The organism is Streptomyces sp. NPDC054796, from assembly GCF_053611545.1.
Genome location: NZ_JBSHAO010000035.1, coordinates 23,108 through 80,778, shown reverse-complemented (window position 1 = coordinate 80,778; position 57,671 = coordinate 23,108). Strand labels below are relative to the sequence as shown.

At 73.2% G+C, this 57,671-nt stretch carries 43 protein-coding genes and 3 pseudogenes (1 of these 46 cut by a window edge); 16 read left to right on the top strand and 30 right to left on the bottom strand.

Annotated features, from left to right (window positions below):
* The 3 genes from ACWGJ2_RS26315 to ACWGJ2_RS26305 form a co-directional block, all read right to left on the bottom strand.
* Positions 1–825: the 5' portion of a cytochrome P450 gene (locus ACWGJ2_RS26315; RefSeq protein ID WP_453348701.1), read on the bottom strand. The gene continues 408 nt to the left of window position 1, outside the view; only the first 825 of its 1,233 coding nucleotides appear in the window; the start codon lies at positions 823–825; the stop codon falls past the left edge of the window.
* A 207-nt stretch (positions 826–1,032) separates the two neighbouring features.
* On the bottom strand, positions 1,033–1,815 hold the full coding sequence (locus tag ACWGJ2_RS26310; protein ID WP_453348700.1) for a TetR/AcrR family transcriptional regulator: 783 nt from the start codon (positions 1,813–1,815) through the stop codon (positions 1,033–1,035).
* A gap of 12 nt (positions 1,816–1,827) precedes the next feature.
* Positions 1,828–2,706 carry an alpha/beta fold hydrolase gene (locus tag ACWGJ2_RS26305; RefSeq protein ID WP_453348699.1) on the bottom strand — a complete coding sequence of 293 codons (879 nt, stop codon included), beginning with the start codon at positions 2,704–2,706 and terminating at the stop codon, positions 1,828–1,830.
* A 146-nt stretch (positions 2,707–2,852) separates the two neighbouring features.
* Here ACWGJ2_RS26305 and ACWGJ2_RS26300 point away from each other — a divergent pair, with 146 nt between their 5' ends.
* From ACWGJ2_RS26300 to ACWGJ2_RS26290, 3 genes are all read left to right on the top strand, one after another.
* On the top strand, positions 2,853–3,263 hold the full coding sequence (locus ACWGJ2_RS26300) for a VOC family protein (protein ID WP_453348698.1): 411 nt from the start codon (positions 2,853–2,855) through the stop codon (positions 3,261–3,263).
* A gap of 89 nt (positions 3,264–3,352) precedes the next feature.
* Positions 3,353–3,874: a helix-turn-helix transcriptional regulator gene (locus tag ACWGJ2_RS26295; protein WP_453348697.1), complete on the top strand. Its 522-nt coding sequence runs from the start codon at positions 3,353–3,355 to the stop codon at positions 3,872–3,874.
* On the top strand, positions 3,874–4,548 hold the full coding sequence (locus ACWGJ2_RS26290; RefSeq protein WP_453348696.1) for a glyoxalase: 675 nt from the start codon (positions 3,874–3,876) through the stop codon (positions 4,546–4,548). Before ACWGJ2_RS26295 ends, ACWGJ2_RS26290 begins: the two co-directional genes overlap by 1 nt.
* Before the next feature lie 182 nt (positions 4,549–4,730).
* On the opposite strand, the gene ACWGJ2_RS26285 is transcribed toward ACWGJ2_RS26290, so the two are convergent.
* From ACWGJ2_RS26285 to ACWGJ2_RS26275, 3 genes are all read right to left on the bottom strand, one after another.
* On the bottom strand, positions 4,731–5,735 hold the full coding sequence (locus ACWGJ2_RS26285; RefSeq protein ID WP_453348695.1) for a ribonuclease Z: 1,005 nt from the start codon (positions 5,733–5,735) through the stop codon (positions 4,731–4,733).
* A gap of 16 nt (positions 5,736–5,751) precedes the next feature.
* Positions 5,752–6,129, bottom strand: coding sequence for a histidine triad nucleotide-binding protein (locus ACWGJ2_RS26280; protein ID WP_453348694.1), 378 nt, complete (start codon positions 6,127–6,129; stop codon positions 5,752–5,754).
* Positions 6,130–6,225: 96 nt separating this feature from the next.
* Positions 6,226–6,927, bottom strand: coding sequence for a hypothetical protein (locus tag ACWGJ2_RS26275; RefSeq protein WP_453348693.1), 702 nt, complete (start codon positions 6,925–6,927; stop codon positions 6,226–6,228).
* 342 nt (positions 6,928–7,269) lie between these two features.
* Between ACWGJ2_RS26275 and ACWGJ2_RS26270 the strand changes: the two genes are divergently transcribed.
* On the top strand, positions 7,270–9,174 hold the full coding sequence (locus tag ACWGJ2_RS26270; protein WP_453348692.1) for a glycosyltransferase family 39 protein: 1,905 nt from the start codon (positions 7,270–7,272) through the stop codon (positions 9,172–9,174).
* Positions 9,175–9,231: 57 nt separating this feature from the next.
* On the opposite strand, the gene ACWGJ2_RS26265 is transcribed toward ACWGJ2_RS26270, so the two are convergent.
* The 4 genes from ACWGJ2_RS26265 to hrcA all read right to left on the bottom strand — a co-directional run bounded on the left by ACWGJ2_RS26265 (position 9,232) and on the right by hrcA (position 13,472).
* The gene (locus ACWGJ2_RS26265; protein WP_453348691.1) at positions 9,232–9,987 is read right to left on the bottom strand and encodes a 16S rRNA (uracil(1498)-N(3))-methyltransferase; all 756 of its coding nucleotides are present in this window, start codon (positions 9,985–9,987) and stop codon (positions 9,232–9,234) included.
* Positions 9,984–11,084, bottom strand: a complete 1,101-nt coding sequence (locus ACWGJ2_RS26260) for a nitronate monooxygenase (protein WP_453348690.1) — start codon at positions 11,082–11,084, stop codon at positions 9,984–9,986. The genes ACWGJ2_RS26265 and ACWGJ2_RS26260 overlap by 4 nt, the downstream gene beginning before the upstream one ends.
* A 237-nt stretch (positions 11,085–11,321) precedes the next feature.
* Positions 11,322–12,455, bottom strand: a complete 1,134-nt coding sequence (gene dnaJ / locus ACWGJ2_RS26255) for a molecular chaperone DnaJ (RefSeq protein WP_453348689.1) — start codon at positions 12,453–12,455, stop codon at positions 11,322–11,324.
* On the bottom strand, positions 12,456–13,472 hold the full coding sequence (gene hrcA, locus ACWGJ2_RS26250) for a heat-inducible transcriptional repressor HrcA (RefSeq protein WP_453348688.1): 1,017 nt from the start codon (positions 13,470–13,472) through the stop codon (positions 12,456–12,458).
* Positions 13,473–13,696: 224 nt separating this feature from the next.
* Between hrcA and ACWGJ2_RS26245 the strand changes: the two genes are divergently transcribed.
* The 3 genes from ACWGJ2_RS26245 to hemW all read left to right on the top strand — a co-directional run bounded on the left by ACWGJ2_RS26245 (position 13,697) and on the right by hemW (position 16,793).
* On the top strand, positions 13,697–14,497 hold the full coding sequence (locus ACWGJ2_RS26245) for an MBL fold metallo-hydrolase (RefSeq protein WP_453348687.1): 801 nt from the start codon (positions 13,697–13,699) through the stop codon (positions 14,495–14,497).
* A 49-nt stretch (positions 14,498–14,546) separates the two neighbouring features.
* Entirely contained in the window at positions 14,547–15,449 is a 903-nt protein-coding gene (locus tag ACWGJ2_RS26240; RefSeq protein WP_453348686.1) for a DUF3097 domain-containing protein, read from the top strand.
* Positions 15,450–15,554: 105 nt separating this feature from the next.
* Positions 15,555–16,793: a radical SAM family heme chaperone HemW gene (gene hemW / locus ACWGJ2_RS26235; RefSeq protein ID WP_453348685.1), complete on the top strand. Its 1,239-nt coding sequence runs from the start codon at positions 15,555–15,557 to the stop codon at positions 16,791–16,793.
* Positions 16,794–17,979: 1,186 nt separating this feature from the next.
* On the opposite strand, the gene ACWGJ2_RS26230 is transcribed toward hemW, so the two are convergent.
* A complete protein-coding gene (locus tag ACWGJ2_RS26230) occupies positions 17,980–19,992 on the bottom strand; it encodes a SpoIIE family protein phosphatase (RefSeq protein WP_453348712.1) in 2,013 nt (670 codons plus the stop codon).
* A gap of 704 nt (positions 19,993–20,696) precedes the next feature.
* Between ACWGJ2_RS26230 and ACWGJ2_RS26225 the strand changes: the two are divergent.
* Positions 20,697–22,712, top strand: a pseudogene (locus ACWGJ2_RS26225) (hybrid sensor histidine kinase/response regulator); the annotation flags it as partial.
* On the top strand, positions 22,709–23,380 hold the full coding sequence (locus ACWGJ2_RS26220; RefSeq protein WP_453348684.1) for a response regulator: 672 nt from the start codon (positions 22,709–22,711) through the stop codon (positions 23,378–23,380). The pseudogene ACWGJ2_RS26225 and the gene ACWGJ2_RS26220, both read left to right, overlap by 4 nt.
* A 57-nt stretch (positions 23,381–23,437) precedes the next feature.
* On the opposite strand, the gene ACWGJ2_RS26215 is transcribed toward ACWGJ2_RS26220, so the two are convergent.
* Positions 23,438–25,339, bottom strand: coding sequence for an AMP-dependent synthetase/ligase (locus ACWGJ2_RS26215; protein WP_453348683.1), 1,902 nt, complete (start codon positions 25,337–25,339; stop codon positions 23,438–23,440).
* Positions 25,340–25,629: 290 nt separating this feature from the next.
* Positions 25,630–27,495, bottom strand: a complete 1,866-nt coding sequence (lepA, locus tag ACWGJ2_RS26210; protein ID WP_453348682.1) for a translation elongation factor 4 — start codon at positions 27,493–27,495, stop codon at positions 25,630–25,632.
* Between the two features lie 234 nt (positions 27,496–27,729).
* Between lepA and rpsT the strand changes: the two genes are divergently transcribed.
* Complete coding sequence (rpsT, locus tag ACWGJ2_RS26205; protein ID WP_453348681.1) at positions 27,730–27,996, top strand: 30S ribosomal protein S20; 267 nt, start codon at positions 27,730–27,732, stop codon at positions 27,994–27,996.
* 841 nt (positions 27,997–28,837) lie between these two features.
* On the opposite strand, the gene holA is transcribed toward rpsT, so the two are convergent.
* A complete protein-coding gene (gene holA / locus ACWGJ2_RS26200; protein WP_453348680.1) occupies positions 28,838–29,836 on the bottom strand; it encodes a DNA polymerase III subunit delta in 999 nt (332 codons plus the stop codon).
* 110 nt (positions 29,837–29,946) lie between these two features.
* On the opposite strand from holA, the gene ACWGJ2_RS26195 reads away from it, so the two are divergent.
* The 3 genes from ACWGJ2_RS26195 (at position 29,947) to ACWGJ2_RS26185 (ending at position 32,524) form a co-directional block, all read left to right on the top strand.
* Complete coding sequence (locus ACWGJ2_RS26195; protein WP_453348679.1) at positions 29,947–30,192, top strand: hypothetical protein; 246 nt, start codon at positions 29,947–29,949, stop codon at positions 30,190–30,192.
* 154 nt (positions 30,193–30,346) lie between these two features.
* Positions 30,347–31,876 (top strand): substrate-binding domain-containing protein, encoded by a 1,530-nt coding sequence (locus ACWGJ2_RS26190; RefSeq protein WP_453348678.1) that lies wholly within the window; start codon positions 30,347–30,349, stop codon positions 31,874–31,876.
* A 93-nt stretch (positions 31,877–31,969) separates the two neighbouring features.
* Complete coding sequence (locus ACWGJ2_RS26185) at positions 31,970–32,524, top strand: MarR family winged helix-turn-helix transcriptional regulator (RefSeq protein WP_453348677.1); 555 nt, start codon at positions 31,970–31,972, stop codon at positions 32,522–32,524.
* Between the two features lie 27 nt (positions 32,525–32,551).
* Here the strand turns inward: ACWGJ2_RS26185 and ACWGJ2_RS26180 are convergent, their stop codons facing one another.
* Entirely contained in the window at positions 32,552–35,836 is a 3,285-nt protein-coding gene (locus ACWGJ2_RS26180; protein ID WP_453348676.1) for a carboxyl transferase domain-containing protein, read from the bottom strand.
* A gap of 73 nt (positions 35,837–35,909) precedes the next feature.
* Between ACWGJ2_RS26180 and ACWGJ2_RS26175 the strand changes: the two genes are divergently transcribed.
* Positions 35,910–36,710 carry a TetR/AcrR family transcriptional regulator gene (locus ACWGJ2_RS26175; protein ID WP_453348675.1) on the top strand — a complete coding sequence of 267 codons (801 nt, stop codon included), beginning with the start codon at positions 35,910–35,912 and terminating at the stop codon, positions 36,708–36,710.
* A complete protein-coding gene (locus ACWGJ2_RS26170) occupies positions 36,679–38,457 on the top strand; it encodes an AMP-binding protein (RefSeq protein ID WP_453348674.1) in 1,779 nt (592 codons plus the stop codon). Before ACWGJ2_RS26175 ends, ACWGJ2_RS26170 begins: the two co-directional genes overlap by 32 nt.
* A gap of 10 nt (positions 38,458–38,467) precedes the next feature.
* Here the strand turns inward: ACWGJ2_RS26170 and ACWGJ2_RS26165 are convergent, their stop codons facing one another.
* From ACWGJ2_RS26165 to ACWGJ2_RS26115, 11 genes and pseudogenes are all read right to left on the bottom strand, one after another.
* Positions 38,468–39,481 carry a Rieske 2Fe-2S domain-containing protein gene (locus ACWGJ2_RS26165; protein ID WP_453348673.1) on the bottom strand — a complete coding sequence of 338 codons (1,014 nt, stop codon included), beginning with the start codon at positions 39,479–39,481 and terminating at the stop codon, positions 38,468–38,470.
* A 5-nt stretch (positions 39,482–39,486) separates the two neighbouring features.
* Complete coding sequence (locus tag ACWGJ2_RS26160; RefSeq protein WP_453348672.1) at positions 39,487–39,726, bottom strand: recombinase-like helix-turn-helix domain-containing protein; 240 nt, start codon at positions 39,724–39,726, stop codon at positions 39,487–39,489.
* A gap of 60 nt (positions 39,727–39,786) precedes the next feature.
* A complete protein-coding gene (locus ACWGJ2_RS26155) occupies positions 39,787–40,815 on the bottom strand; it encodes a PDR/VanB family oxidoreductase (RefSeq protein WP_453348671.1) in 1,029 nt (342 codons plus the stop codon).
* Positions 40,816–40,930: 115 nt separating this feature from the next.
* Positions 40,931–42,811 (bottom strand): annotated as a pseudogene (locus ACWGJ2_RS26150) (thiamine pyrophosphate-binding protein); the annotation flags it as partial.
* Between the two features lie 90 nt (positions 42,812–42,901).
* A complete protein-coding gene (locus ACWGJ2_RS26145; RefSeq protein ID WP_453348670.1) occupies positions 42,902–43,690 on the bottom strand; it encodes an SDR family oxidoreductase in 789 nt (262 codons plus the stop codon).
* 85 nt (positions 43,691–43,775) lie between these two features.
* Positions 43,776–44,624, bottom strand: coding sequence for an SDR family oxidoreductase (locus tag ACWGJ2_RS26140; RefSeq protein ID WP_453348669.1), 849 nt, complete (start codon positions 44,622–44,624; stop codon positions 43,776–43,778).
* A complete protein-coding gene (locus tag ACWGJ2_RS26135; protein WP_453348668.1) occupies positions 44,624–45,145 on the bottom strand; it encodes a cupin domain-containing protein in 522 nt (173 codons plus the stop codon). The genes ACWGJ2_RS26140 and ACWGJ2_RS26135 overlap by 1 nt, the downstream gene beginning before the upstream one ends.
* Before the next feature lie 122 nt (positions 45,146–45,267).
* A complete protein-coding gene (locus ACWGJ2_RS26130) occupies positions 45,268–46,053 on the bottom strand; it encodes an alpha/beta fold hydrolase (RefSeq protein ID WP_453348711.1) in 786 nt (261 codons plus the stop codon).
* A gap of 80 nt (positions 46,054–46,133) precedes the next feature.
* Positions 46,134–46,985 carry an aspartate dehydrogenase domain-containing protein gene (locus ACWGJ2_RS26125; RefSeq protein ID WP_453348667.1) on the bottom strand — a complete coding sequence of 284 codons (852 nt, stop codon included), beginning with the start codon at positions 46,983–46,985 and terminating at the stop codon, positions 46,134–46,136.
* Positions 46,982–47,968 (bottom strand): VOC family protein, encoded by a 987-nt coding sequence (locus ACWGJ2_RS26120; RefSeq protein ID WP_453348666.1) that lies wholly within the window; start codon positions 47,966–47,968, stop codon positions 46,982–46,984. Before ACWGJ2_RS26120 ends, ACWGJ2_RS26125 begins: the two co-directional genes overlap by 4 nt.
* A gap of 98 nt (positions 47,969–48,066) precedes the next feature.
* Complete coding sequence (locus ACWGJ2_RS26115; RefSeq protein ID WP_453348665.1) at positions 48,067–49,581, bottom strand: aldehyde dehydrogenase; 1,515 nt, start codon at positions 49,579–49,581, stop codon at positions 48,067–48,069.
* 324 nt (positions 49,582–49,905) lie between these two features.
* Between ACWGJ2_RS26115 and ACWGJ2_RS26110 the strand changes: the two are divergent.
* Positions 49,906–51,327, top strand: a pseudogene (locus tag ACWGJ2_RS26110) (MFS transporter); the annotation flags it as partial.
* Here the strand turns inward: ACWGJ2_RS26110 and ACWGJ2_RS26105 are convergent.
* The 4 genes from ACWGJ2_RS26105 to ACWGJ2_RS26090 all read right to left on the bottom strand — a co-directional run bounded on the left by ACWGJ2_RS26105 (position 51,221) and on the right by ACWGJ2_RS26090 (position 57,491).
* Entirely contained in the window at positions 51,221–54,262 is a 3,042-nt protein-coding gene (locus ACWGJ2_RS26105) for a ComEC/Rec2 family competence protein (protein WP_453348664.1), read from the bottom strand. The pseudogene ACWGJ2_RS26110 and the gene ACWGJ2_RS26105 overlap by 107 nt on opposite strands.
* 140 nt (positions 54,263–54,402) lie before the next feature.
* Complete coding sequence (locus ACWGJ2_RS26100; protein ID WP_453348663.1) at positions 54,403–55,164, bottom strand: helix-hairpin-helix domain-containing protein; 762 nt, start codon at positions 55,162–55,164, stop codon at positions 54,403–54,405.
* 629 nt (positions 55,165–55,793) lie between these two features.
* Positions 55,794–56,639, bottom strand: a complete 846-nt coding sequence (locus ACWGJ2_RS26095; RefSeq protein ID WP_453348662.1) for a DegV family protein — start codon at positions 56,637–56,639, stop codon at positions 55,794–55,796.
* A gap of 21 nt (positions 56,640–56,660) precedes the next feature.
* On the bottom strand, positions 56,661–57,491 hold the full coding sequence (locus ACWGJ2_RS26090) for a hypothetical protein (RefSeq protein ID WP_453348661.1): 831 nt from the start codon (positions 57,489–57,491) through the stop codon (positions 56,661–56,663).
* Positions 57,492–57,671: the final 180 nt, after the last annotated feature.

The following is a 57,671-nucleotide window of genomic DNA, read 5'->3' as shown; positions in this document are numbered from 1 at the left end:
CTCGCGCAACTGGTCCGCGGTCTCATGGTCGAGCATGAGGGAGAGGGCGCTGAGGCCGATCATGTTGGCCGTCGTCTCGTGCCCGGCGATCAGCAGCAGCGCGGCGAAGGCGACGACGTCCTCGCGGGTCAGCTCGCCCTGCGCGTACTGCTCGGTCAGCAGCCTGCTGAGGATGTCCTCGCCGGGCTCGGCCTCCTTGGCCGCCACCAGGCCGTTGAGGTAGACGAGCAGTTCCTTGCGGGCCGTCGCGCGCTCCTCCTCGGGCAGCTCGCGCGAGAGCAACTGGCCTGTCAGGTGCTGGAACTTCTCGTGGTCGTCGTACGGCACGCCCAGCAGCAGGCTGATCGCCAGCGAGGGCAGCGGCAGGGCCAGCGCCTGGACGAGGTCGACGGGGTGCTCGGCGCGGTCGGTCTGCTCCATCGCGTCGCACAGCTCGTCGGTGATCTTCTGGAGCGTGGGGCGCAGTGCCTCGACGCGCTTGACCATGAAGTCACGCGTGACCATGCGGCGCAGCCGGGTGTGGTCCGGCGGGTCCATGCGGATGAAGCCGCGGGCCGCGCCGTCGACGGGGGCGCCACCCGTCATGCCGCTGAGGGGGTAGCCGGGGCGCGTGGTGTCCGAGCTGAAGCGCTGGTCGCCGAGGATCGCGCGGACGTCCGCGTAGCGCGTGGCCAGCCAGGCCCAGGTGCCGTCCGGCAGCGAGACCTTGGACAGCGGCTCCTCGACGCGGAGCCGGTCAAGACCGGCGGGCGGGTCGAACGGGCAGCCTGGCGGGGGCTCCGTGGGGAGGGGTGCGTGGGTGGGTGCGGGTGCGGTGGGGGTCATGCCGCGCTCCTTGCGTACCGAAGATGAGGTAACAGGCGTTAGCTTACGCATGTATCCCTACCCCGTGAAATCCGGGGCGCGCCGCGTCAAGGGCACGCCAAGCAGCGCCCAGAAAAAGGGAAAGGGGAGGTCGGAGCAGGGTTCGGGCGGGGTTCGGACAAGGGCGGACCGAGCCCGGAAAGTGAGCGGTGAGGCGGGAGGCGGGGCTCACCGCTCCAGCAGCAGCCCCAGCAGCTCGTCGACGAAGTTCTCCAGCCGCTTCGGGTCCTTGCGCCGCGGCATGACCTGCCACAGCGTGACCCGTCCGTGCACACCCGACCACAGCACGTACGGTGCCTCGGCGCGCGTGCCCCGCACCCGCCAGCCCGCAGCCTCGCAGCGCTTCAGTGCCTCGTCCCAGCCGCCGACGACCACGCGCGCGGGGTGCGCGGTCAGCCGCTCGTTCTCGACGGGCGTCTGCCACGTCTCGTACATCAGGCGGTACTTGGCGGGGTGCGTCACCGCGTAATGGCAGTACGCGCGCAACTGCGCGCGCAGCCGCTCCACCGGCTCGTCCTGGGACGCGGCGGCGTCGGCCTCGCCCATGGCCTCGCCGAGGCGGTCGAAGTTCTGGGCGAGGGTGGCCCACACCAGCTCGGTCTTGTCGGTGAAGTGGCGGTAGATGCTGGGCGCGGCGATGCCGACCTCGCGGGCCACGGCGCGCAGCGACAGCGCGTCCTCGCTGCCGACCTGCTCCAGCAGCCGTTCGGTGGCCTGAAGGATCTCCTCGCGCAGCCGCTCGCCCTGGCCCCTGGGGTTACGGGGCCGCCCGCTCGCGGGACCGCGCGCAGCCTTCGCGGCCCTCCCGGCCGCCCCGGCCGTCCGGGCCTTCGCACCGCGTGTGCCGCCCGCGCCGCCTGTGCCCTGGGCCTCCTTGCCGCCCTCGACGGACTTCGCGGCCTTCGCGGCTCTGGCGCCGCCCGCGCTCTTCGTGCCCGTACGCTCGGTCACCTCGTCACCTCCTCACCGGCCACCCACAGTAACCGGAGCCGCGCCCAGGAACTCCGCCACCGCCTCGGCGAACCCGTCCGGGTCGTCGTCGTGGATCCAGTGCCCCGCTGCGGGGAACTCCACGAGCCGCGTGTCCGGCCTGTGTCCGGTCATCTCGCGGGCCAGCGGCGCGGGCAGCATCGTGCTGTGCCCGCCGCGCAGCACGAGCGCGGGGCAGCGGGAGCCGAGCCACTCCGGCCACCAGTCGCCGACGCCGCTCTCCTGCACCGCCATCATGTCGTCCCAGTCGAAGAGCAGCCGCCAGCCCCCGCCATCGGGTCCGGCCCCGCCCTCGGGCTCGGCGCTCTGGAGGAAGTACGAGACGTCCGGCACCCCGGCGGCGACGATGGCCGCGCCCAGTTCCTCCCGCGTCGGGGCCGTACGGGGCCAGCCGCGCACGTCGAGCGTCGGGCGGTCCACCTCGGGCCGCCGCATCACGGGGCCGACGTCCTCGACGAGCAGCGCCGACACCAGCTCCGGGTGCCGGGCCGCCAGTTGGTACGCCGTGATACCGCCGCGCGAGTGCCCGAGCACCGGCAGCGGGCCGAGCCCGAGGTGCCGGACGAAGGCGGCGGCGTCCTCGACGAACGCGTCGGCGCCGTAGTCGTCGGCGCGGTCGGTGTGGCCGTGGCCCCGCTGGTCGGGCGCGATGACCCGGACGCGCCCCGCCAGCCGCTCCGCGATCCCCGCGAACGCGGCCCCGCGCCCGAACGTCCCGTGCAGCGCGAGCAGCGGGACGCCGCCGCCTCCGTGATCGGCGTACGCGACCGTACGGCCGCCGACCCGCGTCAGGCACTGGCGGGGACGCGCGCGCTGGACAGGGTCAGGGACGGAAGCGGGGACGGGAGACATGGGCACAGACCGTACACAGCCGCGCCGCGATCCGGAGTGCGACCCGGATACGCATCAAAGAGGCAAGGGCCGCTCGCGTCCGAGCGTGGCCGGATCGATCAGGAATCGAGAAGTACGGGACGTGGGCCCGTTTTATCCTGCTCGTCATGGACATCACCATTCACACGAGTTCCCTGCCGCACGACGACCCGGACGCGTCGCTCGCCTTCTACCGCGACGTCCTCGGCTTCGAGGTCCGCAGCGACGTCGGCCAGGGCAGGATGCGCTGGATCACGGTCGGCCCGGCCGGCCAGCCTGACACGTCCCTCCTTCTGGCGCCGCTGGCCGCCGACCCGGGGATCACCGAGGACGAGCGCCGCACCATCACCGAGATGATGGCCAAGGGCACCTACGGCTGGATCCTGCTGGCCACCCCGGACCTCGACGCCACCTTCGAAAAGGCGCAGGCCGGTGACACCGAGGTTGTCCAGGAGCCGACCGAGCAGCCGTACGGCATCCGTGACTGTGCCTTCCGCGACCCCGCAGGCAACCTGGTCCGCATCCAGGAGCTTCGCTGAGCCGTACGGCATCGGTGTGGCCGGTCCGCACAATCGAGGCGCTCACAGGCGTCGTCGGGAAGCAGAAAGAATGAAGGGGGAGTCCGCCCATGTGTCAGCCCGAGTGGCGGCGTGCACGCGTCGAGGCGCAGCGCCTGTCCGATCTCGCGCGGCTGCGCCGCGTCCGCGACCGGATCGACAGGGAGTACGCGCGACCGCTGGACGTGGAGGCGCTCGCCCGCGGGGTGAACATGTCCGCCGGTCACCTCAGCCGACAGTTCCGGGCCGCCTACGGCGAGTCGCCGTACGCGTACCTGATGACGCGTCGCATCGAGCGGGCGACGGCGCTGCTGCGGCGTGGCGACCTCAGCGTCACCGAGATCTGTTTCGCGGTCGGCTGCGCGTCGTTGGGCACGTTCACCACCCGCTTCACCGAGCTGGTCGGCATGCCGCCCGGGGTCTTCCGGCGCCGCGCGGCGGATGCGGCGGCCGACCCCGCCGGTGCCGCGAGCACGGCCGGTGACACGGGACGCGCGGTCACAGTGGAGGGTATGCCCGCGTGTGTGGCGAAGCAGGTGACAAGACCGGTCAGGAATCGAGAAGCCCCGGCCGCCGGGCAGCCCCTAGCGTGATGGTCATGGCAACCACCGCATCCACCGCATCTCTCGCATCCGTCACCCTGGAGGTGGCCGACCCCGAGGCCGCCCGCCGCTTCTGCACCGCCTTCGGAGTGGACACGCACATTCACCTGCGGGCGTCCGAGGAGCGCTCCACCGGATTCCGCGGCTTCACCCTGGCGCTCACGGTGTCCGGGCCGGCCACCGTCGACAGCTTCCTCGGCGCCGCCGTGGACGCCGGCGCCACGGTGCTCAAGCCCGCAGCGAAGTCGCTGTGGGGCTACGGCGGCGTCGTCCAGTCGCCGGACGGGACGATCTGGAAGGTCGCGACCTCGGCGAAGAAGGACACCGGCCCGGCCACCGGCGAGATCGACGAGGTCGTCCTCCTGCTCGGTGTCGAGGACGTGAAGGCCAGCAAGCAGTTCTACGTCGGCCGGGGCCTGACCGTGGCCAGGAGCTTCGGCGGCAAGTACGCCGAGTTCGCCTCCGGCGATGCCAGCCGCGTCAAGCTGGCGCTTTACAAGCGCCACGGCCTGGCCAAGGATCTCGGCGTCCCCGCTGACGGCACCGGCTCGCACCGCATCGTCCTCGGCAGCACCACCGGCCCCTTCACCGACCCGGACGGATTCGCCTGGGAGGCCGCCACGTCGCTCGCTCCCGCGCCGTCCACGACCTCCGCACAGTCCTGACCTCCAGAGACGGCAAGGTCATCTGCCGCTTCCGGAACGCGCGGCAGTTCAAGTGGATACGCCTCGGGGCCCGAAGAACGCGCGGCGGCCGTGTCGAATCCGTCGAGCGGTTTCCCCGGCGTCACGGGTCGCGACGGGTCGCCATGAGCCGCTGCGCGGGCGGCCCGCGACGCCCCGCCCCGTCAGCCCCCGCGACGCTTCGGCACCGGCACCCGGAGCAGGTCCTCCGCCACCGTCAGCTCGCCCTCGAAACCGGCGGCCCGCGCCTCGCGTGCGAAGGCCGAGGGGTCGCTGTAGCGCTGTGAGAAGTGGGTGAGCACGAGGCTGCGCACCCCGGACTCGGCCGCCACGCGCCCCGCCTGACCCGACGTCAAGTGGCCGTACTCGCGGGCCAGTTCCGCGTCCTCGTCCAGGAACGTCGACTCGATGACCAGCATGTCGCAGCCCTCGGCCAGCGCGTACACGCCGTCGCACAGCCGGGTGTCCATCACGAAGGCGAAGCGCTGGCCCCTGCGCGGCTCGCTGACGTCTTCCAGGCGCACGCCCCGCAGCTCGCCCTCCCTCTGGAGGCGGCCGACGTCGGGGCCCGCGATGCCGTGCGCGGCAAGGCGCTCGGGCAGCATGCGCCGGGAGTCGGGCTCGACGAGACCGTAGCCGTACGCCTGGACGGGGTGCGACAGCTTCTCGGCGTACAGCGTGAACGGCACCCGCGCGGCACCCGTCCCGTCGCCGTCACCCGCCGCACCGGAATCCCGGCCGGGGCGGCCGGAGCGGCCCTGGGCGGCGTCCGCGTCCGCCTCCGGGGAGGCCAGCACGCCGGGGCCGGTGACCGGCGCCTCGCGCAGCGCCACCGTCTCGCGGTAGGCCGTCGCGTAGCGCAGCCGCTCGAAGAAGCGGGCGCCGCTCGCGGGGAAGTGCGCCGTCACCGGGTGCGGCACCCGGTCCAGGTTGATGCGCTGGATGACGCCCGCGAGACCCAGCGAGTGGTCTCCGTGGAAGTGCGTCACACAGATCCGGGTCAGGTCGTGCGCGGCGACACCGGCGCGCACCATCTGGCGCTGCGTGCCCTCGCCCGGGTCGAAGAGGATGCCCTGGCCGTCCCAGAGCAGGGCGTAGCCGTTGTGGTTGCGGTGCCGGGTCGGGACCTGGCTGGCGGTGCCGAGGACGACCAACTCTCTCAAGGACAAGGGGAGTTACCGTTCCCTACCCGGGAGGCCATTCGAGACCGCGCCCGCCGAGCACATGGGCGTGCGTGTGGAAGACGGTCTGGCCCGCGCCTGCGCCGGTGTTGAACACGACGCGGTAGCCGGTGCCGGGGCCGCCGTCGGCCGCCGCGATCTTCTCCTCCTCGGCCACGCGCCCCGCCTCGCGCAGCACGTCGGCCGCGAGCTGCGGCGCGCCCGTCGCCAGGGACGCGGCGTCGGGGTAGTGCGCCTTGGGGATCACCAGGACGTGCGTCGGCGCCTGGGGGTTGATGTCCCGGAAGGCGACCGTCGTGTCCGTCTCCCGGACGACGGTCGCGGGGACGTCACCCGCGACGATCTTGCAGAACAGGCAGTCGGCCTGAGGTTCTCCAGCCATGCACGGGATGCTACCGGGACACCCGCGCGCGAGGGCGGACGGCGGGGCCCCGGGTTGGACGGGCGCCCACCCGGGCGCCTCGGCCGCCCCCGCGCCTCAGCGCCCCGTACCCGCGTCCCGCTGGCCGGGCGTCTCGCACTCGCAGGGCGGCGGCGGATCGGGCGAGGGGTCGGACGGCGGCGGGTCGGGGGAAGCCGTCACCGTGACCGTGACCGGCGGGGTCTCCGGCGGGGCCGTCGGCGAGGTGGTGCCGGTGGGGGTCACCGTCTCGGTCACCGTCGGCTCCGGTGACTCCGTCCCCGGTGGCTCCGTCTCCTCCGGCGGCTCCGAACCGCTCTGCGAGGACGAGGCGGAGGCGGACGGCGCCGCGCAGTTGCCCAGCACCTCGGCGCGGAAGACGGTGCGCTTGCCGACCTTCGCCGTCAGATCGCCCCGTACGCACCGGCCGTCGTGCTCCTCCGTCACCTTGCCCCTGACGGTGATCTCCGCGCCGCTCTTGGTCTCCCCCTGGCAGTCCACCTTCGCGACCTGCCGCCGCGCCTTCCCGCTCCCACTCCCGTTCGCACTTGACGACGCGGAAGCGGAAGCGGAGCCGCCACGCTGCCCGACGGTCGCGGTACAGCTCATCCACTGGACGTCGACACCGGCGCTCTCCAGTGACCGGGTACCCGCCTGGTCGGTGGTGAGGGCGACGGCGGCGGAGTTCAGGCCGCCCGCGACCGGTTCGCAGGCGACCACCCCGCCGACCAGTACCCCCACGGCACCCACGGCACCGGCCACCCGCAGCGGCCCGCGCACCGACCGAGATGATCCACTCGTCCGCTTACGCCGTAATGCCCCCATACACGCACCTTCCCACCACGCCGCCCCCGCGCACAGCCCCGTTCCCGCCTCGGTACGGCAACGCCTCGGCCACGTCCCGGAACCGAGGCGGTCGGTGCCGCGCGGGTGTACGCGAACGCGCGCGGACGCGTCGCCTCCCGTACGCCCCATGACTACGTACGGGTGATTCGCCCGCCGCACAGAACCGCACCCCGTGGCAGGGCGCGAGGATCGGGCCGTGCCTTCCTGCCTCTCTCTCGTCCGGCCACCGCGCCCCGCGTCGTCGCTGTCCGCCGCCCTCCGGAAGGGGTCCTCGCTGTGACCGCCCTCGTCACGCCGACGGCGTCACCGCACGGCCCCGACCCCGAGCCCGGCCCCACCGACCCCACCGACCCCGCTCCCCCGCCGCCGCAGCCAGGCCCGGCGGCCCCCGTACCGCCCCCGCCCGTACGGCCCTGGCGCCGCTCGCGCGCCGACGTACTGCTGTGCTGCGCGCTGCTCGCGGCCGTGCTGCTCGCGCAGGGCTGGAACGTCACGCACTACCCCCTCGTCTCCGAGCGCGAGGCCGCCCTGCTCGCCGACGCCTGGGCCGTCCAGCACGGCGAAGGGCTCGCGCTCGCCACCTACCACTGGGACCAGCCGCCGCTCGCACCGCTCCAACTCGCCCTCCTCACCTGGCTTCCCGCGCTCCTCTCGCCCGAGTCGCTGACCGTGGCGCCGGTGCGGGCCGTCGCGCTGGCGGCGAGCGCCATGAGCGTGGTGCTGCTGTACGTGCTGGCGCGCCGCCTGCGGCTGCCCCGGTGGGCTGCGGGTGCGGCGGTGGCGCTGTACGGGCTCTCACCGCTGTCCGTCGTCACACTGCGGGCCGTCTCCTCCGACGGCCTCGCACTGCCCTGGCTCCTGTGCGCCTTCGTCCTCGCCGTGCCCCCGCACCCACAACGCCGCACTGCCTGGCGCCCGTTCGCGGCCGGGCTGGCCGCCGCCGTCGCGGTGCTCACCGAGGAGACGGCGTTCGTGGCGCTGCCCGCGCTGCTCCTGACGCTCTGGACGCACAGCCCGCACACCCCGCACACCCCGCACACCCCGCACAGCCCGCACGAGACGACGCGCGGCGCACGCGGACGGTCCGCACTCGCCGCCGCCTGCGGCTTCCTGCTCCCCCTGCTGGCCTGGGTACTCCTCGCCTTCCTGCGCGGCGGACTGCTGCCGCCTCCGGGCGCGTCCCGGCCCGGTGCCTCGCTGCTCGGGGCGCTCCGCGAACGGCTGGCCGACGCCGGTTCCGGCTCCGTGTTCACGCCAGGATCCGCCGCGCGCCGCATGATCGAGGGCTGGCTCTCCTGCGACCTGGTGCTGCCCGTCGCGGGGCTGCTGGCCGCGCTGCTGCTGGTCGAGGGCGCGCGCTGGTCCCGTACGGCGAGGGCGTCGGCCGGGCCCGCGCTCGCCGTCCTCCTGCCCACCGCCTTCGCGGCGCTGTGCCCCTCCGGCACGGGCGGCCACCCCGACGTCTCGACGTACGCCGTGCAGGCGCTGCCGTTCCTCGCCCTCTCCCTGGCCGCGCTCGCCGCCGCGCTCACGTCCCGCGTCCTGCACGGCCGACGCGACGCACGGGACGGCGAGCACTCCGTACAGGACGACGAGCACGCCGTGCCGGACGACGAACTCCGTACGGAGCACCTGCTCCTGACCGTCTGCCGCTGGACGCTGGTGTGGCTCCTGGCCGCCGCCGCACTGCTCGGGACCGTGCCACGCTGGTACGAGGGGGACCGCGCGGTCCTCACAGCGGAGGCCAACGCCCCGCAGCGGCAGGCCCTTTCCTGGCTGCGCGCCTCCGTCGCACGCCCCGAATCGGACCGCGTGCTCAGCGACGGCACGCTCTGGCTCGGCCTCGTGCACAGCGGGTTCCGGCCGCGCACGGGCGCCGTCTGGTCCCGTACGGCCGCGCACGACCCCGCCGTCGCCGCCGCGCTCCCGCGCGGCTGGCGCGATCTGGACTACGTCGTCTCGACGCCGCTGCTGCGCCGCGAGGCGCCCCGCCTCCCGATGACGCGCCGTGCCCTCGCGCACTCCGAGCGGCTGGCCTCGTTCGGCGAGGGCGCGGCCAGGGTCGAGGTCCGCTGGGTACCGGCGGGCTCCCAGGGACAGGGCACGCGGACGGCGCCCGGCATCAGCTCCAGCACCCGCTACGGGCCAACAGCAGAACCCCGGCAGCCCTGCCCGCAATAAAGACGCACCGAGCACCGGCAGGCACACAGACACAAGGCACGCGGACGGCGCCCGGCATCAGCTCCAGCGCCCGGTACGGGCCAGCAGCAGAGCAGCGGCAGCCGTGCCCGCGGTAGAGGTGCGCAGCACGGTCGGGCCGAGTCGGCAGGGCTGCGCGCCCGCCTCGGCGAACGCGGTCAGTTCCTCGGGCGAGACCCCGCCCTCGGGCCCGACGACGAGGACGATGCCCCCGTCCCCCGCGCCGCCCCCGTCGCCCGGAAGCGCGGCCGTGGCCAGCGGCGCGCTGCCCTCCTCGTGCAGCACCGCGCCCAGCGCCGCGCCGGAGAGCAGCGCGCCGACCTGCTTGGTGGTGGCCAGGTCCGCGACCTCGGGGAAGCGCAGCCTTCGCGCCTGCTTGCCCGCCTCGCGCGCCGTGGCACGCCACTTGGCGAGCGACTTGAGCCCGCGCTCGCCCTTCCACTGCGTCACGCAGCGCGCCGCCGCCCACGGGACGATCACGTCCACGCCGGTCTCGGTCATGGTCTCGACGGCCAGTTCGCCTCGGTCGCCCTTGGGCAGCGCCTGAACGACGGTGATGCGGGGACGGGGTTCGGGCTCGGTCCGTACCTCAGTGACCGTCACCGTCAGCCGGTCCTTGCCCTCGGCCCCGGCCACGGTGCCGTAGGCGCCGGTGCCCGCGCCGTCCGTCAGGACGATCTCCTCGCCCGCGCGCAGCCGCCGTACGGAGACGGCGTGCCGCCCCTCGGGCCCCTCCAGCACCACCGTGCCGACGGCCAGCCCGGCCGTGTCGGCGAGGAAGACCGGGGCGCTCAAGCGGGGCCGCCCGCTCCGCCGCGTACCGCCATGCCCTCGCGGGCCACGGACAGCTCGGCCGCCAGGACCTCCACGAGCTGCGCCGCCGGCAGCGCGCGCGCCAGCCGGTGGCCCTGGCCCGCCCACAGCGCCATGCCCTGCGGGTCGCCCGCCTTGGCCGCCGCCTTGCGCAGGCCAGCCGTCAGGTAGTGGATCTGCGGGTAGGCGGCGGGCGCGTACGGGCCGTGCTCGCGGATGAAGCGGTTCACCAGGCCGCGCGCCGGGCGTCCCGAGAAGGCGCGGGTCAGCTCCGTACGGACGAAGAGGGGGTTGGTCATCGCCTGCTTGTGGACCTCGCTGGCGCCCGACTCGGGGCAGACGACGAACGCCGTGCCCAGTTGCGCCGCGCTCGCGCCCGCCGCCAGCACGGCCGCGATCTGGCCGCCGCGCATCAGCCCGCCCGCGGCGATGATCGGCACCTGCACGGCCTCCTTGACCTGCGTCACGAGCGACAGCAGCCCGATGCCCGAGCTGGCGCCGTCGATCTGCGGGTCGTCGCGGTGCGTGCCCTGGTGGCCGCCCGCCTCGACGCCCTGGACGATCACCGCGTCGATGCCCGACCACTGCGCCGTCTCGGCCTCGGCGGCCGAGGTGACGGTGGCGACGGTGAAGGTGCCCACCTTCGCGAAGCGCTCCAGCACGCTGCGCGTGGGGCAGCCGAAGTGGAAGGAGACGACGGGGACGGGGTCGTCGAAGAGGATGGCGAGCTTGCCCTCGTACGCGTCGTCGCTGCCCCGGTCCGTGTCGCCGAGCGCGGTCTCGTACCAGGCCGCCTCACCCGCGAGCTGGTCCCGGTACACCTCGATGGCGGCGGGATCGCTGGTCGGGGGCTGGGGCATGAAGAGGTTCACGTTGAAGGCGCGGTCGGTGAGCCGCCGGACCTGTTTGATCTCCTCGTACATGGCCTCCGGCGTCTTGTAGCCCGCCGCGAGGGAGCCCAGGCCGCCCGCCTCGCTGACGGCGGCGGCCAGCTCGGGCCCTGAGACGCCGCCCGCCATGGGGGCCTGCACGATCGGGTGTTCGGTCAGCTCGGACAACGTGGTCACAGCGGAGGGCATGGCTACATCCTGTCACGCGCCGTGTGTCATCTGTCGGGCAAGGTGCCCGTTGCGGAGGGCCCCCGGGACACCAGCGCGGACGTGCGTGTCCGCGCTGGTGACAGGGCCGGACCGGCTCCTTCGAGGGTGCCAGGGGGCGTCTTAGGAGGTGTCGCTCTCCCGCGCGCCCTCACCCGCCGCGGCGGCCCCTCACGGGCCCGCCGCAGGTGCGGCCGCGGGTGCGGCCGCGGGTGCGCCTCACCGGCCGTTGAACGCGTCCTTCAGCCGCGAGAACAGGCCCTGCTGACCCGGCTGGAACGTGCCCGTGGGCCGCTCCTCGCCGCGCAGCTTCGCGAGCCTGCGCATCAGCTCCTCCTGCTCGGGCTCCATCTTCGTCGGGGTGGTCACCTCGACGTGGACGATGAGCTGGCCACGGCCGCCGCCCCGCAGATGCGTGATGCCGCGGTCGTGCAGCGGGATCGACTGGCCGGACTGCGTGCCCGGCCGGATGTCGACCTCTTCCATCCCGTCGAGCGTCTCCAGCGGCACCTTCGTGCCGAGCGCCGCGGCCGTCATCGGAATGGTGACCGTGCAGTGCAGATCGTCGCCCCGGCGCTGGAAGACGGGGTGCGCGTTCTCGTGGATCTCGACGTAGAGATCGCCAGCGGGACCGCCGCCGGGGCCGACCTCGCCCTCGCCGGCGAGCTGGATGCGGGTGCCGTTGTCGACACCCGCGGGGATCTTGACGGTGAGGCTGCGCCGCGAGCGGATGCGGCCGTCACCGGCGCACTCGGGGCACGGGGTGGGGACGACGGTGCCGAAGCCCTGGCACTGCGGGCAGGGGCGCGAGGTCATGACCTGGCCCAGGAAGGAGCGCGTGACCTGGGAGACCTCACCACGGCCCCGGCACATGTCACACGTCTGCGCCGAGGTGCCGGGCGCCGCGCCCTCGCCGCTGCACGTGGTGCAGACGACGGCGGTGTCGACCTGGATCTCCTTGGTGGTCCCGAAGGCCGCCTCGTCCAGATCGATGTCCAGCCGGATCATGGCGTCCTGGCCCCGCCGCGTGCGGGACCGGGGCCCGCGCTGCGACGCGGTGCCGAAGAACGCGTCCATGATGTCCGAGAAGTTCCCGAAGCCCGCGCCGAAGCCGCCGGGCCCGCCGCCCGCGGCACCCGAGGCGGGGTCGCCGCCGAGGTCGTAGACCTGCTTCTTCTGCGGGTCCGACAGCACCTCGTAAGCGGTGTTGATCTCCTTGAACCGCTCCTGGGTCTTCGGGTCCGGATTGACGTCCGGATGCAGCTCGCGGGCCAGGCGGCGGAAAGCCTTCTTGATCTCGTCCTGCGAGGCGTCGCGCTGCACGCCGAGGACCGCGTAGTAGTCCGTCGCCACTTACGACTCCGCGAGGATCTGTCCGACGTAACGTGCCACTGCGCGTACCGCTCCCATCGTTCCGGGGTAGTCCATGCGGGTCGGTCCGACCACGCCGAGCTTGGCGACTGCTTCGTCGCCCGAACCGTAGCCGACCGATACGACCGATGTGGAACTCAGGCCCTCGTGGGCATTCTCATGCCCGATTCGTACCGTCATGCCCGGGTCCTTGGCCTCCCCGAGCAGCTTGAGCAGCACGACCTGCTCCTCCAGGGCCTCCAGCACCGGCCGGATGGTCAGGGGGAAGTCGTGCCCGAAGCGGGTGAGGTTCGAGGTGCCGCCGATCATCAGCCGCTCCTCGGTCTCCTCCACCAGGGTCTCCAGGAGCGTCGCCAGGACCGCCGAGATCGAGCCGCGGTCGTCCGCGTCGAACGCCTCGGGCAGGTCCTGCACGAGGGACGGGACCTCCGTGAACCGCTCGCCCACGACCCGGCTGTTGAGCCGGGCCCGCAGATCGGCCAGGGTGGCCTCTCCGATGGGCCCAGGAGTATCGATCATGCGCTGCTCGACGCGGCCCGTGTCCGTGATGAGCACGAGCATCAGCCGCGCGGGCGCCAGCGAGAGCAGTTCCACGTGCCGCACCGTCGAGCGCGTCAGCGAGGGGTACTGCACCACGGCGACCTGCCGGGTGAGCTGCGCGAGCAGCCGCACCGTGCGGCCCACCACATCGTCCAGATCGACGGCGCCGTCCAGGAAGTTCTGGATGGCCCGGCGCTCCGGCGAGGACAGCGGCTTCACCCCGGCCAGCTTGTCGACGAAGAGGCGGTACCCCTTGTCCGTCGGGATGCGCCCGGCGCTGGTGTGCGGCTGGGCGATGTACCCCTCGTCCTCCAGCGCCGCCATGTCGTTACGCACGGTGGCCGGGGACACCCGCAGGTTGTGCCGCTCCGTGAGCGCCTTGGAACCCACGGGCTCCTCGGTGCCCACGTAGTCCTGGACGATGGCGCGCAGCACTTCGAGTCTGCGTTCACTGAGCATCGCGCACACCTCCCGCCCGGCCGTAGGTCCGGATTCTCTGCCGCTTCCTGGCATTCCCTGGCACTCTCACCGGATGAGTGCCAGCTTTCCCCGGGCCAGTGTACGGCCGGTCACCATGGCCGGGGCAAGGGTGGCCGGACCTGACGGTATCGCGGCCCTTCCGCCGCACCCGTGAGGCAGCCGCCGGCCGGGCGCCGGGAGAGGGCTGCCGTTAGCGTCGTCGTATGACGGGCCATTGGGAAGAGGGAGCGGACGACGGACCTGCGGCGGACACGGGCGCCAGCCCGGGCTGGGAGCGGCTGGCGCCCGGCGTCGTACGGCGCAGGCTTCCCGGCTGGGACGCCACCGTGGGCGCCGTGGCGAGCGACGAGGGCGTACTCGTCGTCGACACCGGATCGTCCCTGCGCGAGGGGGCACGCATCCGCTCCGAGCTGCGGGAACTGTTCGGCCTCCCCGTGACGCACATCGCCCTCACCCACCCCCACTTCGACCATGTGCTGGGCACGGCCGCGTTCGCCGGTGTGCAGGTCTACGGCGCCGTCGGCGTGGACGAGCTGCTGGCGCGTCCGCGAGCGCGCGAGGCGCTGCGCGACGACGCCGTCGCGCACGGTCTCGCCCCGGACGCTGCGACCGAGGCGGTGGACGTCCTCGTGCGCCCGCACCACCCCGTCTCCGGCGAACTCACCCTCACCTTCGGGAACCGGCAGGTGCTGCTCGCGAACGTCGGGCCCGGGCACACGGGGCACGATCTGGCGGTGCTGGTACCGGGCGCCGGGGGTTCGGCGGGCGGCGCTGCGGGCGGGGAGGCCCGCGAGGTCGTCTTCTGCGGCGACCTGGTGGAGGAGTCGGGCGAGCCCCAGGCCGGGCGCGACGCCCACCCGGGCCACTGGCCGCAGGCGCTGGACCGGCTGCTGGCGCTGGGCGGCGAGGACGCGCGCTACGTGCCGGGGCACGGCGCCGTCGTCGGCGCCGACTTCGTGCGCGCCCAACGCGAGCGGCTGGCACAGCGGTTCGCGGACGGCTGAGCGGCACGCCGGTTCGCGGACGGCTGAAGAGGCCGTGAAGAATGAGCGCATGCGCAGCGGTCCGAGCAAGCGATACAGCCCCGATCTGACGCCGCCGTGGAAGCAGCGGCGGCCCGTCCCCGAGGTTCCGGCGGAGCCCGACCTCGTGGTCGAGGAGGTCACCACCGGCTTCTGCGGCGCGGTGATCCGGTGCGAGAAGACGGCGGAGGGCCCGACGGTCACCCTTGAGGACCGCTTCGGCAAGCACCGCGTCTTCCCCATGGAGCCGCGCGGCTTCCTGCTGGAGGGGAAGCCGGTGACGCTGGTACGGCCCACGGCCGCCGCCTCTGCCGCCTCCGCCTCATCCGGCGGCTCCGCTTCCGGGCCCGGGGGCGCCTCCGGGCCGACGGGGCGCAGGCTCACGGCTTCCGGTTCGCTGGCGGTGCCGGGCGCGCGGGCCCGGGTGGCACGCGCGGGACGGATCTATGTGGAGGGACGGCACGACGCGGAGCTGGTCGAGAAGGTGTGGGGCGACGACCTGCGCATCGAGGGCGTCGTCGTGGAGTACCTGGAGGGCGTCGACGACCTCCCCGCGATCGTGGAAGCCTTCGGTCCCTCCCCCGAGGCACGCCTCGGCGTACTGGTCGACCACCTCGTGCCCGGCTCGAAGGAATCCCGCATCGCGGAGCGGGTCACGGGCGAGGACGTGCTGGTCGTGGGCCACCCGTACATCGACATCTGGGAGGCGGTGAAGCCCGCCTCCGTGGGCATCGAAGCGTGGCCCCGGGTGCCGAAGGGGCAGGACTGGAAGACCGGCGTGTGCCGCGCACTGGGCTGGCCGGAGAACACGGGTGCCGCCTGGCGGCGCATCCTGGGCAGCGTCCGCAGCTACCGCGATCTGGAACCCGATCTGCTGGGGCGCGTCGAGCACCTCATCGACCATGTGACGGTGGGCGGGCCCGCCTCCGCTTGACGGGCGCGGAGCCCGACGCGGGCTCCGCGCAGGTCACGGGCGGGTTCCGCTTCGCCGTGCGGCACAGGCGCGGCTTACGGTCCGCGCGTACCGGACAATGGACGTATGCCCTCCGCACTGCCCGATGGCGAGCCCATGCCCGAGGACGGCTCGCTGCCCGCGAGCGCCCTCGCCGCCGAGCCCGCCGCCCCCCTCGGCTTCTACCTCCACGTCCCGTACTGCGCCACCCGCTGCGGCTACTGCGACTTCAACACCTACACCGCCAGTGAGCTGCGCGGATCCGGCGGCGCGCTCGCCTCGCGAGACAACTACGCCACGCACGTCGCCGAGGAGGTCCGCCTCGCGCGCAAGGTCCTCGGCGACGACCCCCGGCAGGTGGACACGGTCTTCGTCGGCGGCGGCACGCCCACCCTGCTGCCGCCCGAGGACCTCGGGCTGATGCTGTCGGCGATCCGCGACGAGTTCGGCCTCGCGCCGGACGCGGAGATCACCACCGAGGCCAACCCGGAGTCCGTCACCCCCGGCTCCCTGGAGCGGCTGCGCGAGGCGGGCTTCAACCGCGTCTCCTTCGGCATGCAGAGCGCCCGGCAGCACGTGCTGCGCGTCCTGGACCGGGCGCACACCCCGGGGCGGCCCGAGGAAGCCGTCGCCGAGGCACGCGCCGCCGGATTCCGGCACATCAACCTCGACCTGATCTACGGCACCCCCGGCGAGTCCGACGACGACTGGCGTGCCTCCCTCCACGCCGCCCTGGAGGCCAGGCCCGACCACGTGTCCGCCTACGCCCTCATCGTCGAGGAGGGCACCCAGCTCGCCCGCCGCATCCGTCGCGGCGAGGTCCCCATGACGGACGACGACGTGCACGCCGACCGCTACCTCATCGCCGACGAGATCCTCTCCTCCGCCGGGCTCACCTGGTACGAGGTCTCCAACTGGGCGACGGACGGCGACGCGTCGGCGCGCTGTCGGCACAACGAGCTGTACTGGACCGGTGCCGACTGGTGGGGGGCCGGGCCAGGGGCGCACAGTCATGTGGGCGGGGTGCGGTGGTGGAACGTCAAGCATCCCGGGGCGTATGCGCAGGCGCTGACCGAAGGGCGCTCGCCCGGCGCGGGCCGGGAACTCCTGTCCGCGGAGGACCGGCGCGTGGAACGCATCCTGCTGGAACTCCGCCTCTCCGAGGGCTGCCCCCTCTCCCTCCTCGCGCCCGAGGGCGCCCGCGCGGCGGACCGCGCCCTGTCGGACGGCCTGCTGCAACGTGGCCCCTACGAGAAGGGCCGCGCGGTCCTGACCCTGCGCGGCCGCCTCCTGGCCGACGCGGTGGTCCGCGACCTGGTCGACTGACGGCCCCTTCGCGGGGCTGCGGAAGGAAACGGGGGGTTGCCGCTTCACGGGGGTGTTGCGCGGGACGGTCGGCCGGTGTGGTGCGCACTGTAGGGTCCCGCGCTGATTTTTGTGCCGCGTCACGGGGGCGGCGTCGTGTGGCTTGGCGCCGTGTTCGGCTGCCTGGCCGGTGGCTTCGGCGCGGCGTGTGGTTGCGGTGCGATGCGGCTGGCGCCGCGTGATTCCGGGTTTCGGCCGTGGTTGTGGGCGCGTGGGTGCGGGGTGTCCGGTGCCGCGCCGGGGTGTCTCCTCGGCGTGAAGCTTTCGTTTTCGGCTTTCCGCCGTCGTTCGTCTCGACCTGCGGGGACACCCCACCGCGTCCCCGTCCCGCCGGTGGCCCACCTCCACTCCGGGTCGGCCGGGGCCCACCCCCCTTCGCAGGGTGCGCCTCCTCGCCGTGCAGGGGCACGAAAACCAGCGCGGGACCTACGGTCCCCACTTCACGGGCCGACCGTCCCGCGCAACTCCCCCTGTCGGGGGTGCGCAGCCCGGTGCCCCCTGGGGGTCTTTGCGCGACTGCGGGCCGGTGGCACAGGTTGTGCCCACCCTCGCCCAGCGGGACGATTGCCCACAACAAGGGTGGTGAGCCGCCGCCGTCAGCTATCCCGACAGGGGCGGAGCCCCTCCGGTACGGCACCGGTCCACAGCATGGCAACAAGCGGAGGGGACACCGGCCGATAGTTGGCCACCGGGTGGGAGGGGACGTGGTGGGGTGTCCCCGCAGGTCGAGCAAGTCACCGGCGAGAAGCCGAACGCGAGACCTTCACGCCGAGGAGACACCCCAGCGCGGCGCCGACCCCCACCACTCAGGCACCCCATAACCACGGTCGCAACCCAGAATCACGCGGCGCCAGCCGCGTACTACCGGTCCATACGCCGCGCCGAAGCCACCGGCCCGCACCCGGCCCCGTACCGCAGGGCGACGGCGCCAAATGTTGTGGGCAATCGTCCCGCTGGCGAGGGGGCACCTCCCAGCGGTAGCTGGGGGAGGGTGGGCACAACCCGTGCCACCGGCCCCCAACACGCGAACGAACCCCCAAGGGGCACCAGCCAAGGCGCACCCCTACAAGAACCGGGCACCCCGTGTGGCCATCACCCCGCACCCCGTGAAGGGGCACACCAGCGTGACGCGGCAACCCACCGTTTCCTATCCCTGTCGCGCCCGCAGGACCATCAGGGCCAGGTCGTCCGTGGGGGCGTCGGCGGCGAAGCCGTGGACCGCGCGGCGGAGGAGTTCGGCCGTGGTCGCCGCGTCGCGGGCGCCGTGCTTCGAGAGCGTCGAGGCAAGGCCCCCTTCGTCGTCGAACTGGCGCTGCCCTGAGCGGCGTTCGGTCACCCCGTCCGTCACGCACAGCAGCGTCTCGCCCGGCAGCAGCGTGAAGGTCTGGCTGTCGTAGGAGACCTCGTCCACGACACCGAGCAGCAACTGCGGCAGCGCAGCCGCGTGCACCTCCCCCGAGACCTCGCGCACCAGCGGCAGCGGATGCCCCGCGCACACGACGGTGCACTCGACCCCGCCCCCGCCCTCCGGTCCGAGAGACCTCAGCTCTCCGTAGATCAGGGAGAGGAAGCGCGCCTGTTCGCCCACTTCGCGGTTCAGCCTGTCCAGAACCTCCGGCACCCCGTACCCCTCACGCGCGAGCAACCGCAGCACGGGCCGGGCCAGCCCCGTGACGACGGCGGCCTCGGGGCCGTTGCCGCACACGTCGCCCAGGGCGAAGCGCCAGCGGCCCTCCTCGACCTCGAAGAAGTCGTAGAAGTCGCCCCCGGCCCAGGAGCCCTCGCCCGCCGGTTCGTAGACGACGGCGGTCTCGATGCCGGGGATCACGACCTCGCCGCTCGGCAGCAGACCGCGCTGGAGCACCTTGCTGATGGTGGCCTGCCGCGTGTAGCGGCGGGCGGCGAGCACCGCGAGGGCCACGCGCCGGGAGAAGTCCTCGACGATGCCTATGACCTCTTCGGAGATCCGCAGCAGCCCCGCGCGCCCGATGGCCAGCGTGCCCACGGCCCGGCCGCCCACGATGAGGCGGCAGGCGACGGCCGCGCCGCCGGGTCCGTAGGCGGATGCCTCACCGGGCCAGGGCCAGGGCACCGCCTGACCCGGCAGGACCTGTCTGGAGGAGTCCGGCGGGTTCTTCTCCAGTTCAGTGCGCAGTTCCTCGATCCGGTTCTCCTGGGAGTGCCAGACGCGGGCCAGCCGGGGCGGAGCCATCGCGTCCGCGCCCTCCAGCCATACGGCGCACCAGTCGGCGAACCGCGGCACGAGCAACTGCCCCGACAGCGAGGCGACCTTGTCCTCGTCCGTCTGGCCCGCGAGGAAGTCGGACGCCTCGGCGAGGAAGGAGAGGGCGCTGTGGCTGACGAGCACGGGTTCGGCTCCGGTGACCGTCGCGGCGCCGGTGGCGGCCTCTGATCCGGCGGAGGCCGCCGTGGAGGGGGCGAGCATGCCGGTGAGGCTGAGGCCCGACCAGTTGCCGTAGCGGTCGAGGACGGCCCGGCCGTTGCCCATGTCGTCCGCGCGCGGCCCCTGGCCGGTCACGGCGAGCTTGAACCACACGGTCTTGCGGTCGCGCCGGTAGGTGACGCCCCACTCCTCGGCGAGGGCCGCGACGAGCCGCAGGCCGTGGCCGTAGACGCTCACGTCCGTGCCGTCGTCCGTCACGGCGGCGGCACGGCCTGCCCCGCCCCCGCCGCCCGTGCCGTCCCCACCGGAACCCGCACCGTTCCCACCGGAACTCGTGCCGTTCCCGCCGTCCGCGCCGGTGCGCACACCCGCGCGCTCCCCCTTCCCCTCCGTGCGCGCCGTGTCCGGTACGCCGCCCGGCGCGTCGTCCGGCAGGTCCCCGCCCCGCGTCTCCACGGCGCGGGTGGGGTGCCGGTCCGAGACCTCACCCACGAAGCTGCCGCCCTCCTGGCGGCACTCCAGACCGACGGCCGTGCCCGCGTGCACGACCGCGTTCGTCACCAACTCGCTGACCAGCAGTACCGCGTCGTCCGCCACCGCTCCGCCGAGTCCCCACTCGGCCAGTGCGGCGCGCACGAACGTCCGGCCCGCCGAAGCCGCGAGCGCGTTGCCGGGCAGCTCGGTCCGCGCCGCCGGTACCTGCCGCGTCTCGCCGCCGGTCACCTCGGTCGCCACCCCCCGCTGCGTCGGCATCATCGTCCCCACGTGCAGCTCCCCAAGAGTTCTGTCATTGCGCCCAGCGCAGTACCGCAAGGGTGACAGACTGGGCTCGCTCATACGCACCGAGTTACGGAAGTGGTGGGCCCCGCATGTCCACAGACGCAGCCGCTGCACCGGAGGGAACCGGTGTGTGCGCGGCGGAACTCCTCCCCGTCCTCGGCGTCCTGCGCGCGCTGCGCGACGGGGACTTCCGCGCCCGGGTCCACCCCGACGACGCCTTCCGCCTGGGCATACACGCGGAGCTGGCCGAGACCGTCAACCAGATCGCCTCCCGTCAGGAGCACCACTCCCTGGAGCTGGAGCGGGTCCGCGAGGGCCTGCTGCGCCACGGGCGGATCGACGAGCGGCTGAAGGCCAGCCCCGGACAGGGGGCGTGGACCGATTCGGTGCACGCCGTCAACGCGCTCCTCGACGCGCTGCTCATCACGCGTGCCGACGCCACCCGCGTCCTCGCCGCCGTCGCCGACGGCGACCTCTCCCAGCGCGTCCAGCTCTACGACGGCCGCCGCCCCCTGCGCGGCGAACTGCGCCGCCTCGGCCGCACGGTGAACCGTATGACGGACCAGCTCTCGCTCTTCACCAGCGAGGTCACCCGCGCCGCCATGGAGGACGACAGCGAGGGCGGGCGCAGACAGGGCGGCAAGCACCACGGCCAGCACACCACCCTGCGCGGCCTCTCGGGGAGCTGGCGCGACGCGGCCGAGGCCGTCAACCAGATCGTGTCCGATCTGCGCGAGACGACCCAGGCCAAGGAGTGGCTGGAGTCGAACATCACGCGGCTCGCGGCGCTGATGCAGGGCCGCCGCGATGTGCGGGACGTCGCCGAGCTGATCATGCGGGAGCTGCCGCCCCTGGTCGACGCGCAGTTCGGCGCCCTCTTCCTCGCCGAGAGCCCGGAGGCGGAGATCCCGCCGGATCCGGCGCGCCTGTCCTATGTCGCGGGGTACGGCAACGCGACGTACGAGCCCGGCTCCCGGCCACGGGCCGGTACGCCCAGCCACGGGCTGATCTCCCAGGTGGCCGAGCAGAAGCGGCGGGTGCTGCTGACGGAGGTGCCGCCCGGGTATCTGCCGATCACCTCGGGGCTGGGCGCGTCCTCGCCCGCCTGCGTCGTGATCCTGCCCGTGCTGTACCAGGACCGTCTCCTGGGCGTCGTCGAGCTGGCCTCGTTCAGCGCGTTCAGCGACATCCACCTGGCGTTCTTCGACCAGTTCGCGCACACGATGGGCGTCGCGCTGAACACGATCAGGGCCAACACCGAGCTGTCCGAGAAGGCGGCGCTGCTGGCCGCCTCCTCGCAGTACAAGACGCAGTTCCTGGCGAACATGTCGCACGAGCTGCGCACGCCGCTCAACTCCCTGCTCGTCCTCGCCCAACTGCTCTCGGACAACGAGGCGGGCAATCTCTCCCCCGAGGAGGTGCGCTTCGCGGAGACCATCCACCGTTCGGGCACCGATCTGCTCCAGTTGATCAACGACGTGCTGGACCTGTCGAAGATCGAGGCGGGCCGGATGGACGTGCGTCCGCAGCGGGTGCCGCTGATGGCGCTGCTCAACTACGTCCACGACACCTTCCGCCCGCTCGCCCTCGACCGCGGCCTCGCCTTCGCCGTCTCCGTCGCCGAGAACGCGCCGTCCGAGCTGCACGCCGACGAACGCCGCATCCAGCAGATCCTGCGCAATCTGCTCTCCAACGCCTTCAAGTTCACCGCCGAGGGCCGCGTCGATCTGCACGTCGCGCCCTGCGAGGAGAACGGCGGGGAGCTGATCGCCTTCACCGTCTCCGACTCCGGGATCGGCATCCCGCCCGACCGCCTGTCGCGCATCTTCGAGGCATTCCAGCAGGGCGACGGCTCCACCCACCGCACCTACGGCGGCACCGGGCTCGGCCTCTCCATCAGCCGGGAGATCGCCGAGCTGCTGTCGGGCCGCATCGAGGTGGAGAGCGTCGCGGGCGAGGGCAGCTCCTTCACCCTCTACCTGCCGACGCGCGCCCCCGCGCAGAGCGCCACGGACGGCATACGGGGCGAGGAACCGCACGAGCGGCAGCCGTCGCGCGCCAGCACGGCGTGGGAGCCCCGCGAGTTCCGGGACCTGCGCGAGTCCCGGGTGCCGGGGCTGCCGGCGGACCTCGACGAGCGGCTGGACTCGCACCGCCCCGGACCGGCCACGAGCAGCCCCCCTGGCGAGGGCGTCCACGACGCGGACGCGCCGGGCGAGTCCGTGGGGGCCGGCGGGGACGCGGACTCGGACTCCGTGCGCAGCCTCGCCGTCTGGCAGCAGGGCCGCGCGGCCGAGGTGCTGCCGGGTGTGCGCGTCCTGGTCGTCGACGACGACATCCGCAACGTCTTCGCGCTGAGCCATGTCCTGGGCCGCGTCGGCATGTCCGTGCGCTATGCGGAGAACGGGCTGGAGGGCGTGGCCGGACTGGAGCGGGATCCGGATGTGGACCTGGTGCTGATGGACATCATGATGCCGGAGCTGGACGGCTACGAGACCATCCGCACCCTGCGCGCCGACGTCCGCTTCGCCCAGTTGCCCATCATCGCGCTCACGGCGCAGGCCATGCCGGGCGACAGCGAGCAGTCGCTGTCGGCGGGCGCGTCGGCCTACGTGCCCAAGCCCGTCGACACCGACCGGCTGCTGAGCACCGTGCTCGATCTTCTCGATCCACAACCCTCTACGAGGCAGCGATGACGCCCGACTCTATGGAGTACACGCACACCACCGACGAGGCGGCCATCCTCCTCGTCGACGACATGGAGGACAATCTCGTCGCGCTGGAGGCCGTCCTGGGCGCGCTCGACGTGCCGCTGGTGCGGGCGACCTCCGGCGAGGAGGCGATGAAGTCGCTGCTGCGCCAGGAGTTCGCGCTGATCCTGCTCGACGTGCTGATGCCCGGCATGGACGGCTTCGAGACGGCGGCGCACATCAAGCGGCTCGACCAGACCAAGGACGTGCCGATCATCTTCCTGACCGGCGCCGAGTCCGCCACCGACGCGGGCTACGCCTTCCGCGGCTACGCGACGGGCGCAGCGGACTTCCTCACCAAGCCCTTCGACCCGTGGGTGCTGCGCACCAAGGTCTCGGTCTTCCTGGAACTGCACCGCAAGAACCGGCAGTTGCGCCGCCTCCTGGAGGGCGAGCGGGACCGGCTCGGCGAGTTCGCGCTGCGGCTGGAGGCGGTCGAGCGGCAGCTCACCGAGCACAAGCGGCCCACGGCGCACCGGAGCGGCGACGAAGGGCCAGGGTCCGCCGACGGGGGCGACGAGGCCGGGGCGGGGCCCGGGGAGCTGGCCCGGGACGTGGCGCGGATGGCCGACGCGCTGCGCGAACTACAGCGCGACGTGGGCGCCGCACACTGACCTTCCCACGGGCCATCCGCGGGCAGGGCCGGTCGTGCGGCGCCCAGGACGACCGCGCTACGCCTCGCGCGTGCCCGCGTACATCTCCTCGATCAGGGCGCTGTACTCGCGCTCCACGACCGGCCGCTTGAGCTTGAGGCTGGGCGTCAGCTCCCCGTGCTCGATGTCCAGATCGCGCGGCAGCACGCGGAACTTCTTCACGGTCTGCCAGCGCTGGAGCGTGGCGTTGAGCTGCTCCACGTACTCGTCCATCAGCTCCCGCACCTGCTCCGAGAGGACGACCTCCTCGTACGGCTTGCCCTTCAGCCCCTCCTGGTCGGCGGCCCAGGCCATGAGGGAGGGCTCGTCGAGGGCGATCAGCGCGGTGCAGAAGTTGCGGTCGGCGCCGTGCACCAGGATGTTGGAGACGTAGGGGCACAGCGCCTTGAACTGGCCCTCGACCTCGGCGGGCGCGATGTACTTGCCGCCCGAGGTCTTGATCAGGTCCTTCTTGCGGTCGGTGATGCGCAGATAGCCGTCGTCCGACAGCTCGCCGATGTCGCCGGTGTGGAACCAGCCGTCGTCCTCCAGGACCTCGGCCGTCTTCTCCGGCAGCCCGTGGTAGCCCTGCATGATGCCGGGGCCACGCAGCAGGATCTCGCCGTCCTCCGCGATGCGCACCTCGGTCCCGGGCAGCGGCTTGCCGACGGTGCCCGTGCGGTACGCCTCGCCGGGGTTCACGAAGCTGGCGGCGCTGGACTCCGTCAGGCCGTAGCCCTCCAGGATGTGCACTCCGGCGCCCGCGAAGAAGTAGCCGATGTCCGGGGCCAGCGCGGCGGATCCCGAGACGCAGGCCCGCAACTGCCCGCCGAACGCCTCGCGGAGCTTGGCGTAGACGAGGCGGTCGGCGACCGCGTGCTTGGCCTTGAGCCCGGCGGGGGCCGTCCTGCTGCCGGTGCGGCGGAAGTTGTCCTGGGTGACCTTCGCGTACTCGCGGGCGACGCCTGCGGCCCACTGGAAGATCTTGTACTTGGCGGTGCCGCCCGCCTTCGCCTTGGCGGCCACGCCGTTGTAGACCTTCTCGAATATCCGCGGCACGGCGGCCATGTAGGTCGGCCGGACGACGGGGAGATTCTCGATGATCTTGTCGATGCGCCCGTCCACTGCGGTGACGTGGCCGACCTCGATCTGTCCGGCCGTGAGCACCTTCCCGAAGACGTGCGCGAGCGGCAGCCACAGGTACTGCACGTCCTCGCTGGTCACCAGCTCGGACTGCGCTATGGCCTTGGCCATGTAGGACCAGCAGTCGTGCGGGAGACGGACGCCCTTGGGCTTGCCCGTGGTGCCGGAGGTGTAGATGAGGGTGGCGAGCTGGTCGGCGCGGAGCGTGCGCACCGTGTCGCTGACCGCGTCGGGGTTCTTCTCCAGATACGCGTCACCGCGCCGCATCAGCTCGGCGAGGGAGAGCACCCAGCCCTCCGGATCGCCGTGCTGCGGACCCGCCGCGTCCAGATCGCCCTCCTCGATGAGGACGACGTGGTCGAGGCGGGGCAGCTCGGAGCGGTGCTCGCGGACCTTGGCCAACTGGGTGGCGTCCTCGGCGATCAGGACGCGGCTCTCGGAGTCGGCGAGGATGAAGGCCGTCTCCCCGGTGTTCGTGCTGGGGTAGACGGTGGTGGTGGCCGCGCCCGCGCAGAGTATCCCCAGGTCCGAGAGGATCCAGTCGACGCGGGTGCCGGAGGCGATCGCGACCCGCTCCTCCGGGCGCACGCCCAGGTCCATCAGCCCGGCCGCGATGGCGAAGACCCGACGGGCCGCCTCGCTCCAGGTGTACGAGTGCCATTCGTCGGGGCCCTCGCCCGAGGCGGGCGGTACCGGATACCGGTACGCCGGCGCTTCCGGGGTGGCCTCGACCCTCTCCAGGAAGAGTGTCGCCACGGAGGGCGGCCGGTTCTCGATCAGGGATTGTGTGTCGCTCACGACATCCTCCGGGGCCCAGCACCTTTGCTTGGTGACTTGCTTGGTGACTCACGAGTAACTATGGAGCAGCGTCAGCCTAGAGGCCGTTGCCCCTTCACGTAAGGGGGCTGCTGAGGGTGAAACTCCGATCACCGCCCGATCGTCACAGGGCCACCACGCACCGTTTCCGCCCGTGCCCACCCGGGCCCGCCCGTACCGGCCCGGAACGGAGAACGGGCGGCGCGACGGTCCGTGACCGCCGTGCCGCCCGTCGCCCCTCGGCTCTGGTGCCTGCTTCTCGGCTCTGGTGCTTACTTCTTGGCCTTGGCGTCGCCGCCGTCGTCGGTGGAGAGCGCCGCGATGAAGGCTTCCTGCGGGACCTCGACCCGGCCCACGACCTTCATCCGCTTCTTGCCCTCCTTCTGCTTCTCCAGCAGCTTCCGCTTACGGGAGATGTCACCGCCGTAGCACTTCGCCAGGACGTCCTTGCGGATCGCGCGGACGGTCTCGCGGGCGATGATGCGGGCGCCCACGGCGGCCTGGATGGGCACCTCGAACTGCTGCCTCGGGATCAGCTCGCGCAGCTTGTTGGCCATCCGGGTGCCGTACGCGTACGCCTTGTCCTTGTGGACGATCGCGGAGAAGGCGTCCACCTTGTCGCCCTGGAGCAGGATGTCGACCTTGACGAGATCGGCGCTCTGCTCGCCCGTCGGCTCGTAGTCCAGGGAGGCGTAGCCGCGCGTCTTGGACTTCAGCGCGTCGAAGAAGTCGAAGACGATCTCGGCGAGCGGCAGCGTGTAGCGCAGCTCGACGCGGTCCTCGGAGAGGTAGTCCATGCCCTGGAGGTTGCCGCGACGGGTCTGGCACAGCTCCATGATCGCGCCGACGAACTCGCTGGGCGCGATGAGGGTGCTGCGGACCATCGGCTCGTGGACCGTGTCCACCTTGCCCGTCGGGAACTCGCTGGGGTTGGTGACGACGTGCTCGGAGCCGTCCTCCATCTCGACGCGGTAGACCACGTTCGGCGCGGTGGCGATCAGGTCCAGGCCGAACTCGCGCTCCAGCCGCTCCCTGATCACCTCCAGGTGCAGCAGCCCCAGGAAGCCCACGCGGAAGCCGAAGCCGAGCGCGGCCGAGGTCTCCGGCTCGTAGGTGAGCGCCGCGTCGTTCAGCAGCAGCTTGTCCAGCGCGTCGCGCAGCTCCGGGTAGTCGGAGCCGTCCAGCGGATACAGCCCCGAGAAGACCATCGGCTTGGGGTCCTTGTAACCCGGCAGCGGGTTCTCGGCGCCCTTGGCGAGGCGGGTGACGGTGTCGCCGACCTTGGACTGGCGCACGTCCTTCACGCCGGTGATCAGATAGCCGACCTCGCCCACGCTGAGCCCCTCGACAGGGGTCATCTCCGGGGAGTTGGTGCCGATCTCCAGCAGCTCGTGGGTGGCACCCGTGGACATCATCTTGATGCGCTCACGCTTGCTGAGCATGCCGTCGACGACCTTCACGTACGTGACCACGCCGCGGTACGCGTCGTAGACCGAGTCGAAGATCATCGCGCGGGCCGGCGCGTCCGCGACGCCCTCCGGGTGCGGGACCTGCCTGACGACCTCGTCCAGCAGCTCCCGCACGCCCTCGCCGGTCTTCGCCGAGACCTTCAGCACGTCCTCGGGCTCGCAGCCGATGAGGTGCGCCAGCTCGGCCGCGAACTTCTCGGGCTGCGCCGCGGGCAGGTCGATCTTGTTGAGGACCGGGATGATTGTGAGGTCGTGCTCCATCGCCAGGTAGAGGTTGGCGAGAGTCTGCGCCTCGATGCCCTGCGCCGCGTCCACCAGCAGGATGCAGCCCTCGCACGCGGCGAGGGAACGGGACACCTCGTAGGTGAAGTCGACGTGGCCCGGGGTGTCGATCATGTTCAGGACGTGCGGCACGTCCTTGCCGTCCGAGGGCGCCCAGGGCATCCGCACCGCCTGGGACTTGATCGTGATGCCGCGCTCACGCTCGATGTCCATACGGTCGAGGTACTGGGCACGCATCTGCCGCTCCTCGACGATCCCGGTGAGCTGGAGCATCCGGTCGGCGAGCGTCGACTTTCCGTGGTCGATGTGCGCGATGATGCAGAAGTTACGGATCAACGCCGGGTCGGTACGGCTCGGCTCCGGCACGTTCGAAGGGGTCGCGGGCACGCAAGGTCCTGTCGGGTCTGTCGGGTCTTCGGCTGGAAGCGCGGGCGCTCCTGGATCGCTGGTCGCTCCCATGGTCCCATGCGCGAGGGCCTCCGACCGGATTGGGAGGGCCAGCGGGCCTGCTGGTAGCCTGGCTCACTGTGCCTTGTGCCCCCTGGACTGGATCGACACCTGATCAGCTCCGGAAGCGGAAGGCACGAAACGGAATTACACCGAACCTGTAAAGGCTCTTTCGTGGCGAACATCAAGTCCCAGATCAAGCGGATCAAGACCAACGAGAAGGCGCGCCAGCGCAACAAGGCGGTCAAGTCCGAGCTGAAGACGGCGATCCGTCGTACCCGCGAGGCCGTCGCCGCCGGTGACCTGGCCAAGGCCACCGAGGCGCAGCGCGTCGCGGCCAAGAAGCTCGACAAGGCCGCCAGCAAGGGTGTTCTGCACAAGAACAACGCCGCCAACAAGAAGGCGGCCCTGGCGCAGAAGGTCTCCTCCCTCAAGGGCTGACCCGCGTAACGGATCCCCCGGGATCCGGTCGGTACGACCACGGGCGGGCCCTCTCACTCCGCTCCGTACCGGCCGCTTGACGATGTGCACACACCGCACGCGGCCTGCGTTCGCCACGCGGGTGCGGTGGATCGCTTCGCGATCACTTGAAACGAAGCCGAAGGCCCCGGTGGCCGCCTTTCCCCAGGCGCCGCCGGGGCCTTCGCCTTGCCCGGGGTGGCCCCTGGGCTGCCCCGGGCGCCCCTCCGATGCGGGGCGGCGGTGGCCCGCCCCTTCTCCCCGCCGCGACGGCGCGCGGCCGCGGCACCTCTGCGATGCCGGGTGCCTCCCGGGCACGGGGCGGCTGCCCCGAGGCCCCTGCGTCGCCGGGCCCGGCGTACGAGGCGGCACGGGCCCGCCCCCTCTTGCCCCCACCCGGAGGGTCCGGCGGCACGAAGATCACCCGCACCCGGCGCCGACGCCACCGGCCGAGGCCGGACCCGCACCGCCGGAGCGCGCCGTCCCGCATCCCACCATCGCGGCGGAAAGAGGGTGGCCCGGCCACCTCAGCGGGAAGAGAACGACGCGCCGCCGCAGCGCGAAGCGCCGCACCACCGGCCGACGCCGGACCCGCACCGCCGGACCACGCCATCCCGCGTCTCGCCGTCGCGGCGGAAAGAGGGTGGCCCGGCCACCGCAGCGGGAGGAAGGGTGCCGTCGCGGCGGGCAGAGTGTGGCCCGGTCGCCTCAGTGGAAAGTGGTGACCCGGCCGTCACGGCGCAGGGCGTCGGGCGCGAGTCGGCGCGGGCCGGCGGGCGGGGGACGGCGCCAGCCATACCGCGAAAGGCGCCCCGTAGGGGCGTCAGCGGGAGCGGGCGGCGCGGGCGATGGTGATGACGGCCTGTTCCAGGGCGTACTCCGGATCGTCGCCGCCGCCCTTCACCGCCGCGTCGGCGGCGGCGACGGCCCGCAGGGCCGTCGAGACGCCGTCCCCCGACCAGCCCCGCATCTGCTGCCGCACGCGGTCGATCTTCCAGGGCGGCATCCCCAGCTCCCGCGCGAGATCCCCGGGCCTGGCCCCACGCGGCGCCGAGGCCAGCTTCCCGATGGCGCGGACGCCCTGGGCCAGCGCGCTGGTGACCAGCACAGGGGCCACCCCCGTCGCCAGCGCCCAGCGCAGCGTCTCCAACGCCTCGGCGGCGCGGCCCTCGACCGCGCGGTCGGCGACGGTGAAGCTCGACGCCTCGGCACGGCCCGTGTAGTAACGGGCGACGACCGCCTCGTCGATCGTGCCCTCGACGTCCGCCGTGAGCTGCGTACAGGCCGAGGCCAGCTCGCGCAGATCGCTGCCGATGGCGTCCACGAGGGCCTGGCACGCCTCGGGGCTCGCGGAGCGGCCGAGGCCGCGGAACTCGGACCGTACGAACGCGAGGCGGTCAGCGGGCTTGGTCATCTTCGGGCAGGCGACCTCGCGCGCCCCCGCCTTGCGGGCCGCGTCCAGCAGGCCCTTGCCCTTGGCGCCCCCCGCGTGCAGCAGGACGAGGTGGATCTCCTCGACGGGCGAGGCGATGTACGCCTTGACGTCCTTGACGCTGTCCGCCGACAGGTCCTGCGCGTTCCGCACGACGAGGACCTTGCGCTCGGCGAAGAGCGACGGGCTCGTCAGCTCGGCGAGGGTGCCGGGCTGGAGGTCGCTGGAGGCGAGATCGCGCACGTCCGTGTCCGCGTCGTCGGCGCGGGCCGCCTCGACGATCTGCCGCACGGCGCGGTCGAGCAGCAGCTCCTCCTGCCCCACCGCGAGCGTCAGGGGCGCGAGCGGGTCGTCGGTCTGCTTCTTGCGGGGTGTCTCACGGCTGGCCATCGCGCTCCAGCATCCCACGCCCCGCTGACAGTCCCCGCTGACCGCCCCGGCGCCCCTGCCGGACCCGCCCCCTCCCCGCCCCGGCGCACCGCTTCACGGAGAATGCCGGGGTGACTGACGTACGACACATTCTGGTGCTGCCCGACCGTGAAGCGGCGGAGGAGGTCGCCGAGGCGGTGGTGGACACGCTCGGTGCCCCCGAGGAGCCGCAGGTGATCCGTGAGGCGCTGGCGGGCGAGGACGACGCGGAGGACGCGCAGTGGCTGGTGGTGCTGGAGGGACCCGAGGGGCGCTACGAGCCGTCGGCCCTGGACGCGCTCGCGGCGGAGCACGAAGGCTGGCTGGAAAAGGACTGACTCCCATCCGCCCCCGGAGGCCGCCGCTCCACCCCGGAGGCACCCCCTCCGCCCACGCCCCCGCTGAACACCGGGCGAACATCCGACGACGGCTCCGGGACACGCCCCACAGCACCGCCCCGTACACGCACACTTGACCGCACATTCCGGTCAGATGTGCGAAACAGCGGGGGCGATGACCATGGAGTGGCTGGACTGGCTGAGCCCGGAGAACGTGCTGGCCGCGCTCGGTGTGCTGGGGACCGTCGGCGTGCTCGCCTACGAGCGGCTGATGCCGGGCCTCAAGCGCATCGGCTACCGCGTCCAGATGGACACGCTCATCGGCGGGGACGCGCAGAACGGGCAGGCGGACGTGCGGCTCGGGCTCTTCGGGGAGGCCCCGGAGATGTCGGACGCGTCGCTGGTGCTGCTGCGCATCGAGAACGACGGGCTGCGCGCCGTCGGCACCGAGGACTACACCTCACGCGAACTGAGCGGCCTCACCGTCACGTTCACCGAGCGCACGGTGACGGGGGTCGCGGTCACCGAGCCCAGTTCGCCGCACCTCATGTCGCACTTCAGCCCCCGCGCGGGGCTGCGGCACGACTCCAACGTCATCCACGTGCCCAAGGTCCCCCTCAACAGGGGCGAGAGCTACAAGCTGCTGGTGCTCCTGACCGGCTCCGGCGTCGGCCGCTCCGTCACCGTGAACGGCGGGCTCAGGGAAGGCGCCGTCAAGCGGAACCGGAGGCAGCCGCGCCCCAGCAACCGGGTGCTGGGCCTCGTCGCGTTCCTCGCGCTGCTGCTCGTCGCCGAGCCGGTCGTGCTGACGCTGGGCGACCGCACGCTGCCGCCCGTCGGCTGCGCCGAGGGCGCGCTGACCGTCACCGGGTCCACGGCGTTCGCGCCGGTGCTGGAGGAGGTGGGCACCGCGTACGAGAAGGAGTGCGCGGGCGCGACGGTCACCGTCGACGCGCGGGGCACCGGCACCGGGCTCTGGGCGCTGGACGAGGCGGGCAAGAAGGCGAAGGGCGGCGCGCCCGCGCACGTCACGCTCTCGGACGGCGCCAAGCCGGACAGCTTCCCGAAGCTGCGGGAGCGCTATGTGGCCGTGTCCGTCTTCACGCTGGTGGTGAACGAGCGGGCCCGCGTGAAGGACCTGTCCCTGGAGGAGGTCCGGCGCATCTACCGGGGCGACATCGTCAACTGGAAGGAGGTCGGCGGAGCCGATCTGCCGGTCCGGCTGGTCAGCCGTGACGCGGACTCCGGGACGCGCGAGGTCTTCCAGCGGCGGGTGCTCGACGGCAACGAGCCCCCGCACACGGCCAGGGACTGCGTGCACAAGGACGACCCAGGGGCGCGCGTGACGCGGTGCGAACTCAACAGCACCGAGCGGGTGCTGAGCACCGTCGCGGATGTGCCCGGCGCGCTCGGGTACTCCGAGCTGCGGGCAGCGGACCAGCTCAAGGGCATGCGCCGGGTGAGCCTCGACGGGCGTGCCCCGTCCCCCGAGTCCGTCGCCGAGAAGCGGTACCCGTACCACGAGACGGAGTACGCCTACACCTACGGGCAGCCGCCCGCCGACTCGCTCGCGTCCAGCTTCCTCGACTTCCTCATCAACGGCAGCGGCCAGAACATCGTCGCCACCCACGGGCATCTGCCGTGCGCGGCGCCGCCGAACATGGAGCTGTGCCGCAGGTCATGAGGGTCCGGGCATGTGGGTCATGTCGGTATCTCTTCAGGGCTAAGATTTCTTCCGGACGGAGTGCTGCCGCCTGCCGCAGGGAGGAACGACCGAATGGCCCAGAAGAGGACCGCGTCCGCGCGCCAGGACGCCGTGGCGTCCATCATCGAGGACTGGCGACGCGAACGGCCCGAACTGGACACCGCGCCGCTGGAGGTCTTCGCGCGCCTGCACCGGACGTTTCTGCGCTACCAGTCCCAGATCTCCAAACCGCTGGAGGAGTACGGGCTCTCCATGGCGGGCTTCGACGTGATGACGGCCCTGCGCAGGGCTGGTGCGCCGTACCGCCGTACGGCGGGTGAGCTGGCGGACTCCGGGCTGATCAGCTCGGCCGGGGTGACGCTGCGCATCGACCGGCTGGAGAAGGACGGCCTGATCGTGCGCGAGCGCGGGCCCGAGGACCGGCGCGTCGTGCACTCCCGGCTCAGCGAAGAGGGCCTGGAGCGCATCGACGGCCTCTTCGCCGAGCACCTGGAGAACGAGCGCCGCATGCTCGCCGGGCTCAGCCCGGCCGAGTGCCGTCAACTGGCGCGGCTGCTGGGGAAGCTGGAGCGTTCGCTGGAGGACGCGGAGGCGGCGGAGGCCGCAGGGGCTTCCGGGGAGGAGTGAGCCCGGCGGCCCGCAGGCGCTGCGCGCTCACCATGTGTCGACGTACGGGCGGCGCCGCTCGCTTTCCGGCACCGGGCCCGGGGTGTCGCGGAAGGCGGCGGTGATCAGGGCGCGGCTGTCGGCCGGGTCGATGACGTCGTCGATCTCCATGACCGTCGCCGCGTTGAGCGCCTTGCCCCGCTCGTACAGCTCGTCCACCCGCGCCTGGAAGGCGCGCTCGCGCTCGACGGGGTCTGCGACGGCCTCCAGTTCGCGCCGGAAGCCGAGCCGGACGGCGCCCTCCAGGCCCATCGCGCCGATCTCGCCGCTCGGCCAGGCGGCCGTGGCGACCGGCGCGTGCGTGTTGCCGCCGAGCATGGCCATCGCGCCGAGCCCGTACGCCTTGCGCAGGATCAGCGCGCAGACCGGGACCGACAGGTTGGCGCCCGTCACGAAGAGCCGGGAGAAGTGGCGGACGGTGGCAGTGCGTTCCGCTTCTGGGCCGACCATGAAGCCGGGGGTGTCGCAGAGCGAGACGACGGGCAGCCCGAACGCGTCGCACAACTGGAGGAAGCGGGCTGCCTTGTCGGCGGCCTCGCTGTCGATGGCGCCGCCCAGGTGCCCCGGGTTGTTGGCGAGGAGGCCCATGGGGCGGCCCTCGACGCGGATCAGCGCCGTGACCACGCCGGTGCCGAAGCCGCCGCGCAGCTCCAGCACCGAGCCGCTGTCGGCCAGGCCCGCGACGGCGCCCCGTATGTCGTAGGCGCGGCGGCGGTTCTCCGGGACGACGTGCCGCAGCAGCCGCTGGTCGGGGGCCTGCCAGTCGGCGACGGGGCCCTGGAAGTAGGAGAGGTAGCGGCGGGCGAGGCGTACCGCGTCGGCGTCGTCCTCGGCGCACAGGTCCACGACCCCATTGGCCACCTGCACGTCCCTGGGGCCGACCTCCCCTGGCCGGTACGTGCCCAGGCCCCCGCCCTCGATCATCGCGGGGCCGCCCATGCCGATGCTGGCCTCGGGCGTCGCGATCACCACGTCGCAGCAGCCGAGCAGCGCCGCGTTGCCCGCGAAGCAGTAGCCGGAGGCGACGCCGACGAGGGGGACGAGGCCGCTGAGCCGCCCCATCTGCCGGAACGTGCCGACGTCGAGCCCGGCGACGGACGGGGAGTCCGTGTCCCCTGGACGGCCTCCGCCGCCCTCGGCGAACAGCACCACGGGGGCGCGGCGGCGCTCGGCGATCTCCAGCATCCGGTCGGTCTTGCGGTGGTTCATATGGCCCTGGGTTCCGGCGAGGACCGTGTAGTCGTACGTCAGGGCCACGCAGTCGGCGCGTCCGGGTCCTACGGTGTCCGCGTTGACGGTGCACGTCCCGGCGACCATACCGTCGCCCGGAGTCTGCGCGATCAGTTCCTCCAGGCTGCGACGGCGGCGTTGCGCGGCGAGCGCGAGGGCGCCGTACTCGGTGAAGCTGCCCTCGTCGCACAGGTCGGCGAGGTTCTCGCGGGCCGTGCGACGGCCGCGCTTCCTGCGCGCGGCGACGGCTTCGGGGCGCGCGGCGTCGAGCCCGACCGCGTGGCGGGCGCGTACCTCGGCGAGGTCGGCGCGCACGGCGTCGGGGTCGGCCTCCTCGGCGGGGGCCTGCGTCGCGGTGTCGCCCTCGGCGGGGTCGAGGAGCAGCATGGGGCGGCCCTCGGCGAGGGTGTCCCCGACGGCGACGGGCACGGCGCGCACGGTTCCGGCGGCCGGGGCCCGCACCACGTGTTCCATCTTCATCGCTTCGAGGACGGCGAGCTGCTGCCCGGCCCGTACGGTGTCGCCCGGCGCCGCGTCCAGGGAGACGACGGTGCCGCTCATGGGGGCGAGGGCTGCGCGGGTGCCGTCGGGGGTTTCGGCGGGGATGCCGTTCAGGGGTTCGGTGGGAGCGCCGGAGTCCGTTTCGGGTGCGGGCTCCGGGAAGCGGTCGGCGAAGGACGTGTCGGTGCCGCCCGCGAGGAAGCCGGGGTCGGCGAGGAGCGCGCCGAGCAGGGGTGCGGAGGTGCGGACGCCCTCGATGCGGAACTCCGCGAGCGCGCGCCGCGCCCGTTCCGCCGCCGTGCCGAAGCCGGGGGCGCGCACGACGAGCTTGGCGAGAAGCGGATCGTAGGCCGTGCCGACCTCGCCGCCCGCGCGCACAGCGCTGTCCACCCGCACCCCGGGCCCCGCGGGCGGCTCGAAGCGGGTGAGGGTGCCCGTCGACGCGGCGTTGACCCGCGCCTGGAGTGCGTATCCGCGCGGGCGCGGCGGCGTGTCCAGGCCGAGCCCGGCGAGGTCTTCGCCCGCGGCCAGCGCGAACTGGAGGGCCACGAGGTCGAGTCCGGTGATCTCCTCCGTGACGGTGTGCTCGACCTGGAGCCTGGGGTTGGCCTCCATGAAGTGGAACGTGCCGTCGGCGACGAGGAATTCGATGGTGCCGAGTCCGGTGCAGCCCACGGCGGAGGCCATCCGTACGGCGGCGTCCAGCAGTTGCCCGCGCAGTTCCCCGTCCAGCGCGGGCGCCGGCGCGATCTCGATGAGCTTCTGGTGGCGCCGCTGGACGCTGCAATCGCGCTCCCACAGGTGGGTGACCGCGCCTTGCGCGTCCCCGGCGATCTGGACCTCGATGTGCCGGGCCCCGGTGAGCAGTCGCTCGACGTACAGCTCGCCGCGTCCGAAGGACTGGAGAGCTTCGGAGGCGCAGCGTTCCCACGCCTCGGCGAGCGCGTCGGGCCCGCTCGGCGTTGACGCGTCGGGCCCGCCGCCCTCGGGTGACGCCTCGGGCTCGTCGGGCCCGTGCCCGGCGCGTACCTGGCGCATGCCCCGGCCGCCGCCTCCGGCCAGCGCCTTCACCATCAGCGCGCCGTCCGGGCCCAGCCCCTCCAGGAAGGCGCGGGCCTCGTCCAGGGTGGTGGCGCCCGTGGTGCCGGGCAGCACGGGAACGCCCAGCTCAGCGGCGAGCGCGCGGGCACGGCCCTTGTCGCCGAGGAGGTCCAGCACCTCGGGGCGCGGCCCGACGAACGTCAGCCCGTCGGCGGCGCAGCGCCTGGCGAAGTCGGCGCTCTCGCTGAGGAAGCCCCAGCCGGGGTGGACGAGATCGCAGCCGGTGCGGCGGGCGATGCCGAGCAGTGCGTCGATGTCGAGGTAGCCGCGTGCGCCCTCGGAGGTGAGCGGGTGCGCCTCGTCGGCGAGCCGCGTGTGCGGCGCTCCCGCCTCGTCGGGGGTGTGGACGGCGACGGTGCGCATGCCCGCCTCGGCTGCGGCGCGCAGCACCCGTACGGCGGCGGCCCCGCGGTTGGCGACGAGCACGGCCGGTTCTCCCATGAGTCCCTCCACGGCGCGGTGTTGGCGCCGCCATCGTCATTGACACTGGCGTCAACGTCAATATGCTCGCGACGTGGCACCACGACAGCGGCAGGCGCAAGCCCAGGCGGCACAGCAGACACGGCAGACACGGCAGACGCGGCAGGCACGGCAGCCGTGGGCGGCGAGGACGGAACGCGACCGTACGGAGGCGCACACCCGGGCCCTCCTCCTGGAGGCGGCCGAGCGGGTCTTCGCGCGGCGCGGCTACGGGCGTACGACGGTCGCCGACATCGCGGCCGAGGCCGACGTCTCCCGCGCGGGCTTCTACGTCTACTTCGCCTCGAAGGCCGAGGTCTTCCGGGTGCTCGCGGGGCGGGTGCGGGACGCCTTCCTCGCGGCGCAGGAGGTGCCAGGGACCGATCCGGACGACCCGCACGCGGTGGCCCGCGACTCCGTCGGCGCCTTCATCGCCGCCTACGCCGCGCACCTGCCGCTGCTCGCGCTCTTCGAGCAGCAGGCGCTCGCCGACGAGGAGGTGGCCCGGCTGTGGTCCGAGATCCACCGCCGCCCGCTGCACCGGCACGCGAAGTACGTGCGGCGGCTGGCCGAGGCGGGTCTCGCCGACCCGGTCGTGGAGCCCCTGGCACTGGCGCGCGCCGTGGGCGCCATGTCCACCCAGAGCGCGCGCCTGGTCGCGGAGGACCCGGGCGCGTACGAGGCCGCCGTGCGGGACGTCACGACGATGTACCTGCACCTGCTCCGGGTCACGGAGGACACCGCCGCGCAAGGAACCGCCGCACCAGGAACCGTCACGTCAGGCACTGTCACGCCACGAGCCCGAGCCGAGAGCGAGCCGCCCGATGCCGATGACCCAGGATCAGCCCGCGGTTGAGGAGTATCTGACCGAACTGCGCCGTCGCCAGGACCGGATACGCCCCGACGTCCTCCCCGACCGGCCCCGCTACCCGCTGGGCGAGCTGTCGCTCCCCGCCCACGTCGCGCACTGGGCGGCCCGCGACCCCGACCGTGCCGCCGTCGTCTTCTACGGTGCCGAGACCAGCTACGCCGAACTGGACGAGGCGTCCGACAGGCTCGCGGGCCGGCTGGAGAGCGCGGGTGTCGGGCCCGGCGACCGGGTGGGGGTGCATCTGCCCAACTGCCCGCAGTTCCTCGTGGCGTTCCTCGCCGTGCTGCGGCTCGGCGCGGTGCACGTCCCCGTCAACCCGCTCTTCCGCGCCGCCGAGCTGCGGCACGAACTGCGGGACGCGGCGCCCGGCGTGGTGATCACCCTGGACACGCTGGCGCCCGCGCTGCTGGAGGTGCGCGCGCAGACGCCCGTACGGGAGGTCCTGGTCACCTCACTCGCCGAAGCCCTCCCCGTCGAACCGACGCTTCCGCTGCCGCCGCAGCCCTCCGAGGGGACGGTGGCGCCGGTTCCGTCGCGCTGGGCGCAGGCGCTGGCGCATCCTCGGCTGGGGCGTACGGCGGACGACCTCGACGCGCTGGCCGCGCTCAACTACACGGGCGGCACCACCGGACTGCCCAAGGGCTGCGAGCACACGCAGCGCCACATGCTCTACACGGCCGCCGCCGTCTGGGCGGGCTCCGGATGCGCGGACGGCGAGCCGCTGAACGTGCTCTGCTATCTGCCGGTGTTCTGGATCGCGGGCGAGAATCTGGGCATCCTCGCCCCGCTCGTCAGCGGCGGCACGAGCGTGCTGCTCTCGCGCTGGGACCCGGAGGCGGTGCTGCTGGGCGTCGAGCGCTACGGCGTCTCCGTGCTCACCGGCACCGTCGAGAACTACCAGGAGCTGCTGGACCACCCCGCGTTCGCGGAACGCGACCTGTCCAGCCTCACAGGGCCGACCGTCATCTCCTTCATCCGCAAGCTCACCCCGGAGCTGCGGCGCCGGTGGCGGGAGGCGGTGGGCGAGGGGAGCGTGCTGCGCGAGGCGTCGTACGGGATGACCGAGACGCACACCAGCGACACCCTCACCCTCGGCTTCCAGGACGACGACCGCGATCTGCGCACGGAGCCCGTCTTCTGCGGGCTGCCCGTCCCCGGCACCGACATCATGGTCGTCGGCTTCGGCACGGGCGAGCCCCTCCCGCTGGGCGAGCAGGGCGAGATCGTGCTGCGCGGCCCCTCGCTGCTGACCGGCTACTGGCGGCAGCCCGAGGCCACCGCGCTCGCGCTGCGCGACGGGTGGCTGCACACCGGGGACATCGGGATGCTGGACGAGGACGGCTGTCTGCACTACCTCGGGCGCGCGAAGGACATGATCAAGGTCAGCGGGATGAGCGTCTTCCCGTCCGAGGTCGAGGCGCTGCTGGGGCAGCACGAGGACGTGGTGGCCGCCGCTGTCGTCGCCGTCGAGGACGCGGAGCGCGGCCAGTCGCCGTACGCCTTCGTCCGGGTCCGGGCCGGTGCCGCCGTCACGGCGGAGGGGCTGCGGGCGTGGGCGCGGGAGAACATGGCGGTCTACAAGGTGCCGGTGATCGAGCTGGTCGACGGCTTCCCGCTGACCACCACCGGCAAGATCCGCAAGGTGGAACTGGCGGAACGGGCGGCGGGGGCGGTGGGTTCGGTGGAGGCGGCGGGCCCGGATCCGGACGTGAGGGGGGCGGCCCGCCGCTGAGCCGGTGCCCTCACGCCAGGGCGGCCGCCTGCTTCTCCGCCTCCGCGCGGTACAGGCGGCGCAGCCGTACGACGCCCAGATCGTGCTGGTAGAGGTTCTCCGCCTGGTCGGCGTCGAACGGCATCCTCTCCAGCATGGTGCGGTCCTGCTCCAGCACCTCCCAGTGCCGTTTCTCGATCAGGGTGCGGTAGAGGAAGCGCCAGGTGTCGCGCTCCCAGCCCGCCACGCGCCGGTAGCGCCAGAAGAAGACGCCGCTGCGCCGCTCGTCGACGGGGCAGATCATGCCGACGATCCCGAAAGGTCCGCCGGGCCCGGCCGACGGCGGGTACGGGATGGACAGGTCCACCCAGTCCACTCCCGTACGGCACAGCTCCACCCAGTCGAAGTTGACGCCGCGCTGGTCGGTCTTCTCGAAGAAGTAGCCGCGGTCGGTCTCGCGGATGCGGAACTTGGCCGTCGTGTCCCCGTCGTACATCGTGTGCGACTCGTGGTGCAGGAATGCGCCGTGCATCGGGTCGAGCAGGTTCTCCATGCCGTAGCGCCACGGGGCGTCCCACTCCGCGTAGCAGAGGAAGGCGGACACGTCCGGGTCCGTGAGCGGTTCGGGGAGGGTCAGTTCGCAGGGCTCGGGGTGCTGTGCGTCGCCGAAGTACGCCAGGATCGCGCCGCTCACCTCGCGCACGGGCGGGCTCTTGACGAGCTGCTTGCCCTCCAGGTTGCAGCCGGGCAGCCCCGGCACGGAGGTGACGGTGCCACCGCCGTCGACCTCGACGCCGTGGTACCAGCAGGCGATCCGGTCGCCGAGGTGCTTGCCCAGCGAGAGCGGCGCGCCCCGGTGGGGGCACCGGTCGGCGAGCATGTGGAGGGTGCCGTCGGCCCTGCGGAAGAGCAGCCACGTCTCACCGAGCGCGGTGACGCGGCGCATGCCGCCCGGCGCGACGAAGTGGGAGGGGACTACGGGGTGCCACTGGTTGCGCAGCCCTGTGGCGTAGATGTGCTCGGCGGTCTCTTTTGTTGAGGTCATCGGGGTCACGCTCCCAGGCGGTGCATCTCGTCGCGGAAGGTCTGCTCGGTCCAGGGGTTGCCGTCGGGGGCGTGGACCTGACGTGCGTTGAGGCCGCTCACCACGGAGGCGAGGTCGTGCCCCACCGTGGTGAAGACCTCTTCGAGGGTGGCGGCGAGCCGGTACTCGTACGGGGTCGGCTCGTGGGTGCGGGACTGGTGCACCTCCAGGTAGCGCGGGGCGCTCGGGTCGCTCGTGGTGTCCATGTCGTCGGCTCCGATTCAGCGGGTTCGGGTTCCGGGGGTTCGCGTTCCGGGGGGTTCGGGTCACAGGTCGAGGACGAGGCGGCCCGAGGAACAGCGCGAGACGCAGATCATCATCGACTCGCCCGAGGCGTGTTCGGCCTCGCTGAGCACGTAGTCGCGGTGGTCGGGGGTGCCGTCGAGGACGCGGGTCTCGCAGGTGCCGCAGATGCCGTCGCGGCAGGAGCTGGGCACGGAGACGCCCACGCTCTCGACGGCGTCGATGACACTGGTGCCGCTCCCCACCCGCACGGTGCGGCCCGAGCGGCGGCACTCCACCTCGAACTCCGCGTCCGCGCCCCCCTCGTCGTCGGGGCTGTCCCGGCCGTCACGGCGCGCGGCCGGTGCGGCGAACCGCTCCACGCGCAGCCGGTCCGCGATCCCGAGCGCGGCGCACCGCTCCTCGGCAGCGGCGAGCAGCGGTTCGGGGCCGCAGCAGTAGACGAGGGTGCCGTCGCCCGGCGCGTCGAGCCCGGTGAGCGCTGCCTCCAGGTCGATGTGGCCGCGCTCGTCCTGAGGGTGGAGCAGCACCTCACCGGCCGGCTCGGCCGGCCCGGACTGTTGCGCCAGCCAGGCGAGTTCCGCGCCGAAGGCCATCGCGTCGCGGCACCGGCCGCCGTGCACGAGCCGCCACGGGATGCCCTGGCGTGCGGCCTCGCGCACCATGGGCAGGAGCGGGGTGATGCCGATGCCGCCCGCGAGGAAGAGGTAGCGCTCGGCCGGGACCATGCGGAAGTGGTTGCGGGGGCCGCGTACGGTGACCGTCGCGCCCGGCCGCAGCGCGGTGTGCACGTAGCGCGAACCGCCGCGCGAGGAGGGCTCGTCGAGCACGCCGATCCGGTATCTGCCACTGTCCCTCGGGTCGCCGCACAGGCTGTACTGGCGGGTGTGCTCCCCCGCGACGAGGTCGAGATGCGCTCCGGGTTCCCATGCGGGCAGGGGCTTGCCCTCGGGGTGGGTCAGCTCGACGGACAGGACGCCGTCGGCCTCCCAGGTCATCCGGTGCACGAGCAGGTCGAGGCACGGTTCCTGCTCTTCACGGGCCGTGGTCATGGCGTCGGCCTCCTCACGGGGTCGGAGTCGGGGTCGGGGTCGGAGTCGGGGGTTCGGGAGAGGGGGCGGGTCCCGGAGCGGGGGCGGGTCCCGGAGCGGGGGTGCGGGCGGCGTCGGGGATCTTGACGGGCGGGGTGAACGGGGTCTTCATGGGCCCCAGCGCCGTCAGGTCCACCTCCACGAGGACGGGTCCGTCGGCCGCCGTCGCCTCGGCGAGCACGGGGCCCGCCTCGTCCTCGGCCGCGATCCGCGCGTACGGGATGCCGCACGCCCGTGCCAGCAGCGCGAAGTCGGGGGTGGCCAGATCGACTCCCGAGCGCCTGTCGCAGTAGCGGTCCTGCATGTTGCGCAGCACGCCGTAGCCGCCGTCGTTGAAGACGAGGAGGGTGAGGCGGGGCGCCGCCTGCGCGAGGGTGAGCAGTTCGCCGAGGTGCACGGCGAGCCCGCCGTCGCCCGCCATGACGACGGTGGGTGTGCCGGGGCGGGCCAGCGCCGCGCCGATGCCCATGCCGAGGCCCTGGCCTATGCCGCCGCCGCGCGGGAAGAGGTTGTCGCGCGGGTCGTAGATCTCCAGCAGGCGGTTGCCCCAACTGCTGGACGGGATGGTGACGTCCCGCGCGATCACCGCGTCGCGCGGCAGCGCGGCACGGAGCGCCGCGCACACGGCGGCCTGGGGGCCGATGCCGTCGCGGAGCGCCGCGCGTACGTCGGCGCGTACGGAGGCGACCCGGGCGCTCCACTCCGACGACGACGGCGAGGAGCGCGGCATCCGGGCTGCGGCCTCGCGGGGGCCCAGCCTGGCCAGGAGTCCGGCGAGGACGTCCGGGGCGTGGCCGTGCAGGGTGTGGGCCGCCGGGTAGACGCGGCCGAGCGCGGCGGCGTCGATGTCGGTCTGGATGTGCGCCTCGGGGAGGCGGAGGCCGTAGTCGGCGGTCTCGTTGGAGCGGAAGTGGGTGCCGATGGAGAGCAGTACGTCGGCGTCCGCGAGGAGGGCGCGTGCGGCTGGGGTCGTCGCGAAGTTGCCGATCACGCGCGGGTCGTCCTCGGGCACGCTGCCGCGCCCGGAGTTGCTGGTCAGCAGCCCGGCGCCGGTGCGCTCCAGGAGCGCGGCCAGCTCGGCCCGCGCGCGGGTGGCGCCGCCGCCCGCCCAGACGAGGGGACGGCGCGCGGAGGCCAGCAGCCCGGCCGCCGCGTCGAGCTGGGCCTCGGTGGGGCGCGGGAGGGGGCAGGGCAGCGGGCGGGGGCGTGCGACGGGGACGCGGGGCCGCTCGGGGGCGCCGGGCGTCTCGGATGCGGCGGGTGCGGCGGGCGTGCCGGGTTCGACGGGCGTGCCGGGTTCGACGGGGGTGCCGCGCTCGGTGGAGTCGGCGTCACCGGCGGATTCGAGCAGCGCCTCCAGCTCGCGGAGTTCCGTGAGGTCGTGGGGGAGGTCGTGGGGCGCGTACTGGAGGTCGATCGGCCACTCGACGCTCGCGGGCCCGCCCGGCTCTGTCAGCGCGTGCCGCGCCGCACCGCACAGGACGCGGGCCGCGTCGGCTGTGCCGGTGACCGTCGCCGCGTGGACCGAGACCGCGCGCAGCATGCCGAGCTGGTCCTTGGTCTCGTGGATGAAGCCGCGCCCCCGGCCGAGGTGTTCGCTGTCGATCTGCCCGGTGACGTGCAGGACGCTGGCGCCGGAGCTGAGGGCCTCGATCAGCGACCCGGCGGCGTTGCCCGCGCCCGTACCCGTGCTGGTGAGGGCGCATCCGATGCCGCCGCGCGCCCGTCCGTACGCGTCGGCCGCGCTGACCGCCGTGGCCTCATGGCGTACCGGTACGAAGCGCAGCTCGCGGTCCACAGCCTCGACGAGGGGCAGGTTGTGGACGCTGACGATACCGAAGACCGTATCGATCCCGAGGGACCGGAGGAGCCCGACGAGGAGGTCCCCGCCGTTGGCGGGCCGCCCTGGCGGCGGAGGCGAGGAGGGGGGCGGGGGCGGGGGCTGCTGTGGGTTCATGGTGAACGCTCCTGGCTGGACCGGCTCGACGGGCCGGACTGGCGCGGTGGGGTCGTCGGGGCGACGGGGTGGGATCGGCGGGGTGCGTCGTCAGGCGATGCCGCGGCCTATGCCGCCGCAGACGTCGACGCTGGTGCCGGTGATGTACGAGGCGCGCGGCGAGAGGAGCCCGACGATCGCGTAGGCCACCTCCTCCGCCCTGCCGAGCCTGCCGAGCGCGATGCCCCGGTCCTCGGCAAGCTCGCGCTGCCACTCCTCGTAGCCGAGCGCGCTGCCGGACGCCGCGTAACGGCGGGCCCACTGGCCGGTGTCGACCAGGCCGAGGCAGACGGAGTTGACCCGGATGCCGTCGCGCGCGAGTTCGGTGGCGAGGGACTTGGAGAGGTTGAGGATGCCCGCGCGGGCCGCGCTGGTGGTGATCAGGCGGGGCTCGGGCTGCTTGGCGAGCACCGCGTTGACGTTGACGACGGCGGCGGCGTCCGAGGCGCGGAGCAGCTCGCGGATGGCGTGCAGAGGGTTGAGCACGCCCGCGAACTTCAGCTCCAGCTCGTCGCGCCAGTCCGCCTCCGTCGTGTCGTCGAGGCCCTTCATGCGCGACTGGCCCGCGTTGTTGACGAGGCCGTCCAGCCCGCCGAAGTGCGCGCCGACGCGGGAGGCGAACGCGTGGACGGCGTCCGCGTCCCGTACGTCGCACACCCCCGTCAGCAGCCGGTCCCGCGCCGCGCCGAGACCGGCAGCCGCCTTGGCGAGGCGGTCCGCGTCCCGGCCGCAGGCCGCCACGCGCGCGCCCTCTCCGAGGAGCGCCGAGACCGTGGCCAGGCCGACGCCCGAGCTGCCGCCGGTGACGAGTACGGTGCGGTCGGCGAGGCCGAGGTCCATGACGGTTTCTCCTTGGGAGGGTGGTGTGGGCGGGGCGGGGAGCGGGGAGGGCGACCGTACGGTCGGCACGTCGGCGATCAGGCCGTCAGTGCATGGTGAAGCCGCCGTTGACGGCGATGACCTGGCCCGTGAGGTAGCGCGACTCCTCGCCGAGCAGGAACGCGATCATCCCCGTGAGGTCATCGGGCCGCTGCGCCCTGGACACGGCGCGGTTGAGCCGGTACAGCTCGTGCCGCTCCGCCGGAACGCGCTCCGTCGACTCGCCCTCCGTGATACCGGGCGCCACGGCGTTGACGGTGACGCCCTTGTCGCCCGTCTCGCGCGCCATCGCCCTGGTGAGGGAGATGACCGCGCCCTTGGAGGCGATGTAGTGCGCGAGCCGTGGCGAACCGTAGAGCGCCGCGTCCGAGGCGAGGTTGACGATGCGGCCACTGCCCGACGCGACGAGCGCGGGCAGCAGCGCGCGGGCCACGAGCCAGGGGCCGCGCGCGTTGACCGTCATGATGCGGTCCCACTCGTCGACGCCGATGTCCTGGAACTCCTTGCCGCCGACCGCGTCCGCGAGGCCCGCGTTGTTCACGAGGCCGTGCAGGGCGCCGCCGCCGAGCGCGGCGGCCTCGTCCGCCATGGCCGCGACGGAGGCGGGGTCCGCGACGTCGGCCCGTACGAAGTGGGCCTCCGTCCCCTCGGAACGCAGCAGCGCGACGGCCTTCTCGCCCCGCTCCTCGTCCAGTTCGGCGACGACGACGCGGAAGCCGTCCGCGCCGGCGCGGCGGGCCGTGGCCAGTCCGAGGCCACGGCCGGCGCCGGTGACGACGACGGTGCGGGGTCCGTCCACGCGGGAGCGCCCCGCATGGGTGTCAGGGGCGGCGTCCGGCACGGAGCCCTGGGTGGTGTCCGGTGCGGAGCCCTGGCCGGTGTCCGGGGTGGTCATCAGTCGCGGGTCACGCCGTGCATCGGCGAGTGCTCGGGGTACGTCGGGACCTGCGGCTTCTGCGTACCGATGATCACGCAGAACAGGGCGTCGGTGTCTCCCTCGTTCTTGAGGCTGCGTGCCACGCCCGCCGGGACGACGATCATGTCGCGGTAGCCGAGGGTGCGGTACTCCGCCTCGTCCTCGCCCCGGTGGATGCCGACGCGGACCTTGCCCTCCAGCACGAAGAAGGCTTCCTCGACGTCGTGGTGCGTGTGCTCGGGGCCCTCGGCGCCGGGCGGCAGCAGCATGTTGGAGAAGGTGAAGCCGCCCGAGGGCAGGATGCGGTTGTCGCCCTCGTGGTTGCCGGTGGCGCCGGAGCCGACGTAGCGGATCTGGGCCCTGCGGTACTGGTCGCCCGCCTTGGCCTGGAAGGCGAGGGTGTTCCAGTCGGGCTCGCGGGAGTCCTTGGTGGCGATGAGACCGTCGGTGTACTTGGCGAGGTCGCCGCCGTTGTCGTACTCGGTGGTGGTGAGAGGCATGGTGCGCTCCTTCGGGTTCGGATCTCGGTGTCGGGTTCGGTTCTCGGTGTCCGTGTCCGTGTCCGTGTCCGTGTCGGTGTCGGTGTCGGTGAACAGCGGGCGGTTCGCGAGGACTTACGGGGTCACTCGGGTATGCGCGCTGTGATGCGCAGGTGGGACAGGACCCAGTCGTTGAAGGCCGCGGGCCGCTCCTGGTTGGCGAGGTGTCCGGCGCCCTTGACGATCACGTAAGCGGACTTGTGGACCGCGCCCGAGATGGCCTGGCTCGCCTCGACACCCGTCACGCTGTCCTGGTCCCCGCACAGGACGAGGGTGGGCGCGGCGACGGAGGCGAGCGAGGGACGCAGATCGGTCGCGGCCATGGAGTCGGCTGCGTACGCGTAGCCGGGCAGGCGCACGGCCGAGGCCATGGTCTCCACGACCCGTCCGACCAGCTCGGCCGGCGCGTCCGGTGACACCAGCCGCGGCCCCCTGCGCTCGGCGAAGGGGCGGGGCCCCAGCTTCTCCAGCTCGGCGGCGCGCCCGCGCATGGCGGCGGCCTTCGCCTCGTCCGTACCGGAGCCCGGGCTGCTGTCGGCGACGATCAGCCCCGCCACGAGGTCGGGGTGGCGGGTGGCGAGCCGGAGCGCGATGACGCCGCCCCAGGAGACGCCGAGCACGTGGGTGCTGTCGCTGTGCGCGTCGCCGCTGTGCGCGCGGATCAGCGCTGCGGCGGTGTCGGCGTAACCGTCCAGGTCCAGGGGCCCCTGGGGGTCGGCCGAGCGGCCGTAGCCGGGCGCGTCCCAGGCGAGGACCCGGGCGCGGTGGCCGAGCCCGTCGAGTTGCGCGGTGAAGGCTGCCGATGACGAGCCGATCCCGTGCAGGCACAGCACCAGAGGGCCCCGTTCACCTGCTCGCTCGACGTGCAGCCCCGCGAGGTCGTACGGCGCGCCGGAAGCGGACGCGGAAGCCGAAACGGAAGCGGACGCGGACGCGGAAACAGACGCGGTCACAGGATCTGCCCCGTCTTTCCGGCGAGCGCGGCCAGGCTGCGCAGCACGGCGTACGGAACGACCTGGCTCGTCGCCGGGTTGCCCGGGTCGGGCAGGTGCTCGACCTCGAAGCGGTACGTCCCGTGCTCGCCGGAGGCGTGGACGGCGTGCCGGGTCCGGGTGGCGCCCGGGTCGGCGACGACGGTGACCCGGACCCGGCCGGGGTCCCCGACCGCGAGCGCGACGGAGGCGGCGACGTTCGTGGACTTGGGAAACTTCGCGGGGATGTCCCGCGCCGTACCGCTCATGACCTCGACGGGCGCGGTCGCGGTACGCATGCGGTGCAGCAGTTCCTCGTCCATCCAAGGCTGTTCGAGGGTGGCGGGCAGCTTGGTCGTGGTCAGCCGTACGTCGGTGAGCGGGCCCATCTCCCGTACCGCCTGGAGGAGATCGAGACCGCCGACGGCGCCACCGGTGAAGTAGACCCGACCGGGCCCTGTGGCCAGCAGCCGACCGGCGAGGGCCTCGTCGGTGAGGGCGCCGGTGGAGGCGATCAGCAGATCGGTGCCGGAGCGCAGCACGCGCTCGCCCCACTCCCGTACGACCGCCTGGCCCGCCGCCTCCACGATCAGGTCGCAGTGCGCGAGCGCTTCGTCGAAGCCGAGCTGAGGGGCGGGGGCTTCCGTGCCGAGCACGCGATTGTCGATGACGCAGGCCAGCTCGGCTCCGGGCACCGCGCCCTCGGCCACGGCACGCCCGACGACGCGCCCGATGGCGCCCCACCCGACGAGCCCGACGCGCCGAACGGACCGTGCCCCCGTCCTCTCGGGCGCGGACGCGGACGTCGGGGCGGAGACAGGCGCGGTCATGCGGAGACCTCCTCATCGGCCGTGGACGGGGCGTCGGCGACGTCGGCGGGGGAGCCCGCCAAGGGCCCCGGATCGGGTTCGCCCGCCATGTGGCAGCGGATCTCGGACGAGGGCGGACCGGCCGTGCCCCACAGATCGGACAGCTCGGGAACCCGCCGCCACACGCGCGCGATCCACGCGTCCTCGACGATCTGGGCGACCTCCGAGGTGTACTCGCAGACGAGCCCGGCCGGGTCGGTGAAGTAGGAGAACGTGTTGTTCCCCGGACCGTGCCGCCCCGGCCCCCACTTCGGTACGACCCCGTGGTGCCGGAGACGGCCGAGTCCGCGCATGAAGTGGTCGACCGAACTCATCTCGTAGGCCACGTGGTTGAGCGAGGCCCACTCCGCCTGGTTGAAGGCGATGCAGTGGTGGTCGGCGTTGCAGCGCAGGAAGGCCATCTGGTGCTCGGACCAGTCGGAGACGCGCAGGCCGAGCACGTCGCGGTAGAAGGCCACCAGCGCGTCGATGTCGGTGGTGTTGAGGACCGCGTGGGTGACACCGACGGGCACCGCCGCGTCACGGCCGCGCGGTGCCACGGCCTCGACCTCGGCGCTCAGCTCGATCAGCCTGCCCTCGGGGTCCGTGAAGCGGAGCCCGTAGCCGCCGCCCACCTGGTCGAGCGGGCCCGGCTCGGTGACGGGGAGGATGCCGCGGGCGAGGAGCCGTCGGCCCGCATCGTCCACCTCGCCGGGGGTGGCGACGGCGAAGCTGAGGCGGCCGAGGCCGTTGCGCGAGGCGTGGGTGAGGCTCAGGACGTGGTGCTCGTCGCCGGTGCCGCGCAGCCAGCTTGCACCGTTCTCCCGGTCGGACTCGACGACTTCGAGCCCCCACACCTCGGAGTAGAAGTCGGCGGCCTGGGTGAGCGCGGGCGTACGCAGCTCGACGGAACGCAGTGCGCGCAGCCGGGCGACGGGCCCGTGCGGGGCGGCTTCGTGCAGCATCGCTGTCTCCAACATGGCGGGGGCGGGTCGGGGAGGGACGTATGGGGCGGACCGGAACCGGAACGGGAACGGGAGCCGGAGGCGTGGAGGCGCGGGCCTCAACCGGCAGCCGACGCCGCCGTGGTCGCCGTCGCCCAGGGAAGGGGCGCATCGCCGACGCCCCAGTACAGGCTCTTCTGACGCTGATAGGCACGTATGCCCTCGCGTCCCTTCTCACGGCCGAGGCCGCTGTCCTTCGTGCCGCCGAAGGGCGTGGCGATGCTGAACTGCTTGTACGTGTTGATCCAGACCGTGCCCGCCTCGATCCGCCGCGCTACCCGCCACGCGGTGCGGTGGTCGCGGGTCCACAGGCCGCAGGCGAGGCCGTAGACGGAGTCGTTGGCCTGGGCGACGAGGTCGTCCTCGTCGTCGAACGGGAGCGCCACGAGCACGGGCCCGAAGATCTCCTCCTGACAGGCGCGCGCAGAGTTGGGCAGCCCGTCGAGCACGGTGGGCAGGTAGTACGCGCCCTTCTCGTACTCCTCCCCCTCGGGCGCCCCTCCCCCGCACCGCACCCGCGCCCCCTCCTCGCGCGCGAGATCGACATGGCCCGCGACCGCGTCACGGTGCCGGTGATGCACCAGCGGGGCGACCTGCGTACCGGGGTCGGTGCCTGGACCTACCTTCAGCTTCCGCGTACGGGCCGTCAGCTCGTCGACGAACTCCTCGTACCGCCCACGTGCCACGAACAGCCGCGAGCCCGCCACGCAGGACTGGCCACTGGAGGAGAAGATCCCGAACATGACGCCCGCGAGGGCCTGTTCGAGGTCCGCGTCCTCGAAGACGATGGTCGGGGATTTGCCGCCCAGCTCCAGCGACACGGGCATGACCTTCTCCGCCGCGGCGTGCGCGATGGCGCGGCCCGTGGTGGTGCCGCCGGTGAAGGTGACCTTGCCGACGCGCGGGTGCCGCACGATCGCGTCCCCGATGAGGCTGCCCCGGCCGGGCAGCACGGAGAGCAGCCCGGCCGGAAGCCCCGCCTCCGCCAGCGCCCGGGTGACGAGGCGGCCGAGGGCGAGCGCGACGAGCGGGGTCCACTCGGCGGGTTTGAGCAGCACGGCGTTGCCCGCGGCCAGCGCGGGGGCCAGCTTCTGGGCGTCGCTGGCGATGGGCGAGTTCCAGGGGGTGATGGCGCCGACGACGCCGATGGGCTCGTGGAGGCTCACGGTGACGTAAGCGCCGCGCGAGGGCGTGACGGCGTCCTCCGCGGTCTCCAGCGCGGCGGCCGTGTAGCGGAAGGTCCCCGCCGCGCTGTGCACGAGGGCCCGCGTTTCCGTACGGCTCTTTCCCGTGTCGGCGGTCTGGAGCGCGGAGAGCGCTTCGGCCTCGTGCTCGATCAGCTCGGCGACCCGGTGGAGGAGACGGGCACGCAGGTGCGCTGGCAGCTCGCGCCAGGCCGGATCGGCGGAGGCGGCGGCAGCACCCTCGGCGGCCTCGTCCACGTCCTCGACGGAGGCCGCGTGCACGGCGGTGAGGACGCGCCCCGTCGCGGGGTCGACGGTCTCGGTCCGCGCACCCGCGCCGCGCCGCCACCGCCCCGCCACCAGCACCTCGTCGGCGGGTAGTTGAAGCATCCAAGCCTCCAGACGATGGACCGAAGTGTCGCTAGGGCCAAAAATTTAAGCGCTTAGGTATTTCTTGGCAAGACCCCTTCCGCGAAGAAGTTGCCGTGCCTACCTCTTGACGGCGACCACCCCCCAGTCGATACAACTTAAGCCCTAAGAAGCTTGGCGGTTACGCATAAGTTTCCTGCCGCTCACGGCGCCCCCGCCCGACCGCGCCCTCCCCTCTCGCATCCGTCTCTCGCATCTCGCTTCTCCCCGACAGCCGCGCGCGGTCACGATCCGACGCGGCCCGAACCACTCCGTACCTCCGGCGCGGAGTTGGAGGACACCTGGATGACTATCGACACCTCGCCGGGCCTCGCGGCCCGTGCCGACATCGCCGCGCGCTTCGAGCGGCTTCCGGTCTCCCGCTGGCACGTCACGGTGCGCCTCGTCGTCGGCGTCGTCACCTTCTTCGAGGCGTTCGACCAGCTCCTCATCGCCTACGCCATGCCGGAGCTGCGCCAGGAGTGGCACCTCACCGACACCGGCACGACCACGGTGCTGACCGTCGGCTCGATCGGCATGCTGATCGGCGCGCTCTTCTCCGGGCGCCTGGCCGACCGGATCGGGCGGGTCAAGGTGATCGCGCTGTGCGTCGGCGTCTCGGGTGCGGCGAGCCTCGCCCTCGCCGCCTGCTCGTCCGTCACCCCCTTCATGGCCCTGCGCTTCGTCCAGGGGCTGGCCATCGGCGGTGAGGTACCGGTGGCCGCCACCTTCATCAGCGAGATCACGCGCAGTTTCAAGCGCGGTCGCTTCGTCCTCCTCTACGAGCTGGTCTTCCCCGCCGGTCTCACCGTCGGCGCGGTCGTCGCCGCCTGGGTGGTGCCAGCGCTGGGCTGGCGGTGGATGTACGTGATCGCCGCCGTCCCCGGGCTGCTCTGCTACCTCGTCCAGCGCGCGGTCCCCGAGTCGCCCCGCTGGCTCGCCGACCACGGGCGCCTGGAGGAGGCCGCCGCCGTCATGACCGAGATCGAGGCCAAGGTCGCCCACGCGACGGGCCGCCCCCTCCCCCCGGTCCCGGAGAAACCGGCACCGGCCCCGGCCCCGGAACCGGCACCGGACGAGAAACCCGGCGCGGCCCCGGCGTCCGGCACGGCCAAGGGCTCCCCCGCCTCCGCCCCCGTCGCCCCCTCCGCCGTGGCGACGCCCGCCGAGCTGACCGCCACCGGCCTGCGCGGCCTCTTCGTCGGCCGCTACCGCCGCCGCACCCTCATGGTGTGCGCCCTCTGGTTCACGGGTTACTTCGTCAACTACGGCATCACCTCCTGGCTGCCGACGATCTACCAGGGCGAGTACGGCCTCTCCCTCTCGGACGCCCTCGTCTACTCGACCGTCACCTCCAGCGCGGGCCTCCTCGGCTGTCTGATCGTGGCGCTGACCGTGGACCGCGCGGGACGGCGCAAGGTCGTCGCCGTCTTCCTCGGGGGAGCCGCCGCCGTCCTGCTCACCCTCGCGGTACTCGGCGCCCGCACCCCCCTTCAGGTGCTCATCTGGACCTCGCTCTCCGCCGTGTTCTTCTTCGGCTCCAACATCTGCCTCTACCTCTACACACCGGAGCTGTATCCGACCCGGATGCGCGCCCTCGGCAGCAGCGTCGGCGGAGCGCTCAACCGCCTCGGGGTGATCCTGGGCCCGGTGCTGGTCGGGATGGTGTACGCGAGCGGCAGCATCTCCCTGGTCTTCGCGATGCTGGGCTGCGTGGCCCTGCTGGGCGCGGCGGTCGCCGCGCTCTTCGCCGAGGAGACCGCCAACCGGCCCCTGGAGGAGGTCTCGCCCTGAGACGCCCGCCCCGGCCTCCGCGCCCCGGCGTCCCGCGCTCCGTCACCACCGCGGGCGGCGGGGCGCCGTCGCCGTTCCCGCCGGTCACCGCCAGCGCGCCCTGCGTATCGGTACGCGACACGACCGCGCCCGACGCCCTGATCGCGGCAAGCGTCAGCGGGGACGGGTGCCCGTACGAGTTGTGGGCACCGCACGACACGAGCGCGATCCGTGGCCTCAACCGGCTCAGGAGCGACGGGTCCTGGTAGGCCGAGCCGTGGTGAGCGACCTTGAGCACATCCACGGCTCCCAGAGCCGGATGCGCCTCCAGCAGTTCCCGCTGCGCGGGCGGTTCGAGATCGCCGGGCAGCAGCACGCTGAGTCCGGCCACGCGGACGAGAAGGGTGACGCTGGCGTCGTTGGCGCCCTCGCCTTCCTGCGGGGGCGGAGCTGGTACGGCGGGTGAGGCGGGTCGCGGGGGCGGGGGCCAGAGCACGGACCACGTCAGCCCGCCCGCCCTTCGCCGCTCACCCGCCGACGCCGCGACAACGGGAACCCCTGCCTTCCGCGCCGCCCGGCGCACGGACTCCACCTGCTCGGGCGGCTCCTCCAACGTGGTCGTCTGGATCGCGCCGACCGCCCTCCCCCGCAGCACACCACGCACCCCGGTCACGTGATCGGCGTGGAAGTGTGTGAGCACGAGCAGCGGCACGGTGGTGATGCCGAGCGCGCGCAGACACCGGTCGACCGTGGCCGGGTCGGGCCCCGCGTCCACCACGACGGCCGTCCCCTCCTCGCCCGTGGCCAGTACCAGCGCGTCGCCCTGTCCCACGTCGCAGACCACCATGCGCCAATCCGACGGGGGCCAGCCCGTCAACGGCCGCACCAGAGGCGTCGGACGCAACACCACCAGCAACAGCAGCAGGGCGCAGGCCACGCACAGCCACGGACGGTTCAGCACCCGCAGCCCGGACGCGCACATCAGCACCGCGATCGTGAGCAGCGCCAGCAGCAGCGCACCCGTCCAGCTCCCAGGCCACGCGATCTCAGCACCGGGCAGAGCGGCACCCGCACGGGCGATACCGGCGATGCACTCCGTCGGCCAACTCGCCAGCCAGGACAGTCCCTTCGCCAACGGCATCGCCCAGGGCGCCGCCGCGAGCGAAGCGAACCCCAGCACGGTGGCGGGCGCGACGGCGAACTCCGCCAGCAGATTGCACGGAACTGCGGCCAGGCTCACGTGAGCAGCGAGCACCGCCACCACCGGCGCACAGGCCACCTGCGCCGCCGCGGCGGCGGCGAGCGCCTCGGCGATCCGGCCCGGCATCCCCCTGCGGCGCAACGCCGCCGCCCAGCGCGGCGCGACCGTGAGCAACGAGGCCGTGGCCAGAACGGACAGCAGGAAGCCGAAGTCGAGGGCGAGCCACGGGTCGTGGAGCACCAGCAGCAGGACGGCGCCCGCCAGCGCGGGCAGCAGCGAACGGCGGCGGCCCGTCGCCAGCGCGAGCAGCGTGACCGCGCCGCAGGCAGCCGCTCTCAGCACGCTCGGATCGGGACGGCAGACGACCACGAAGGCGAGCGTGAGCGCGGCGCCGAGCAGCGCCGTCGTCCGCAGCGACAGCCCGAACAGCGGGGCGAGCCCTCGCCGCTCGGCGGAGTGCGCCGAGCCCGGCGGGCCGATCAGCAGCACGAGCAGGACAGTCAGATTGCTTCCGCTTACCGCCAAGAGGTGCGTCATGTCCGTGGCACGGAACGCCTCGTCGAGGTCGGCGGGCAGCCGCGAGGTGTCCCCGACGACCAGCCCCGGAAGCAGTCCGCGCGCGTCCCCGTCCAGGCCACCGCTCGCCTCGCGCAAGCCAGCGCGGAGCGTGCCCGCCATGCGCTGCGCCGCCGAGGGCTCCCGCACGACGTGGGGTGACCCGGGCTCCCGTAGACGCAGGACGGCGGCGATGTCCTGCCCGGGACCGGACTCCATGGGCACGGCGAGGCGCCCCGAAACCCGCAATCCCGTGGACGGCAGCAGCCTCAGCCAGTCCGAGGCCACCGCACGGTCGCCCTCCGCTTCCGGCCCCGGGACCGCCCCGGACACCTCCGCAGCCGCCTGGCCCGTCGCCACCCGCGCCCCGGCCTGCTCCTTACCGGAACCCAGGACCGGCCCGGCGTCCTGGCCGAAGGCCGGACCGGGCCCCGGGCCAGAGCCCGAATCCGGCCCCGGGCTCCTGTCCGAGCCCGTGTCCTGGCCCGAACCAGGATCCGTGTCCGTACCCGAGTCAGGGCCCGACGGGCGATCGGAGCGGTCGGGCGGCTGGAGAAGGACGAGCACCGGGGTACGGACGTCCTCCGCCACGTTCGTCGCACCCGGCGTCCCAGCGCCACCCGCCACGTCTCGCTCCGCCACCGGACCGGCCGGGGTCGACGTCGCCGCACTCGCCAGGCCCGTACCGCCGCCCGGAACCAGCACCCGGGTGACCTCCGCCCGGAACATGACCGACCCCGACGTCTGATGCGCGCCCCGCACCTTGGGACGAACCCGTCGCGGGTCCCCCGTGACGGTCAACTCGACCGTCGCCATCTCGTATCCCTCAGCCAGCCTCGGCACCGGCCCACGCCGCAGGTCCGCGGCATGCAGTGCCGCGTCCGCGCCCCCGGCCGCGGCACTGAGCAGTGCCATGGTGACCGCGACGAACAGCCCGCGCCGCACGCCGCGCCGACGACCGCCCCGCGCGCACATCAGCAGCGCGACGGCGACCGCACAGCACCCGCCCACGCCGACCGCCACCACCGTGCCCGGCGCCCCGAGCCCGAGTGCCGCCCCGGCCCACGCGGCGAGCGCGGCCGGGACCAGCCGCAGATCCGTCGGCCCGTCCCTCCGGGGGTTCGAGGCTCCCAACCGGTGCCCCGAGGCAGCGTGTGCCGGGGAGCGCCCTGGGCGGGCAGGGCGCACGGCGTCCCCGCGGTCATCGCTCCGCCCGGCCGTCGGCCCGACCGCGCCCGGCCCGTTTCCCTCCCCTGCCGCCCCCGCCGTCCCGCTCATGGCGTCACCCGTGGCTTCAGATCGGCGAAGCGGCGCTCACCGATGCCGTTGACGTCGCGAAGCTGGTCGATGGAGGTGAAGCCGCCGTGCTGATCGCGGTACTCGATGATGTGCTGGGCCAGCACGGGGCCGATGCCGGGAAGCGTGTCGAGCTGTTCGACCGTGGCCGTGCTGAGGCTCACCGTGCCGCCGGACGCCGCGCCCGCCCCTCCGGTGGCGCCGGTGCTTCCCGGAGCCGGACTCGAACCGGCACCCACGCCCCCGCCTGCCCGCGAACCGCCGCCCACGACGATCTGTTCACCGTCCACGAGCAGCCGGGCACGGTTCAGCCCCCGCATGTCCGTGCCCCGCCGGGCTCCTCCGGCGGCCTCGATCGCGTCCTCGACGCGGGAACCGGCGGGCAGCCTGTGGACACCCGGCTCGCGGACCTTGCCCGAGACATCGACCACGACCCGTTTGCCCGTCGCTCCGCTCGCTGAGCCCGCCGCACCCGCCGTCGCGCCTCCCGACGCGATCGCCGAAGCGGCCGGACTCGGCCGACCGGCCGCGCTCCCGCCCTCCACCGACGGCGCCTGGATTCCCTCGCCTGCGGGCGCGGCCACACTCCGTGGGCGTCCCTCCCAGAAGTGCTGCACTCCGAAGGCGACGGCGATCAGCAGGACCACCACAAGAGCCGCGAGGGTCTTCGGCTCCACCCCGCACCGCAACCGCAGCCATAACGGCAGCCGTTCCCACAGGGGCGGCTGGGACGGCCTCACCCGGCCTTGGGTACCGTCCCCGTCCCGTTCCACAGTGGGAGCCCGCCCCAGCTCCCCGTCCGAAGCCCGCCCGCTCCCCGTTTCATGGGCCCGCGCCTCACGCCGGGCCCTGCTCTCCCGCACGGCAGCGCGCGCCGCCGCAATGGCGACCTCGCGCGGCAGCACCGTCTCGGCGGCACCGGGCCCGCTCCCCTCGCCGCCCCTCGGCGCACCGTCCTCCGAGAAGAGCGCGGCCACCCGCGTGTCCGCAGGGGCACTCTGGCCTCCCCTGCCGCCCGGCAGCGCCCGGTGCCGTGGAGAACTCCGCGACAGGCGCGAGGGACGACGCCCCGGAGCCGGATAGTCAGGGCGCCCCGAACGGCCCGGTCCCCGCACCCTTCGCCGAGGGGCAGGACGGGGACGCGGAACAGCGGAGGAAGGCGCGCCGGCAGAGGAACGGGAAAGGCGGGGAGAACGTGATCGGGTGCTCATGCCGACCGACGGTAGAGACGTTCACGCCGCGTCAGTGATCTTGCTAAATTCCCGGGGACAACCCACCAGTTGTGGATAACTCCGTCACCCACACGCTCCACACGCCCCGCACACCTCACACCCCCAGGCCCTCACACCCCCAGCGCCCCCGCCCCCACTCACCTCAACGACACGACCGCACCCAGCAACCCCGGCCCCGTATGGGCGCCGATCACCGCGCCCACCTCACTGACGTGCATCTCGCCCAGCCCCGGAACGCGGTCACGCAGCCGCTGGGACAACTGTTCCGCGCGTTCCGGTGCCGCGAGATGGTGGACGGCGATGTCGACTCGGGCCTCGCCCGCCCGCTCGACCACGATCTCCTCCAGGCGGCCGATCGCCCTCGTCGCCGTGCGGACCTTCTCCAGCATGCCGATGCGGCCGTCCGTCAGCTCCAGCAGCGGCTTCACCGCCAGTGCTGAGCCGAGCAGCGCCTGGGCCGCGCCGATGCGGCCGCCCCGGCGCAGATAGTCGAGGGTGTCCACGTAGAAGTAGGTGGAGGTGCCCTCGGCGCGCTTCTCGGCGGCGGCCACCGCGTCGTCCAGCGAGCCGCCCGCCTCCGCCGCCTCGGCCGCTGCCAGGGCGCAGAAGCCCAGGGCCATCGCGACCACACCGGTGTCCACCACCCGTACGGGTACCGGTGCCTCGCGGGCGGCCAGCACCGCCGCGTCGTACGTACCCGAGAACTCCGCCGAGAGGTGGAGGGAGATGACGCCGTCCGCACCCGCCTCGGCCGCCGCGCGGTACGCCTCGGCGAACATCGCCGGGCTCGGCCTGGACGTCGTGACGGCGTGGCGCTGGCGCAGGGCCTCGGCCAGCGAGCGGGCCGAGATCTCGGTGCCCTCCTCCAGTGCCTGGTCCCCGAGCACCACGGTCAGTGGGACAGCGTTGATGTGGTGCCGCCGCAGGGCCGCCGGCGGGAGGTAGGCCGTGGAATCAGTGACGATCGCGACATGGCGGGACATGAACAGGAGGCTACCGCCGTCTCAGGAAGCGCTCCGAGGACGGCCCTTCTCGAAGTGGGGAAACCCTTGCCGCTGCTGCCCCGCCGCTCCTCCGTCGGGCCCGGCGAGGCCCTCCGTCCGGCCCTCGCGCCCGGCCGGAAGCCCCGGAGCGGAACCCTCCGCGTCGGCGCCCGCCCCGGCAGGGTCCGAGCCCGTCCCGGCAGACCCCGCACCCGCGCCATCGGAGCCGGCCGAAGATGCCGAAGCCGCCGAGGACCGCGCATCGGACGCCGCGTCTCCCTTCCCCAGCGCGGAGCGCTCCTCGTCCGGGCGCTGCCAGTGCCGCAGCGCGCCCGACTCGATCTCGATCTGCTCGCGCAGGGCCGACAGCCCCTCGGCGTCGTACTCCCGCGCGCGGTCCTGGGCTGCGAAGCGGAGGGAATCGGCCGACTGCTTGATGTGCGCGACCCGTTCGCGGGCCTCGGGGAGCCGTTCGGCGACGCGCTCCTTGTCGGGTTCGCGGTCCATGAGCTGGCGCAGCTCGCCGTCGAGCTGCCTGGCGTGCTCCTGGAGGCGATCGAGCAGGCCCATCGCCTCACGCAGCGACGCGTCACGCTCGGCGCCCGCCTCCAGTGCGCGACGGGTGTTGTCTATGGAGGAGCGCAGCTCCAGGCGCGTACGGGCCAGCTCGCCCACGGGTCCCGGCTGCACGGCCTTCGCGCGCAGCGCCGTCTCGTCCACGGTCCGCCGGACCTGCGTGCCCGTACGCTCCACACCGCGCTGCACGGCCCGCACGGCCTTCACGGTGACGAAGGCACCGAGGGCCACGAAGAGCACGAAGAACAGCGCCAGTACACCGATGACGAATTCCACGGGCGCGCTCCTTCGTCAGTTCCGCCAGTCCGCCAGGGTCGTCTCCTGTCCAGCGTAAACGGACAGGGGTGGGGGGGGGGGGGCGCGCGAAACCCCCGCGGCCCCCCCCCCCCCCCCCCCAGCCAAAAAAACCCCCCCCCCAACCACGACAAAAAAAAAAACAAAACACGAACCGAGCAC

Bases quoted from the DNA above. Each gene is read 5' to 3' on its own strand.
- ACWGJ2_RS26305 (WP_453348699.1), bottom strand. From the start codon at position 2,706: ATGTCTCCCGTCCCCGCTTCCGTCCCTGACCCTGTCCAGCGCGCGCGT.
- ACWGJ2_RS26300 (WP_453348698.1), top strand. From the start codon at position 2,853: ATGGACATCACCATTCACACGAGTTCCCTGCCGCACGACGACCCGGAC.
- ACWGJ2_RS26295 (WP_453348697.1), top strand. From the start codon at position 3,353: ATGTGTCAGCCCGAGTGGCGGCGTGCACGCGTCGAGGCGCAGCGCCTG.
- ACWGJ2_RS26290 (WP_453348696.1), top strand. From the start codon at position 3,874: ATGGTCATGGCAACCACCGCATCCACCGCATCTCTCGCATCCGTCACC.
- ACWGJ2_RS26280 (WP_453348694.1), bottom strand. From the start codon at position 6,129: ATGGCTGGAGAACCTCAGGCCGACTGCCTGTTCTGCAAGATCGTCGCG.
- ACWGJ2_RS26260 (WP_453348690.1), bottom strand. From the start codon at position 11,084: ATGCCCTCCGCTGTGACCACGTTGTCCGAGCTGACCGAACACCCGATC.
- hrcA (WP_453348688.1), bottom strand. From the start codon at position 13,472: ATGCTCAGTGAACGCAGACTCGAAGTGCTGCGCGCCATCGTCCAGGAC.
- ACWGJ2_RS26245 (WP_453348687.1), top strand. From the start codon at position 13,697: ATGACGGGCCATTGGGAAGAGGGAGCGGACGACGGACCTGCGGCGGAC.
- ACWGJ2_RS26240 (WP_453348686.1), top strand. From the start codon at position 14,547: ATGCGCAGCGGTCCGAGCAAGCGATACAGCCCCGATCTGACGCCGCCG.
- hemW (WP_453348685.1), top strand. From the start codon at position 15,555: ATGCCCTCCGCACTGCCCGATGGCGAGCCCATGCCCGAGGACGGCTCG.
- ACWGJ2_RS26230 (WP_453348712.1), bottom strand. From the start codon at position 19,992: ATGATGCCGACGCAGCGGGGGGTGGCGACCGAGGTGACCGGCGGCGAG.
- ACWGJ2_RS26220 (WP_453348684.1), top strand. From the start codon at position 22,709: ATGACGCCCGACTCTATGGAGTACACGCACACCACCGACGAGGCGGCC.
- holA (WP_453348680.1), bottom strand. From the start codon at position 29,836: ATGGCCAGCCGTGAGACACCCCGCAAGAAGCAGACCGACGACCCGCTC.
- ACWGJ2_RS26190 (WP_453348678.1), top strand. From the start codon at position 30,347: ATGTGCGAAACAGCGGGGGCGATGACCATGGAGTGGCTGGACTGGCTG.
- ACWGJ2_RS26185 (WP_453348677.1), top strand. From the start codon at position 31,970: ATGGCCCAGAAGAGGACCGCGTCCGCGCGCCAGGACGCCGTGGCGTCC.
- ACWGJ2_RS26180 (WP_453348676.1), bottom strand. From the start codon at position 35,836: ATGGGAGAACCGGCCGTGCTCGTCGCCAACCGCGGGGCCGCCGCCGTA.
- ACWGJ2_RS26170 (WP_453348674.1), top strand. From the start codon at position 36,679: ATGCCGATGACCCAGGATCAGCCCGCGGTTGAGGAGTATCTGACCGAA.
- ACWGJ2_RS26165 (WP_453348673.1), bottom strand. From the start codon at position 39,481: ATGACCTCAACAAAAGAGACCGCCGAGCACATCTACGCCACAGGGCTG.
- ACWGJ2_RS26160 (WP_453348672.1), bottom strand. From the start codon at position 39,726: ATGGACACCACGAGCGACCCGAGCGCCCCGCGCTACCTGGAGGTGCAC.
- ACWGJ2_RS26155 (WP_453348671.1), bottom strand. From the start codon at position 40,815: ATGACCACGGCCCGTGAAGAGCAGGAACCGTGCCTCGACCTGCTCGTG.
- ACWGJ2_RS26145 (WP_453348670.1), bottom strand. From the start codon at position 43,690: ATGGACCTCGGCCTCGCCGACCGCACCGTACTCGTCACCGGCGGCAGC.
- ACWGJ2_RS26140 (WP_453348669.1), bottom strand. From the start codon at position 44,624: ATGACCACCCCGGACACCGGCCAGGGCTCCGCACCGGACACCACCCAG.
- ACWGJ2_RS26135 (WP_453348668.1), bottom strand. From the start codon at position 45,145: ATGCCTCTCACCACCACCGAGTACGACAACGGCGGCGACCTCGCCAAG.
- ACWGJ2_RS26125 (WP_453348667.1), bottom strand. From the start codon at position 46,985: ATGACCGCGCCTGTCTCCGCCCCGACGTCCGCGTCCGCGCCCGAGAGG.
- ACWGJ2_RS26120 (WP_453348666.1), bottom strand. From the start codon at position 47,968: ATGCTGCACGAAGCCGCCCCGCACGGGCCCGTCGCCCGGCTGCGCGCA.
- ACWGJ2_RS26115 (WP_453348665.1), bottom strand. From the start codon at position 49,581: ATGCTTCAACTACCCGCCGACGAGGTGCTGGTGGCGGGGCGGTGGCGG.
- ACWGJ2_RS26095 (WP_453348662.1), bottom strand. From the start codon at position 56,639: ATGTCCCGCCATGTCGCGATCGTCACTGATTCCACGGCCTACCTCCCG.